Source organism: Neisseria sp. P0016.S008 (assembly GCF_051957775.1).
Classification (GTDB): Bacteria; Pseudomonadota; Gammaproteobacteria; order Burkholderiales; family Neisseriaceae; genus Neisseria; species Neisseria flavescens_B.
The window spans coordinates 295,728-351,903 of record NZ_JBQCWB010000001.1 but is presented as its reverse complement, the minus strand read 5'-3'; the positions used below and the strand labels follow the sequence as shown (position 1 = coordinate 351,903).

Below are 56,176 nucleotides of genomic sequence, written 5' to 3'. Positions count from 1 at the left end.
CGGAAAAAACGGCAAAAAGCCTTCCCCTGCGGGGCGGTTTGGTTTGTGTATCCCTATGTCCGGCGCGTTTGCCGCGCCTGTCGTTATCCGTCCGGCTAAAATTTCGCCGTCAGCCCGAAGGTAACCGTCCTGCCCGGCCCGGGGGCGGGCACGTTACTCATCGGGTCGAGGTAGTAGCGGTTGGTCAGGTTGGTGATGCCGAGATTGACGTTGAGATTTTTGTGTACCTGATAGCGGCCGTACACGTCCCATGTCAGCGAGGGGTTCCAATGGTAGGGCTTGCCGGTGCTGTTGAAGATATGCCCCAAACCCCGCTTCAGCAGTTGGTCGTATTGCTTGGTGTTGACGCGGCTGTGGTAGATGCCGCGCAGGCCGAATTCGAGTTTCTCGCCCAAGGCGCGCATGCCCGCATCAAGGTTGACCGAATACTTCGGCTGAAGTGCCTGGTAGCCGCGTGTGCTGCCGTAGCCTCCTTCAATGCAGACCGGTATGCCTGTGTAGCCGTAGGGGTCGAAATCGAAGGCCGTGTCGCGGTCGCACATCTGCTGTTTCAGGCGGTAGGTCGCGCCCAGCGCAGCGAAGAAGCGGCCGCTGTCGATGCGGCCCTGCCATTCCAGTCCGGCGGTATCCTTGCTGTCGTATTGCACGGTGCGAAAATGGTCGGTGGTCTCGATCACGTTCCGGATGCGGTTGCGGTAGTAGGTCAGGCGCATATCGCCTTGGCGCAGCCGGGCAAAGTGCGGTGCGAAGTTAAAGTTGTAGCCGATTTCCAGGCTGCGGCTGCGTTCCGGCTTAAAGCGGAAATTCGGTGCTTTGGGCGATCCGACATAGGCCAGGTCGTTGTAAAAGCTGCCGACTTCGTACACGCTGGGGAAGCGGGTCATCTGCGCGTAGCGTACGAACAGGCGGTTGTTGTCGGTCAGGTCGTAGCTGACGGCGACGGTCGGTGCCCAAGCATGGGCGCGTATCGGTTTGGGCTGCGCCCAGTATTGCTCTTCAGTGTAGTGTTTATTGATAATCTTATGTCCTGATCCGGTATCACCGCCGGTTTCCGGATAACCGACACCCATATTGGATAGTTTTCCTGCTTTGTAATGATCAAGACAGGTTGTTACGCTATTTCTTATACAGTTCTCAGAATTCCCCAACCCTGCCCAATATCGGTAATGTGACTGATTCAATCCCTGTGGATTGGCAACCTTTTCCTGATAATTTTTCACAAAATCATGGAAATGTTCGGGCAGCGAACCGCTGTCCAGCTTGCCGTTCACAAACGGCACATATACGGGGCGCACCCGGTACAACGGATGATTTTGAGAATTATTACCATAATAACCTGTACCGTCACCATAAGCAAGCCCGTCACTGCCGATATATTGATACTGGTCGTATACCTTATATTCCGAACTATTATACTCTTTCGGCAGTTTATAGCGTGCGCCGTGCGCCTGCATAGCCCGGTCGGCAGCGGCGATGGCGGCATCATCGCCTGACTGGTGGGCACGTCGGCTCTGTTCGGATACCGCGTCCCAATCGCGCCGCTCCCGATCGCCAACCAGATCGAAATATGGGATGTACACACCGTCCGAATAAGTGCCGCTGTCGCCACCTCCGGCCTGATAGCGTGGGTCGCGGCGGGCGCGGCCTTCGGCCAGGGCGGTATCGAAGCCCCTGAAGTTGTGGTAGCGGATGCCGGCGGAGATTTTCAAACGGTCGGTGGCCTGCCAGTCGAATACCAAGTTTGTTCCCCATTCGCGCCGTTTGCCACCGCGTGGGCCGGCGATTTTCGTCATGCCGGTGGCCATGCCGGCAAGATTGAACAAATCCTGAGAGTTAACCACATCCACTTCTTCCTCAAGCTTCTCGTTCTGATAGTCGGCGGACAGGGTCATGTTCAGGCGCGGGTGTAGGCGGAAGCGGTTGTTGAGGTCGAAGCCCGTACGGCTGACGCGGGTTTTCTGTTCTGCTCCGGAAAGCACACGGTATTGTCCGTTTTCGTTGGGCAGGATTTTCATCACTTCTTCTTTGCTCAAACCGTTGATGCCGTAATCGTTCAGCAGGCTGCCGCAGCTGCTGTAGTTGTCAGCATAATCTGGCGGAAGTTGTCCGCGTTTGGTACACCAGTACCAGGCATCGTAATAGGGGTCGGGGCGGGCGGCAGACAAATCCATGCCGCCGCTCTGGTGGCGGGTGGAGTTGGTTTTGATGCGCCACAAGTTGGCCTGCAGGTCTATCCAGCGGCTGTTTTCGGGCTTCCAGTCCCAGCCGAGTTTGTAGGTGTCGGTGCGGATATTGGAATTGATACTTTGCATCTGCGGCGACAATGATCTGGGGCGGCTGCTGGGGTTGTGCTCTTCCATATTCATCACATAGGTGGCGTGGAAGGGGTTGATTTCGCCGAAGCGCACATCGGTGCGCATATACTGCCAGCCGAGTTTATGGTTGCCAGGCAGATGCCAGTTGTTTTTCAGCAGCAGGGTTTTGGTCCTGATGTTGCTGTTGAACACTTCCACGCCGGGATGGTAGACCTTGGCCATATTGGGTACGAAGGTGGCGGAGTTTTTGCAGTCAAATTCGCTGCCGCCTTCATCGCCGCATTTTTGCAGGTCGTATACCGGATTGTGCAGGTAGCCTTCCGCACCCTTGCGTCCGGCAAAGTAGTTGCCCTTATTACGGTAGCTGTAGGCGGCCAGGCCGTCTGAAAGTTCGGTTTTGAAGGCGGCGGCGGCCATATAGCTGCGGTCATTGCTGAAACGCCAATTGTCGCGGCCGCTTTTATGTTTGGGCGGGGTCAGGCCGTCGGCCACCAAGGCCTGCGGGCTTTGTTTGCCGGTATGCGGGTCGACGCCGCCGCCCGCGCCGTCGGCCGTCGCGCCGAAGGGCAGGGTTCGGTAGTCTTCCCAGCCCAGCCATTGGTTGAGGTTGTTGGCCTGTTTGTTGCTGTTGTTGGAAAACTCGGTTTTCAGCTGGAAGCCGAATTTCTGCCCTTCCGGCACGATGTCGCCGGCTTCGATGGTGCGGATGGTTACCGCGCCGCCGACACCCGATTTCAAGCCGCGCGTGAGGGCGGGGCTTTTTTCCACCGCGATGCTGCGGAACAGGGCGGGGTCGAGGTAGTTGCGGTCGCCCACGCCGTAGTTGTTCATCCATACGTCGATAGTCTGCTCGGTGCCGTCAATGGTAACCGGGATGCGGCCCTTGCCGGTGATGCCGCGTATGTTGGGCGTAATCGCGCCGCCGGCGGTGCGGGTGTTCATGTTGTACACGCCGTTTAAGCCTTTGAGTACGTCGCCGGCGGATTGGACGCGGTAGCGTTCGAGGTATTCTTTGCCGACATAAGCGTTGGAGACGTTTTTGTAATACACGTCGTCCGCGCCTTTTTGGTCGTTGGTACGTTTGCCACTGACAACAACGGTATCCAATTCCTGGTATTGTTCTGGTTGAGCTGAGGTTTCGATGACATTAGCAACGGTTAATGTACTGAATGCGCTGGCAAGGCTGAGAATGATTATTTTGGGTTTGGGAGTAAAAGCAGACATAGTTTCTCTTTGTTAAGAATTTAATATAAGAGGTTAAAATACTCTTTTATATAAAAAATATAAAATTTTTAAATATTATTAATATTTATATAATAATTGATTATTCTTATTATTATTGAAATAATCTAATAAATAGTTGTTTTTATCATAATTTTGTTTGGATCATATTCAGATAAATAGAGATATGAAAAGGCCGTCTGAAAATTTTCAGACGGCCTTTTGTTTATTTGCTTTGAGAATCAATCAAGCAAGCAAGATTATTTTTCAGCTTCTTCAAAGCCGACGACTTCGAGGCCGAAGCCGGTGAGGCCGGTGAAGGATGACGGCTGACCGAGGACGCGCAGTTTTTTGACGTTGAGGCCGGCGAGGATTTGTGCGCCTATGCCGTAGCTTTTGCTGTCCCATTTGTAGGCTTGGTTTGCGCCTTTGGGCAGGGTGCGGTCGAGCAGGGTGGCGCCGTCTTCGGTACGGTGCAGGAGGATGACTACGCCGCTTTCGGCTTGTTGGATGCGCTCAAGGGCTTTAGGCAGTGACCATGAATGGCGTGGGTTGGCTTGGATGAAGTCCATGACGCTGAAGGGTTCGTGGACGCGGACGAGGGTTTCTTCGTCGGCGGTTGGTGTGCCTTTGACGAGGGCGAGGTGGGTTTCGCCGGAGAGTTTGTCGACGTAAACGTGTTGTTGGAACTCGCCCCACGGGGTTTGTACGGGTGCGTTGCCCATGTCTTCGAGCAGGCTTTCGGTACGGCTGCGGTATTCGATGAGGTCGGTAATGGTGCCGATTTTGAGGTTGTGTTCTTCGGCGAATTTCATCAATTCGGGCATACGCGCCATGGTGCCGTCGTCGTTGATGATTTCGCAGATGACGGCGGCGGGAATCAGGCCGTTCATTTGTGCCAGGTCAACGCCGGCTTCGGTGTGTCCGGCGCGGACGAGTACACCGCCTTTTTGGGCGCGCAGTGGGAAGATGTGGCCGGGTTGGACGATGTCTTCGGGTTTGGCGGATGGGGAAACGGCGGTTTGAATGGTCAGGGCGCGGTCGGCGGCGGAAATGCCGGTGGTGATGCCGTGGGCGGCTTCGATGGAGACGGTAAAGTTGGTGCCGTATTGCGCGCCGTTTTTCTGGGTCATCATGGGCAGGCCGAGTTTTTCGACCATTTCGCCGTCCATCGGCAGGCAGACCAGGCCGCGTGCGTTTTTGATCATGAAGTTGATGGCTTCGGGGGTAACGAATTGGGCGGCCATCAGCAAGTCGCCTTCGTTTTCGCGGTCTTCGGCATCGGTGATGATGACCATTTTACCGGCTTTGATGTCTGCTAGGATTTCGGGGATGGTGGAGATGTGGGACATGGTATTTCTTTCTTGGCTGATGGTGGGGGCGTGGCGGTCTTGATGGTCTTGATCCAGCCACATGTCGGGCATATTGGCTGCCTGCTCGATTTTTCGGGCTTTTTTCTCGCCGAAAGATTTGTTTTTCAGCAGGGCGGACAGCTCGCCTTGGTTGATGGCGATGGCTTGGGCAAACTTGGTTTGCTGGCCGTTGTGGTGTTGTGTTATCCATTGCCGCAGGTTGTGGCGGCGCAGGTCGGTGGTATTCATGATGGGAAGAAGTTGAATTGTGTGTAATGAATTGTAGTCTTGTCTTTACCAAAAGGCAAACTTTGTTTGCAGGGATTTTTTTATTACTTTTTGGTAATGAAATTTATTGTTTCAGACGGCCTGAATATGGCTTGAAATTGATGGTTTTGGGAGAATATGAGGAATGTTTTGATGATTATTTTAACGGGGGATGTTTGAAATGAAAATGTTTGGGCGCGGATTGGCCGTGCTGGTGTTGTGTGCGCTGACGGCTGCGGGTGGCTGGTTTTATGCCCTGCATGGTCAGAACGAAGAACATCAGGTTTTGTCCCGTGAGGGGGTTTTGATGCAGATTAAGCAGATGAACCGCTTGGAAAGTACGGCGTTTTATATCGATACGATTATCCGTACGGAGAAAAAAGGGGACTGGCGCAGGCTGTGGCAGGATTCGCAAAGCGGTATTTTTATTGTGCGCGGTAAGGTGTTGGCCGGTTTGGACTTGGACAAATTAGGCGCGGACAATGTCAATATTGTGGATGACAAAGTCTTAATCAGCCTGCCGGCGGTGGAAATTTTGAGCGTGGATTTGGAAAATATCGAAGTGTACGATATTCAGACCGGATCGTTTAATTTGCTGCCTATGGATAAGTCGGTATTTAAGACGGTGCAGGAAGAGGCGAGACGGCAGGTGTTGCAAAGCGCGTGTAAGGCTGAGATTTTGGAACATGCCAACCGTCAGGTGCAAATGCAGTTGGAAAACTTGTTTGCATTGACGCAGACGAAGGTATCCGTCTATCCGGCTGCGGTAGGGAAGTGCGGTTAAATAGATTGCTTGCAAAGATAAGGCCGTCTGAAAAATTTTCAGACGGCCTTTGTTTCATCAAGCCATTATCCGCGTCGTAAAACGGCAGTATTGATGTATTTTTGAATACCGATGGCAATGGCTTGGGCGCATTGTTGGCGGAATGATTCGCTGCTGAGCAGCCGCTCTTCGGTAGGGTTGGAGAGGAAGGCGGTTTCCACCAAAATGGACGGAACATCCGGCGCGCGGAGGACGGCGAAGTTGGCCTCGTCAACGCGGCCTTTGTGCAACTGGTTGAGCTTGCCTAATTCGGTCAAGACGGAATGGCCGAGCTTGCGGCTGTCGCGCAGGGTTGCGGTTTGGGTCATGTCTAAAATGGCGTTGTCGACATTGGGGTTGCCGCTGGTTTGTACGCCACCGATGGCATCGGCGTTGTTTTGGGTTTGGGCAAGGAATTTTGCCGCCGAGCTGGTCGCGCCTTTGGTATTGAGCATATACACGCCGGTACCGCGAGCGGACGGGCTGGTAAAGGCATCGGCGTGGATGGACACGAATACGTCGGCATTGCGTGCACGGCCTTTGGCAACGCGTACGCCCAATGGGATAAAGATGTCTTCGTTGCGCGTCATGAATACGTTGTAACCCAAGGCTTCGAGGCGTTTTTTGGTTTCGCGGGCGATGGAGAGTACGACGTTTTTCTCTTTGAGGCCGCTCGGGCCGATTGCGCCGGGGTCTTCGCCGCCATGCCCGGGGTCGATCATAATCACAGGACGGCGGTTGCCGCCGCTGCCGCGATTGCTTTTAGGGGCAGGGGTGTCGTATGCGATATTGGTATTCGGACGTTGTTTGGGGATATTGCCGTTGAGCAAGGCCATCATCGGGTCGTTGGCATCTGCGCCGTGCGGATAGAGGTCGATAACCAGACGGTTTTTGAAGTTGCCGACGGGTGCTAGTGCGAAGACTTGCGGATGGGTGCTTTGCTTGAGGTCGATGACGATACGCACGGTGCTGGGCGTATTTTGACCGGCGCGAATGCTGCGGATAAAAGGGTCGTTAGACAGCACTTTGCTGGAAATGCCTTGCAGGACGCTGTTGATTTCCGCACCTTGAATATCCACGACCAACCGGCTGGGGTTGTCCAACATAAAATGTTGGTATTTCATCGAGTGGTTGCTCTCAAGGGTAACGCGTGTGTAGGCGTTTGCCGGCCAAATGCGGACGGCAAGGAATTGCGCAGGAGAGGCCGGTTTGGCCAATGCGGCACCAACGGGCGTGAGGGTGAGAAATAGTCCTGTGCCTTGACGGAGAATGTGTCTTCTAGTTAATTTGACCATGATTCTAAACTTTTTCGGCCTTGGTTTGTGTGGGCGGAAAAGGTGCAGGTTCTGCCCTTATCGGTGTACGTTAATGTAATGGTAATGTCTGCCGGAGGCGTGAATTCCCCGCCTTGCTGCGGCCATTCGATGAGGCAGACGCTGTCGGGCGCAAACAATTCGTCCAAACCGGCATCTTCCCATTCCTCGGGCATGGTAAAGCGGTAGAGGTCGAAATGGTGGAGGGTGAATGTATCCAGCGGATAAGATTCGACAATGGTGTAAGTCGGGCTTTTGACTGCGCCCGTATGCCCAAGTCCGCGCAAAATCCCGCGTGTCAGCGTGGTTTTGCCTGCACCCAGCCCGCCTTCAAGATAGATGGTCAGCGGAGCGGAAAGTCGCTTGCTCCATTCTTCACCCAGTTTCAGGGTTGCTTCTTCATCGGGCAGAAAACGGGTGTACAGTCCGTTTGAGTGCATGGGAATAGGCCTTGTCGTTCAAAAGGCTTAATTATGATGGAATTGGCGGCGTTTGCAAACCTGATAGACGATAAAGTTAGATAAAGATAGTGTTGAGGCCGTCTGAAAACGGAATTCAGACGGCCTTTAATGTTAAAATGAAAATATCCCTCACAAAATTGCGAGACAGCTTATGCCTTTATCCATAGACGAACAATTATTGCCGCACCGCAATGCCATCGACAGCATCGATGCGGAAATCCTCCGTTTGCTCAACGAGCGCGCCGGTCATGCGCATGCTATCGGCGAATTGAAAGGGACAGGCGCGGTGTACCGTCCTGAGCGGGAAGTGGCCGTTTTGCGTCGGATTCAGGATTTGAACCACGGCCCTTTGCCTGATGAATCGGTTACTCGGCTGTTTCGCGAGATTATGAGCGAGTGTTTGGCGGTAGAACGTCCGCTGACGATTGCCTATTTGGGCCCGATGGGAACATTCACCCAACAAGCCGCCATCAAACATTTCGGCCACGCCGCACACACCATGGCGTGTACCACCATCGACAACTGCTTCAAACAAGTTGAAACGCGCCAAGCCGATTATTTGGTGGCACCGGTAGAAAATTCGACCGAAGGCTCGGTGGGGCGCACTTTGGACTTGTTAGCAGTAACTGCATTGAAAGCCTGCGGCGAAGTGGTTGTCCGTATTCATCATAATCTGCTGCGTAAAGACAGCCACGAAATCGGCGGCATTACCAAAGTTTTTGCCCATGCCCAAGCCTTGGCGCAATGCAACGACTGGCTCGGCCGCAACCTGCCCAATGCCGAGCGTATCGCCGTAGCCAGCAATGCCGAAGCAGCGCGTTTGGTTGCCGAATCTGACAGCCCGAATGTGGCCGCCATTGCCGGACGTATTGCCGCGGAAATTTATCAGTTGAGTTTTGCTGCCGAGTGTATCGAAGACGAACCAAACAACACCACGCGCTTCTTGGTGATGGGCCATCAAGAAACCGGCCGCAGCGGCAACGACAAAACCTCTTTGGTCGTATCTGCGCCCAACCGTGCCGGTGCCGTTACTTCTTTGTTGCAACCCTTCACCGAGTTGGGCATTTCCATGACCAAATTTGAAAGTCGCCCAAGCAAATCGGTTTTGTGGGAATACCTGTTCTTCATCGACATCGAAGGCCATCAAAGCGATGAAAATGTCCAAAAAGCCTTGCAGCTTTTGGGCGAACGCGCTTCCTTCGTGAAAGTTATCGGCTCTTATCCGACCGTTGTTTTGTAAGGATTATTGGGCATCAAATGCCGTCTGAAAAGTTTTCAGACGGCCTAAATTATGTTCTCAATAGTTGCCATTTATGCAACATTATTGGCAGATTGATGTCAGTAAGTTTGCATGATTGGAAATGAACCCTCTATAATCCGAGCGTTTTTAATATTTTCATGCGAAGAAAGGAGCAAGCCATGACATGCAATACTTCAATCCGCTCAATCACATTCTTTGCAGCCCAAGCGTCGGTCTGACTTTCGGATAACGCTTTTCGCATTCCATGTCGCCCGCTTCGGGCTGCTTTCCCTACGATTATCGGCTAGAAACCAGGCCGTCTGAATATTTCGCAGACGGTGGATACCTATTGTCATCTGTTGACGGTTTCTATCCGTTTTAAAGAAAGCATAAACACATGGGCAATTACCCCCATCATATTCAAATTATTGCCGATTCAAATACATGGATTGAAGGCAACGCTGTCGCACAGCTTGAAACCACCGCCCGATTACCGCATATGTTGCGCGTTGCCGGAATGCCGGATTTACACGCAGGGCGCGGTTATCCTGTAGGCGCGGCATTTTTCAGTGACCGTCATTTTTATCCTGCCCTGATTGGGAACGACATCGGTTGCGGTATGGCGTTTTGGCAGATCAATTTGCGCGCAGCCAAACTCAAACCGGCCAAACTCGCCAAACAGCTGGGCAATATCGATACGCCGTTGGATAAAGACAAACAGGTCGATTTATTAGGCGACGCTATCAATATGCGCCAATTTTCAGACGGCCTTGCCGTGGGTACGATTGGCGGCGGCAACCATTTTGCCGAGTTGCAAACCGTTGATACCGTTTATCGCGCCGATCTGCTTCCGCCCGATTTCGATGAAAACCATCTGCAACTATTAGTGCATAGCGGTTCGCGTGGATTGGGTCAGCAGATTTTGCAACGCCATATTGCCGCCTTTGGGCATCAAGGTTTGGCGGAAAAGGGCGAAGCGGCGGCAGCCTATCTTGCCGAACACCAAGCAGCCCTGGAATTTGCCAGCCTTAACCGCCGTTTGATTGTAGCCAGAATGCTCAACCGTTGGCGCGCAGAAGGAACATGCCTGCTCGATGTCCATCATAATTTTTTGGAACAAACCGAGATTGACGGCACGACCGGTTGGCTGCATCGAAAAGGCGCAACGCCCACCGATAAAGGCTTGGTCATGATACCCGGCTCGCGCGGCGATTACAGCTATCTGGTCCAACCTGCAGAAGACTGCCAAATTTCATTGAATACCTTGGCTCACGGCGCAGGTCGGAAATGGCAGCGCGGCGAATGCAAAGGCAGGCTGTCGCACAAATATACTGCCGACAGCCTGCGCCAGACCGAATTTGGCAGCGTAGTCGTTTGTCAGGATAAGGCACTGATTTTTGAAGAAGCACCGCAGGCTTATAAAAGCATCGACAGCGTTATTACTGCCATGAAAAACGCTGGTTTGATTGAATTGGTCGCGCGGTTCAAGCCTGTTTTGACTTATAAAACCGGCGGCGAGTGTGGAGCGTAAAGATGAAACAGAATACACCAGCGATTTATCTACAAATTTCCACCGCGCAAGGGCCGGCGGAGTGCCGTATATTTGCCCGTTTCGTTTTGGGCAAGCTGCTTGCCGAAGCTCAAGCAAAAGGCATTGATGCCGAACTTGTTACTGAAACCGCCGATAAGCACGGCATTTTGTCGGCAATGCTCAAATTGGAAGGGCAGAAAGCCGAAAGTTTGGCACAAGCTTGGCAGGGGACGCTCCAATGGATATGCCCCAGCCTTGTCCGCCCGAAACATCCGCGCAAAAATTGGTATATAGGCGTTTTCCGCTTGCCCGATATGCCGCAGACGTATGAAATGCCGTTTGAAAACGGAATCGAGTTTCAAACCTGCCGTTCGGGCGGCAAGGGTGGGCAACACGTCAATAAAACCGAAAGCGCCGTCCGCGCCACCCATAAAGAAAGCGGCATTTCCGTGCGGGTCGAGAGCGAACGCAGCCAGCATGCCAATAAAAAATTGGCGGTAATGTTATTGGCGCAAAAACTGGCGGAGCATCATGCCGGACAAGCTGGAAGTTTTGCGCAGGAGCAGCACGCGCAACTCTATCAAGTTGAGCGCGGCAATCCGAAAAGGACGTTTGTCGGAGCTATTTTTAAGGAGAAGTAATTTGCCTGCCGGATAAACAGGCATAGTGAAAACATAAACCAAAGGCCGTCTGAAAACTTTCAGACGGCCTTATATCGTTTTATCGATTAGCGTTCGCTCAACGCTTGTTTCATACGCGTAATTGGTTTGATCAGGTATTGGAAGATGGTTTTTTCGCCGGTTTTGATGTCCACCGTTGCAACCATGCCCGGAATAATCGGCATAGGTTTGCCGTTTTTGTCTTTCAGGGAGTTGTTTTCGGTTTGGACGAGAACACGGTAATAGACTTGGTTAGGGTCGAGTTTCAGGTCGTTGGCACGGTTTTGCATGGAGTTGCTGACGGTATCGGCGCCGACGAGGGTAACCTTGCCTTCCAAACCGCCGTAGATGGAGTAGTCGTAGGCGCTGACTTTAACCAATGCAGGTTGGCCTGCGCGGATAAAGGCGATGTCTTGCGGGCGGATATAGGCTTCGACCAGCAGTTTGTCGTCAACCGGGACGATTTGCATGATGTCTTCGCCTGCGTTCACAACGCCGCCGATGGTGGTGACTTTTATGCCTTTGACGATGCCGCGCATAGGCGCGCGGATTTGCGAGCGTTCAACCGGGTCGGCACGCATGGCAACGTTTTCTTTGGATTGCGCCAGCTCGGATTCGGCTTGCAAGAGTTCGTTGTTGGCATCGGCTTTGTAGCGGTTGCGGCGTTCGGAGATTTGGGTGGCCAAGTCTGCGGAATCGCGGCGCATTCTTAAAAGTTCGACTTCGGAAACCACGCCTTCGGCAACCATAGGCGCAGTAATGGCGATTTCGCGGTCAAGCGCGGCCTTGCTTTGGGAGAGGCCGCTGACGGCGTCGGTCATGGCTTGACGGCGTGCTTTGTAGGCGGCGATTTCGCGACGGCGGAGTTCAGGGCCCACGCTGTCAGGGAAGGAGAGCTTGGTGCCGTAGGCCTCAGCTTTAAGGCGGGCAACAGTGGCTTCGAGGTTTTCGACTTTGGCTTCGCTTTCACGCAAAACGGCGGAGCTACGTGTGTCGTCGAGTTTCATCAGAATTTGATCTTTCTCGACCATGTCGCCTTCTTTAACCATGATTTCGGTTACGATGCCGGGGTCGAGGCTTTGGATTACTTGCTCACGGCTGCTGGGAATGATATTGCCGTTGCCACGGGTCACTTCCTCGACAGGGCTGTTGTATGCCCAAACGACGAAGACGACCAGGAAAAGGAAGAATAGGATGATGACCCAAAATTGACCGCTGTGTTTTTCTTTTTGAAGGGCGGCATTGAGGTCGTTGATGAGGTGTAGGTCTTTGGATTTGACGTTGTTTTCGCGGCTCATAATCGTGTATCTTTATTGTGTTTGGTGGATTGTAACCATTAGGGCAGGCCGTCTGAAAGAGTAAGTAGGTTTCAGACGGCCTTTTGCTTTATTGTGCTGCCGATTGAGGGGCTACGGCAGCTTGTTGTTGCTGCTGTTTGACTGCAGCAGCTTGTTGCTGTTGTTGTTTGACGTTGGCTGCTTTGGCCTGTTCGTTTTGCATGAGTTTTTGCAATACCAGATCACGCGGGCCGTCCATCACGACTTTACCATTGTCCATCACAATGATGCGGTTGACGATTTGTAGCACTTGCGGACGGTGGGTCACCAAAAGCATGGTACGGTTGCGGCCCCATTGGGCAATGGCATTGAGCGCCATACGCTCAGTAGCTTGGTCCAGGCTGGTGGTCGGCTCGTCCAGCAAGACGACTTTCGGATTGCGCAAGGTCATGCGTGCCAGGGCGATGATTTGTTTTTGACCGCCGGACAAGCCCAAACCGTCTTCACCCAGAGGCATATCCAAACCGCGCGGATGGTTGCGGATGATTTTGTCGAGGCCGAAGCGGTTGAGCGCAGTCAGTAAGTCTTGGTCGGTAGAGTAGCTGCCGGTACGTGCCAAGTCCATGTTTTCGCGCAATGTGCCGAGGAACAGGCGTGGCGATTGGCTTAACAGCAGAACTTGATCGCGCAGGAAGTTGGGATCAAGCTGGCGCATATCGACGCCGTCAAGGGTAACATTGCCTTTTTCAGTGTCGTACAGACCGCTGGCCAGTTTGAGCATGGTGCTTTTACCGCTGCCGATGCGGCCCAAAATACCGACTTTTTCGCCCGGTTTGATGGTCAGGCGCAAATCTTCGACGGCGCTGTTGTTGTCGGCTTGATATTTGAACGATACGTTTTCAAAGGTAATGTTGCCTTGAACGTTATCTAAAGTAATGTATTTGCGTTCCGGATTACGCTCGATAGGGCGGGTAACGATATCGTTGACGCCTTTGAGGGCAAGTTTGGCCTGTTGGAAGCGGGTAGCCAAACCGGCAATTTGTGCCAATGGTGCCAAAGCGCGGCCGGACAGAATCACGGAGGCAATCAATGCACCCATGGTGATGCGTTCCGCATGGTTGTCGGCATGAATCAAATAGGTACCGACAACGACCAAAAAGACGGTATTGAGCTGCTGCATGGCAACGGCAAAGTTGACCATGAAGTTGCTGGTGTCTTTGACTTTGATGGAAGAAGCGGAAGTTTTGGCGGTGTATTCGTCCCAGCGTTGTTGCGCCCAAGATGTGGCGTTGTTGGTTTTCAGGGTTTCGATGCCTTCGATGGCTTCAACGGCAAGGCCGGAACGTTGCGAACCTTCTTTCATCGATTCGTTGATGTGGCGAGAGAGCGGGCGTTGTACGACAAAACCGACAATCACGACAATCGGAATGATGGTCAGGGGAACGAGTGCCAGTTTGCCGCCGACCATGGAAATTACAAAGATAAACAGCAACAGGAAAGGCAAGTCGACAATAGTCAACAAGCTGGCACTGGTCATAAACTCGCGTACGGCTTCAAATTCGCGCAAATTACTGGCGTATGAACCGGAAGAAGCTGGACGGTCTGCCAGACGCAATGCCATCACTCGGCGGAACAGGGCGGAGCTGATGATCAGGTCGGCTTTTTTGCCGGCAATATCGGTCAAATGACCACGAATCATCTTGGCGGCAAATTCAAACAAAATTGCCAAGACCACGCCGATGCTCAAAACCCACAAGGTTTCATAGGCTTGGTTGGGAATCACGCGGTCGTACACGTTCATCACATACAGGGAGCTGACGAGTGCAAGGAAGTTGATGATGATGGTGGCCAAAATGACTTGGTAGTAGTAGCTGCGGAAACGCCAAATGACTTTCCAAAACCATGCTTTAGGCAGATGGTATTCAGGCAACTCCGAGCGCATATCGGTCGCCATTTTGGGTTTGATAAACCAGCAGTAACCCAAATACAGGCCGGAGAGCTGCTCATGGCTGAGTTCCTGTTCCAAACCGTCAACCTGGCGGATATGGTATTTGCGCTCTTGGCCGGAGCCTTCGATTTGGGTGATGACCGCAGCCTCTTCGTTGTGCAGGATAATCATAACCGGCACGGCGAGTGAGGGGATGTCTTCCAGATTGCGTTTGGATAAGGTGTTTTCAAAGCCGTGGCTGCGCAGGACTTCGACCAGCGAGTGATAGTTGACCTTGAGATTTTTGTCGCGCACGACTTCGGCGGACAAAGCGGCTTCGGATACGGGTGCACCTAAAAGGCGGGTCACTAAAACGATGTGTTCAATGATGGCTTTCATATTTTTTCGCGTAATGTTTTTGGTTTAACCGGCGGATATGGCTTTATTTTTGTGCCAAACCGACCCAAGCGGAGATTTTGGCCTGGGTATTTAAATAGTCGAGCGCCGCATCGCGGAAATCGTTGCGGGCGGCAACATAATCCTGCTCGATGGAGGATAACTCGCTGTATGCGCTCAAAACGTCGGTCAGCGTACGTCGGGCGATTTTAAACTGCAATTCGTACACCTTGATGACTTCTTTTTGGGCGGCGATGTGTTGCGCCGTCAGCGCGGTACGCTGTTCGCTTTCCTGCATATCGATGGCGGAAGTTTGCACACGCTCGTTCATATCGCGCAGGATTTGTTCGGACTTGGCTTCTGCGGCAATCAATGATTTGGCATTGCGTTCTACATTGTGGCGTGCGGCAATATCCAACACATTCCATGCAACGTTTAAATAAAGCTGTCTGGTGTTGCGCGTTGCACTGCCTTCCAAATTGAGGGCAGGCAGGCGTTCGGCTTTGGAAGCGTCCAAATCGGCACGGACGCTGTCGCGCTCGGCTAATTGCGCCTGATAGGACGGATTGTTGTTGCGGTTGGGGTTGTTGAAGCGTTCGCTGATGGATTTCGCCGTGTCGTTTTTAAACGGATCTTCCAAATCGTTGGCAGTCAGCTGGCGAGAGGTATAGCGGGACAGGCGGCTCAGGGCCAAATCCATGGTGCGGCGCTGTTGGGCAATAATGTTGGCTACTTGCAGTTGGCGCGCGCGCGCTTCAATCAGCTCGGAACGGCGGCCGGCATCATATTTGACGATGGTATCCAAGTCTTTTAAGAGCTTGTTGTGGCGCGCCAAAGTCTGCTCGTTGAGGATCAGGGTTTCTTTTGCACGCAATGCGCTCAGATAGAGGCGGCCGATATCGCTGCCCAGCTGCTCTTGGCTTTCGGTGTATTTGTGTTGATAGTATTCTTCGCGGCTGCGGTCGCGGCGGACGGCGGCTTCAATCGCCCCCCATGAGTAGATGTTCACGCTGCCGCGCACGCCGATACCGTCTTCCATATCGTTGCTGTTGTATTTATTATGTTGCGCCAGCACTTTTGTACCGGTCAGGGTCACGACAGGATAATGGCGCGCACGCGTGGCTTTGGTCGTGCTTTGCGCTGCTTCTTGAGTGGCTTTGGCTTCACGCACAATCGGGTCGCTGATTAAAGCGTCCCTGAGGATGTCTTGCAGGCTGTATGCAGAGGCCGTCTGAAAGGGCAACAGACAGCAGGCGACGGCAACAGCCGATGACAATAAACGGGGCTTTGTGGGGGAAGAATAAATATGCGACATGATTTTTAACCAAATGATTTATATATTATCGTTGTCCGTATCGGGTATCGCCTGAGGCATGACCAGGCGAATTTTGAACGAGAACACATACATTTACAAAGCATAAAGCATTTTTGCCAGCTTTTCACAATATTCTGATAAAAGGTCGAGATACATGCCTTAAAGTATATTATTGCAGAGCGCGACTATCGTATCTAATAATTTTAATGTAAAAAATCTATCAAAAAGGCCGTCTGAAAGGATTTCAGACGGCCTTTTTCAACCTTAATCCTTGCGTTGCAATACAGCGGCAAAGAAGCCGTCGGTTTGGTGTTCTCCAGAGTTGAGGCGCAGGTATTTTCCGGTATCCAAATCAATCTTCAGGCTTTGCAGCAGTTCGGCGCAGTTGACGAGTTCAAATTCGGGATGTTCGGACAGGAAACGTTCGACTTGCAACTCGTTTTCTTCCGGTAACACGCTGCAGGTGGCATACACCAAGCGGCCTTGCGGTTTCACCAGTTTGGAGGCGGCATCGAGGATGCTGTGTTGCTGTTCCAAAAGGTTGGCCACGGTCTCGGCGGATTGGCGGTATTTAAGGTCGGGATTGCGGCGTAAAGTACCCAAACCGGAGCAGGGCGCGTCCACCAACACGCGGTCGGCTTTGCCTGCCAGTCGGGCGATACGGGTATCGTGTTCGCTGCTGATGCGTTCGGGGTGGATGTTGGTCAGTCCGGCGCGGGTCATGCGCGGTTTGAGGTTGGCAAGGCGTTTTTCGGCGATGTCGAAGGCGTAGATTCTGCCTTTATTGGCCATTTGCGCGCCGACAGCCAAGGTTTTACCGCCGGCGCCGGCACAGAAATCGACAATGATTTCGCCGCGTTTTGCGCCCACCAATAAGGCAAGCAGCTGGCTGCCTTCGTCTTGGACTTCCAGCGTGCCGTCTAAAAACAATTCGTGTTTGTTAAGCGCGATTTTGTTTTTCAGGCGGATACCCCAAGGCGAATAAGGGGTTGCCTCTGCATCGGCACTTTCGGCTTGCAACAATGGCAGCACTTTATCGCGTTTGCTTTTCAGGGTATTGACGCGGATGTCGAGTGGGGCAGGTTGGTTGATGCTGCGGCCGAAGGCGAGGATTTCTTCTTCGCTCCAATGCTGTTGCAGCTGTTCTACCAGCCATTGCGGCAATTCTGCGGCGGTATTCAGGCCGTCTGAAAACTCGGTTTTACGGGCTTTCAAATTGCCGAGGAACTCTGTTTCTTCTTCATCAAGCAGGTCTTTGATTTGGCTGATGTTGGTGCTTCTGCCGAGAACCAGTGCGGCGAGTGCGGCTTTGCGCGGCTGCGCGTGCGGACGGCGCAGGGCAGTGCTGATTTTTTGATAGTGGCGCAGCGCGGCAAAGGCGGTTTCGGCGATTTCGTGGCGGTCTTGGCGGCCGAGCTTTTTGTGTTCGCGGAAATAGGCGGACAAAACGGCATCGGAAGGCTGTTTGAAAGTCAGCATTTCAGCCAAAACTTTGGCGGTATGGTCGAGTTGTGCGGCGTTCATAATGTAATGGGTTCTCTTAAAGTTGGTAAATGGTTTCAGACGGCCTTCATGATGCGTTCGATTTCGTGCCAAAAGCCGTCCGGCCGTAATTCCAAAACGGCAATCAAGCCTTGTTCGATACGTCGGATTTCGGTTTCGTTCAATGTTTCGGTTTCGGCAACACGCGCAGGTGCGAGATAGGCCATACGGTCGAGCAGATGGTAGCGTGCTTCTTGGCGTTTAAACCCGTATTCCGCCCAATCTTGAATATAGACGCCGCGCCAGCCGTATGGATTAAGCGGCGGCTCAAAAGCATGGAAACCGTGTGGAAAAAATCCGATGCCGCGCACGATGGAAGCAGGAAGCGGATTTTCCGGCAGGTCTTGTGCGGTTAAGGTCGCTTTGCCTTGCGGCGTATGCAGCAGCTGGGATTGCTGCACCAGTTTGGCGGCTTTGTCCGTCAGCGTGTCTTTAGGATTGAGGCCGCGCAGGTTTTGAACTTGGTCTCCGCCGTAGTATTTGCATGCCAGCTCGATATGGTAGGGCTGTTGGTTGAGGGAAACGACAAAATCTGCAGACCCAAAAGTTTGGCCGTCTGAAAAAACGGGCAGGTTGTAGGCGTGCAGTTTGGCATGCGGCGCGTTGGTAAACCAAAAAGCCAGCAGCTCTTCTGCATAAATGCCGAGACGGTGGCCGAATGGGGCGCGTTGGGCGAGATGTTTCTTCAGCGGAGCGGGATCGGCGTCCAATGCCAAAAGGTAGCGGAAACCGTGTTTCCCCAATAGTTCGCGCACGCTCAATTCGCAACCGCTTTGCCACAAAGGCGGCGCAGTCAGCAGCGAGGCGAGGTCGCGGACGGGTTGGCTGGTGAGTTTCCACCATAATGCGTCTAGGGCGTAATTCATGTTTATCCGAATATCAGTCATGCCGTCTGAAAGGCTGGAAATGTTTTCAGACGGCCTTAATCAGTCTTTTTTATGGATACGGTGGCTGACGGTATTAAAAAAACCGCGCAGGATATCGATGTCTTCGGTTTGCGTGTTGGCGCGTCCGAACAGGCTCTGCATACGGCGCATCAGGCGCTCGCCGTTGCGGCGGTTGAAAAAGCCGATGTCGTTCATCACGCTTTCCATGTGGGCGACCATGCCTTTGATTTGCTCGTGGGTCGCGGCGTGGTCTTCCTGTTGCAGGTGGATCATGGGCGAATCGGTTTGGCTGAAGATTTCATAACACACGACCTGCACGGCTTGGGCGAGGTTGAGCGAGAAATAGTCGGGATTGCCGTTGATGGTCATTAGTCGGTTACAGGCTTGGACTTCTTCGATGCTCAAGCCGAAAGTCTCGTTGCCGAAAACCAGCGCCACTTTCTCGCCGCGGTTGGCGGCCTGCAGTAATTCGGGCACCAAATCGCGCGGGGTTTGCAGCGGCGCGGTGATTTCGCGGCGGCGGCTGGTCAGGGCGCAGGCGATGGTGGTGTCGGCAAGGGCTTCGTCCAAAGAAGCGGCAATGGTGGCATTTTCCAAAACGTCTGCCGCGCCGGAAGCAAGGATGAAGCTTTCTTCCGGTAATTTAAACGATTGCGGATGCTCCGGATCGAACACGGGCGGATTTTCCGTCATCGGCGTTGCCATCAGATTGGGGGCGACGATGGTTAGTTTGTGCAGGCCCATTGTTTTCATGGCGCGCGCGGCGGAGCCGATATTGGCGGGATGGCTGGTGCGCGTGAGGATGATGCGGATGTTGTCCAGATAAGCGGGCAGGGCGGGTTTTTCGGAAGTCATGTTTTGTTTTCTGTTTGTACGGGAATCAGGTATAATGCGCCATCTTTTTGTTTTCAGACGGCCTTTTTCCATGCCGTCTGAAATGTTCTTTAACAGCATCGGAAACGATTAACAGCCTCTTGTGTGCCTTGTTCGGCGCATTAGGGCGTATTTTACCTGAATTAGGAAGAAAACCATGAATCCGTTTTTAAATACCGCTTTTAAAGCCGCCCGTAAAGCAGGGCAAATGATGATTCGCGCCGCCGGCAATCTGGATGCCGTCAAAGTAGACAGCAAAGCATTCAACGACTTCGTTTCCGATGTTGACCGCAGCTCCGAAATGATTTTGGTGGAAGCGCTTAAAGAAGCCTATCCGCATCACAAAATCACTTGCGAAGAAGGCGGCTCCCACGGTAAAGCCACCGCCGAGTACGAATGGATTATCGACCCGCTCGACGGCACAACCAACTTCCTCCACGGCCATCCTCAATACGCCATCTCTATGGCACTCCTGCACAAAGGCGTGTTGCAAGAAGCTTTGGTGTACGCACCTGAGCGCAACGACGTATACATGGCATCCCGCGGCAAAGGCGCGTTGCTCAACGACCGCCGCATCCGCGTTTCCAACCGCATCGAATTGAACCGCTGCCTGATCGGTACCGGCTTCCCTGTTGTCGATCAAAGCATGATGGACAAGTATCTGGCGATTTTGAAAGATTTCTTGGCAAAAACCGCCGGCGGCCGTCGTGAAGGCGCGGCTTCTTTGGACTTGTGTGCCGTTGCGGCCGGCCGTTTAGACGGTTTCTTCGAGTTTAACCTTAAACCTTGGGATATTGCCGCCGGTGCATTGATTGTCCAAGAAGCAGGTGGCATCGTTACCGATATGTCCGGTAATGAAGGCTGGTTGGAAAGCGGCGACATCGTTGCGGCCAATCCTAAAGTATTGGCGCAAATGCTGAAAATTATTTCTGATCACCAATAAGCGTTTGTAGGGAACGGTCTGTATTTATCGTAGCGGGCTAGAGTTTCAATAATCGGAAAAAGGCCGTCTGAAACCTGAAATAGGGTTTTAGACGGCCTTTTGTTTTGTTGTTAACGGATTCGAATAAAGGCTGAAAATACAGCTTTTAAAGGAAGCGTTTTTTTAATTTTGTCTGTATTTTCTATTGCTACGCAGTTATGATGTAGATACATTTGGCTGAAATAATGCTGCATGCAATCATAAAAATAGAAAGCAGAGGAGAATAATGAAACGAAATTTTGAAGCAGTAAAACGCATTGTCATTAAGATTGGAACCAGTTCCTTGGTGTTGCCAAACGGCAAAATCAATTTGGCAAAAATCGACCAACTGGCCTTTGTCATTTCTAGCCTGGTCAGTAAGGGCAAAGAAATTGTGCTGGTGTCTTCCGGCGCGATGGGCTTTGGGCTGAATGTCCTCAATATGGAAAAACGTCCGGTGGAAATGGCGCAGCAGCAGGCTGTTTCCAGTGTTGGCCAAGTGGCCATGATGAGCCTTTATTCGCAGATTTTTTCCCATTATCGGATGACGGTATCGCAAATCCTGCTGACGCGTGATGTGGTTGAATATCCGGAAAGTTTGGCAAACGTTACCAATGCTTTTGAATCCCTGCTTTCCATCAGCGTTATCCCCATTGTCAATGAGAACGATGCGGTCAGCGTGGACGAGATGGACCATGCGACCAAGTTTGGCGACAACGACCGTTTGTCAGCAGTTGTGGCGAAAATCGTTAAAGCCGATTTGCTGATTATGTTGTCCGATATTGACGGTTTGTTTGATAAAAATCCGGCTGTTCACGCCGATGCCAAACTGCGCAGCCATGTGGCCGATATTACCGAAGAAATTATTGCTTCTGCCGGCGGCTCGGGCAGTAAGTTTGGTACGGGCGGCATGCTCAGTAAAATTAAGAGCGCGCAGATGATGTTTGAACATCATGGCCAGATGGTGTTGATGAACAGCGCCAATCCGCGCGATATCCTTCAGGTTTTAGATGGCGCGCCTATCGGAACGTGGTTTGCACAAGAGAAATAGGGAGGTTTTATGAGCTATATCGAACAGTTGGGCAAGAATGCTCAAAAAGCCAGTAAAACGTTAATCAGCTTGGGAAGCGTGGAAAAAAACAATCTGCTGCGTCAGGTTGCGGCGGCTTTGGTTGAACAGGCTGAAATGATTTTGGCGGAAAATGCCCGCGATTTGGCCGCTGCAAAAGAAAACGGCATTTCGGACATTATGCTCGACAGGCTGCGCTTGAATCACGAACGCATCAAAGGCATTGCGGAAGGCGTTGGGCAGGTTGCCGATTTGCAGGACCCGATTGGGCAGGTTGTCCGCGGCTATACCAATTTGGACGGTTTGAAGATTGTTCAAAAACGCGTGCCTTTGGGCGTGGTCGCCATGATTTTTGAAAGCCGCCCCAATGTTTCGGTCGATGCGTTTTCTCTGGCTTTTAAAACCGGCAATGCCATTATTTTGCGCGGCGGTCGCGATGCCATCCATTCCAATACCGCATTGATTGCCGTCATCAGGCAGACTTTGGTAAAAGCGGGAATGGATGCCGATGTGGTGCAGCTGGTTGAAGATACCAGTCATGCCGCCGCCGAGGAATTGATGCAGGCAGTCGATTATATTGATGTGCTGATTCCGCGCGGCGGCGCGCGCTTGATTCAGACGGTAAAAGAGAAATCGAAAGTTCCCGTCATTGAAACAGGGGTCGGTAATTGCCATATTTATGTGGATGACAGTGCCGATTTGGAGATGGCGGTCGATATCGTCGTGAATGCGAAAACGCAACGTCCGAGCGTGTGCAATGCCGCTGAATCTTTGGTTGTCCACGAAAAGATAGCGGAAGCGTTTTTGCCCAAACTGGAAGAAGCCGTTGCCAAAGTGCATCCGGTCGAATTTAGAGCCGATCAGGAAGCATTGCGTATGTTTAAAAATGCTGTTTTGGCAACCGAGGAAGATTACAGTACCGAGTTTCTTGACTATATTATGTCGGTCAAGACAGTGAAATCGGTGGAAGAAGCCGTCGATTGGATTAACGACCACACGACGCATCACTCGGAAGCGATTGTAACCCAAAGCATTGCCCATGCCGAGTTTTTCCAAGAAAGCATTGATGCGGCGGCGGTTTATGTCAATGCGTCCACTCGGTTTACCGACGGCTTTGTTTTCGGATTGGGCGCGGAAATCGGTATTTCCACCCAAAAAATGCACGCCCGCGGCCCGATGGGTTTGGAAGCGTTGACTTCGACCAAATTTTATATCAACGGCAACGGTCAGATCCGATGTTGAGAAACACCTCCTCAACTCCATCAATTTGCGTATAATGGCGGGAAATTTGATTTTCCCCGAACAACCGATTTAGTAAAAGGAACACACATGTCCTCTATCCACGATCAAATCAAAGAAGTCGTAACCACCCACCGCGTCGTATTGTTCATGAAAGGCACGAAGCAGTTCCCACAATGCGGCTTCTCTTCCCGTGCCGTACAAATCCTGAATGCGGCAGGTTGCACCGACTATGTGACTGTCAACGTATTGGAAAACGATGCCGTACGCCAAGGCATTAAAGAATACAGCGACTGGCCGACTATTCCTCAACTGTACGTTAACGGCGAATTTGTCGGCGGTTCTGACATTTTGATGGAAATGTACGAAGCCGGCGAATTGCAAGAATTGCTGAAAGCTTAATCATCTACAATATTCCGTAATGTAAAATTGTTGACAAAGGCCGTCTGAAACCCTGATTCAGACGGCCTTTCGCACGAAACATACCCTTTCCGCCATTCGTGAAAAAAAGTATAATTCATTCCGTCAACGAAACTCGGAAATACAGAAAATGAACGTTACCGTCATCAATCATCCCCTCGTCCGCCACAAACTGACTTTGATGCGCGAGGCAGAATGCAGCACTTATAAATTCCGCACGCTCACTACCGAGCTGGCACGCCTGATGGCATACGAAGCCAGCCGCGACTTTGAAACCGAAAAATACATCATCGACGGTTGGTGTGGCTCTATCGAAGGCGACCGTATCAAAGGCAAAACCTTGACCGTTGTCCCTATTTTGCGTGCCGGTTTGGGTATGCTCGACGGCGTACTCGACCTGATTCCTACCGCTAAAATCAGCGTTGTCGGCTTGCAGCGTGATGAAGAAACGCTGAAACCGGTTTCTTACTTTGAAAAATTCGTTGACAGCATGGCCGAGCGTCCTGCCCTGATTATCGATCCGATGTTGGCGACCGGCGGCTCTATGGTTGCGACCATCGACTTGCTGAAAGCCAAAGGTTGCAGCAATATCAAAGCATTGGTATTGGTTGCCGCTCCGGAAGGCGTGAAAGCCGTCAATGACGCGCATCCTGATGTAACCATCTACACTGCCGCGCTCGACAGCCACTTGAACGAACACGGCTACATCATCCCAGGCTTGGGCGATGCCGGCGATAAGATTTTCGGTACACGTTAATTGAAATGTTTAAGGCCGTCTGAAAAGTGTCAAACATCAACTTTCAGACGGCCTTATTATATGGTTTGCTTTAAAACCCACATCAGAAAGGACAATCATGAGCTTCCAAGATAATCTGGCCACCATGCCTGCCATCGACCATTTGAGCGGCTTGGATATTCTCGATAAAGAGGGCAATGTGGTTCATCACATTCCCAATGCGCCCGGCAAACAAGGCTCGCTCAAGCTTTACCATGCTTTGGCGCAAGAGTTTGACGGCAAGCTGGACGCAGCGGCGGCAGAACGCGGCTTGGTATGGTTTGCCGAACATGTTGCCGATGCCGAAGCCAATCCGGGTAAGCATCCGAATATTGATTTGCTGTTTAAAGTGAAGGCTGACAATATCAGCCTGACTTTGAAACCATTGGTTGCTTAATAAATACAAAAAAAGGCCATCTGAAAATAATTTCAGACGGCCTTTTTATATGCTTAAAACCTTAAGCGATAGAAGCTTCAATGAATGCAGTCAGTTGACCTTTAGCCAATGCGCCGACTTTGGTTGCAACGTTTTCGCCGTTTTTGAACACCATCAGGGTAGGGATGCCGCGAACGCCAAATTTGGCAGGAGTGGCTTCATTGTCGTCGATGTTGATTTTAACGACTTTCAGACGGCCTTGGAATTCGGAGGCGATGTCGTCCAAGATTGGGGCAATCATTTTGCAAGGGCCGCACCATGGTGCCCAGAAGTCCAGCAATACAGGTACGTCGGATTTCAAAACGTCTTGTTCGAAGCTGGCATCGCTGGCGTGGATAATCAATTCGCTGCTCATGTTGTTTCCTTTTAAATCGGGATTAATAAATATGTTGTTCAGGATAGTGGCAGACAGGGAAAATTTCAAGTGCCGCCGCCCAGTAATAGTTTTTTTGAAATGTGCCTATCGTAATCCTTAAAGATTCAGACGGCCTCTTGAACCATGTGGCCGGAGTGTGCAATCAAATGGCGCGTATAGTCGCTGCTTGGATTGGCAAACACGTTTTCGCATTCGCCTTCCTCAACGACTTTGCCGTCTTTCAACACCATCACGCGGTGGGAAATGGCGCGGATGACGGCGAGGTCGTGGCTGATGATGATGAAGGCGAGGCCGTATTCTTTTTGCAGGCTGCTGAGCAATTCAAGGATTTGTTGTTGCCATTGGACATCAAGCGCGCTGGTTGGTTCATCCAATACGAGGATTTTTGGGCGGACAATGATGGCGCGGGCGATGGCGAGGCGTTGGCGCTGGCCGCCGGAGAATGCGTGCGGATAGCGTTCAAGTGCGTCTTCGGGCAGACCGACTTGTTTGAGGACTTCCTCGACGCGGCGGCGCATTTCTTCGCGCGGCATTTCAGGTTCGTGTACGCGCAAGGCTTCGGAAACGGTATCAAAGACATTCATGCGTGGATTGAATGCGCCGAACGGGTCTTGGAACACCATTTGGATTTCGCGGCGCAATTCGTGTCGCCATGGCTCGCCGTTGATGTTCAGGCTGCCTTCGGAATCGATAAGGTGCATAACGGCTTTCGCCAGCGTGGTTTTGCCGCAGCCACTTTCGCCGATGATGCCCAATGTTTCCCCCGATTTGAGATCGAAAGAAACGGGGTTGAGAATGGTTTTGTCGCGTTTTTTGAACCAGCCGTCTGATTCTTTGACGGAGAAGGCGATTTGTTCGGCCTTAAGGACGGTGGCAGGGTTTTCAGGCAATGGGGCCACTCGGCGCGTTGTGCCGGCGTTGAGCAGCATTTTGGTGTATTCGTGCTGCGGATTGGCAAAGACTTCGGTTGCTTTGCCGGTTTCGAGGATACGGCCGTCACGCATAACGGCGACATCGTCGGCAAAACGGCGCACAAGGTTTAAGTCGTGCGTAATGTAGAGCATGGTCATGCCGTGTTCTTCCTGCAGGCGTGAGAGCAGGTCGAGGATTTGGGCTTGAACGGCAACGTCCAAAGCGGTGGTCGGTTCGTCGGCAATCAGGAGCTTGGGCTGGACTGATACGGCCATGGCAATCATGGCGCGTTGGCGTTGGCCGCCGGAAAGTTGGAAAGGATAGGCCTGGGCTTTTTGCTCGGGCTGGTGGATGCCGGTTTCGTCCAGGAGTTCGATAGCGCGCGCCCATGCCTGTTTTTTATCCAAACCCAAATGCAGGGACAGGACTTCGGCAATTTGTTCGCCGACACGCATGACGGGGTTGAGGGCGGTCATGGGTTCTTGAAACACCATGCCGATTTCGCGGCCGCGCAGTTTTTGCAGGGCGCGTTCGGGCTGGGTCAGCAGATCGGTTCCGCAATATTTCAGACTGCCTTCAAAGGTAACCATCGGATTGAGGCGCATAATGCCTTGCGACAATACGGTTTTGCCGCTGCCACTCTCGCCGACCAATGCCAGCTTGCGGCCGGGTTGCAAGGTCAGGTTAATATCGTGCAGGACTTGCTTGCTCGGAAAGGAGCCGTTTAGGTTTTCGATTTCGAGTATAGGTGTCGTCATGGTCGTGGCCGTCTGAAAAGTTTGTTGATGACAGGTTTTCAGACGGCCTGCATGAATCAAGAGGCCGTCTGAAACAGCGGTTTAGTCTTGAAACTGTTCTTTGAGTTTGCGTTTTAATACTTTGCCGGTGGCATTGCGCGGCAGCTCGTCTTGGAAGATGACTTGTTTGGGGATTTTAAAGTTTGCCAACAGGCCGCGCAGGTGGCTGCGGACTTCGGCTTCTTCCAGTTTCATGCCTTCTTTTAGTTGGATAAAGGCAATGATTTCTTCATCGGCGTATTGGTCTTTCACGCCGATTACGGCGGCGGCTTCCACGGCTTCGAGTTTGTAAATGGCTTCTTCGATTTCGCGCGGATAGACGTTTTGGCCTTTGGAGATAATCAGGTCTTTTTTACGGTCGACGATGAAGATAAAGCCGTCTTCGTCTATGGTGACGAAGTCACCGGTTTTCAGCCAACCGTTGACAATGGTTTCATCTGTGGCGTCAGGCATATTGAGGTAGCCCTGCATCACCGAGCCGCCTTTGATGATGAGTTCGCCCACTTCGCCGCGCGGCACTTCGATCAATTCGTCATCGACGGCTTTCACGGTCAAGCCGGGCAGGGCGACGCCGACGCTGGCGGTTTTTTGGCGTTCGGGCGTATTGACGGCCACAACGGGCGAGCATTCGCTCAAGCCGTAGCCTTCCAGCAATTTGGCACGCGGGAATTTAGCTTTAAAGTCGTCAATGGTTTGTTCGGCCAGAGGCGCGCCGCCGCTGATAAACAGGCGGACGCGGTTGAACCATCTGAAATACCAAGGGATTTTGGCTTTGCTCATGGCGGTGTAAATAGCCGGTACGCCGAGGAAAATGGTGGCGCGTTTGAGCAAAACCTGTTTCAACACGTTGGAGAACGGGAAGACGGATTTGACCAAAATAATCGAGCAGGCTTGATATATCGGCAGCAAAACCATGGCGGTCAGCGTAAAGCTGTGGAACATGGGCAAGAAGACGACGAAGCGGTCTTTTTGCGAAATTTGGAAAATTTGCTCGATACCCGAAAGGTTGGAAAACAGGTTGCTGTAACTGATTAATGCGCCTTTGGGGTGGCCGGTTGTGCCGGAGGTGTAGATAATGTGCGCCAAATCGTCGGCTGACGGCTGACGGCTCAGATTCGGCTTGCCGGGGAATGTACGCGCGGCATCGAAATAGCTGTCATCGCCACTGGCGGCTTTGGTTTCGCCAATCCAGATGATTTTATTGACTTTGGTTTTGGCTTTGATGTTTTTGAGTTCTTTGGCCAACGGCGCGGAGGCAAACATAAAGCGTGCGCCGCAGTCATTGAGGATGTAGGAAAATTCTTCGCTTTTCAAAAAGACGTTGAGTGGGACGGCTACCGCGCCGATGGAAGTAATGGCGAAATAGGCGGCAATAAATTCGGGAGAGTTGGAAACAACAAGGGCGACCCTGTCGCCATATTGTACGCCTTGGTGTTGCAGATAGGCGGCGACGGTTTCTACTTCGCGTTTGAGGGAGGAATAGCTGATTTTTTCTTTGTCGTTGAAAATGACCGTGCCGTTACCGTTTTTTTGGCAGGCTGCAGTCAGCATAGCGTAAAAATTAGGGTGGGTGTGCATTTCGGAGTTTGTGTCCATATTGTGTCGATTGATGTACGGTTTCGATGAACCGTTTATTTCGAAGGATAGGTTTTACATCCTATCGGTAAAATAAGCAAGAGGCCGTCTGAAAATACTTTCAGACGGCCTTGAGTTTTGCTGGGCTTAGGAAAGCAATATTTTGAATTTAAACTTATTTATTGTGTTGATGGGAATATTCCCATTCTTCAAAAGTCTGGCCGTTTGGAAGATAGCGCAAGCCTATTGCGTTTCTGTCTCGGGTTATTTCGAGTTTACCGTTGAGTTTGACGTAGAACCTGAATGCCGGGTAGGCAGAGCCGATAGTAGAGGCTTTAGACCTAGCCGTTGTTCAGACGGCTATCGGGTACTTTGTTAAACAGGCGATAGAAATTGTCGCTGGTGTTTTGTGCCAATGTTTCCAAACTTTCGCCGCGCAGATTGGCTAAGAACTCGGCTGTATAGCGGACGTAGGACGGCTCGTTTTGTTTGCCGCGTTTAGGAACCGGCGCGAGGAAGGGCGCATCGGTTTCTACCAAGATTCTATCGGCAGGGACGTATTTGGCGGCTTCCTGAATCAGCGGCGCGTTTTTAAACGTCACAATGCCGGAGAAGGAGATGTACATGCCTAAATCCAAAGCGGCTTTGGCAAAGGCGACGTCTTCAGAGAAGCAGTGAATCACGCCGGAGTTGGTGTGGCATTCTTTCAAAATCCGCAACGTGTCTTCGGCCGCATCGCGCGTGTGGACGATAACGGGCAGGTCGCTTTCGTTGGCGGCTTGGATATGGTCGGCAAAGCGTTGATGTTGCCATGACAAATCGCCTTTGCACCAGTAATAGTCCAAACCGGTTTCGCCGATACCGACGATTTTCGGATGTTTGGCCGCTTCTACCATTTCGGTAATGGTAAATTCTTCAGCTTCTTGGCTGTCGGGATGTATGCCGATGGTGCAGTAGATGTGGTCGTGTGCCTGAGCAATGTCGAAGACTTCGGCAAAACTTTGTTTGCTGACGCTGATGGCAAGCGCCTGTTTGACGCTTTGCGCTTCCATATTGGCAAAGACTTCGGGCAGGCGGTCTTTTAAGCCGTCAAAGTTAAGATGGCAATGTGAATCGATTAAATACATGGTATTACAGGGTAAAAGTAGTGCGGTCGCTGCGCAGGCGAGGGCCAAGCTCGGCTTCGATTAGGTTTTTTGCCTGCAGGCAGCTTTCGTGTTCGGAGAATGCAAGGCCTACGCCTTTGGGACGGTGGGCTGAAGTGCGCGCCGGATTGATCCAAACGACTTTGGTTGGTAGGAAACGTTTGGGATAGTCGGCGATTTCTACGGCCAAGAGGATGTCTTCGCCTAGGGAGAATACGTCATCGGTCGGTACGAACAGGCCGCCGTGTTCTAAAAACGGCATATAGCAGTTGTACAACAGATTGGGGTCTTTGAGTTGCAAAGCCAACATCTTCGCCGGAATGTCTTTTTTATTCATCATTTATTACCTGTTAGGGTTTGTTTTGCCAAAAATCCAAATATTCAATAAGCAGATACTCAAGCTGCATTTTAACACTCAAGGTATGGTATCCGTAAGGGTTGAGCGCGTTCAGACGGCCCAATAGGGCAAACAGCTTGCGTGAATCGGTTTTAGAGGCCGTCTGAAGCAGGGCTTGGACATGGTGCGGATAATAAAGCGGCGCCATGTTTTGTTGTGCCAAGCCGACATCCATCAACCACTTTTGCAGCCAGTCGATGAAAACGGCCAGCGGTTGTTTTTGTTTGTCGAACGCGGCGGCGTAGTCGAGTATGGCCAACAGGCGCGGGGCAGCCAGCAGCATCAGCAACTCTTCGCGCAGTGCGTCCAATTCGGGAGTCGGCGTGAATAAAGGCGCGCCGCTGTGGAATGCCAACAAGGCTTCGGCATTTTCCACGCCCTGTTGGCGCAGGTATGCCGCAGCCTGCTCATGGGTAGGCGAGGGCAGCACCATCTGGCGGCAACGGCTTTTGATGGTGGGCAGGAGTTTGTCGCGCGCATGGGTAACGAGCAGGAAAACGACGTGTTGCGGCGGCTCTTCCAAAGCTTTCAACAAACCGTTTGCCGCCTGTGTGTTCATACTTTCCGCCGGATGCACTAATACCATGCGCAGTCCGCCGCGGACAGCGGTCAGGTAAATGTTTTCCACAATATCGCGCACGGCATCGATTTTGATTTGCAGGAGTTTGCGTCCTGTTGCCTCGCCTTCGGGAATTTCCGGCGTGAGTTCGTAAAAGTCGGGATGCGTGTTTTGGCTGAACAAATGGCACGAAGCGCACTCGCCGCATGGCTCATGACCGGACTTGGGCGATTCGCACAGCAATGCCTGCGCGACAAAGCGGGCAAACTCGGTTTTGCCGGTATTTTCTTTGCCGGTAAACAGCCAGGCGTTGGGACGGTTTTGCCAATGGGCGGCGAGCTGTTGCCATTGGGTTTCATGCCATGGATAAATCATATCGTTTGGGAACTATAAGGTAGGTGGTTATTATACTCTCAGGCCGTCTGAAAAGGTTTCAGACGGCCTTTAATAAACTGCCTAAAAATTAATCAAATATATTTTTACTTTGAAATATCAATCATTAAGCTTACTTATTCACAGCCTTTACACACGCTTGTTTGGGGAAAATGTGCATTTTGTTTGGCGGTAAAGTGGTGCTTAAAATTTAGGCAGGTGTGTTTTTTAATGTTAAATCAGACAGTAATCTGATTTATGCACAAGCTGTCCACGCGATTGAACAGTGAAAATGTGCATGGTGGGGATACATTTCAGACGGCCTTATTTGCTGATTTTCAACAAAGCGGTCAAATCCCCGATAAATTTCGGTTCCCGTTTGATGAGGTAAACAATCAACGGAAGATTACCCACGGCAACAATCAAATACAGCAGCATAATGCTGTCGAACAACATCAGCAAAACCGTGCTCAAAATGGCAGCCGATACCATAAACACGCCGTTGATGATGTTGTTGGCTGCGACGGCGTGGGCGCGGAAGGTTTCGCTGCTGGCGGTTTGCAGCCAAGTGTAGAGCGGTACGGAGAAGAAGCCGCCGAAAAAGCCGATGGCCGACATCACGAGCATAATCGGATACGCTTGGGCTTGCGATAAAAACCAGATGATGCCGTTTAATTCAGTAAAGCGTTGGCCGTGGGTCAGCCACACCAGCAATAATCCACAGACGGTCAGACCCAGAGTGCCGATGGTGACCAAGCCCAAAATCAGGCGCTCATGGCTGAGTTTGGCGCATAACACCGAGCCGATAGCGATACCGATGGAGAACAGTGCCAACATCAGGTTGAACACATTATCGTTGCCGCCCAAATGAATTTGCGTGAACGTCGGCAGTTGGGTGGTATAAACCGAGCCGATAAACCAAAACCATGAAATACCGATGATGGACGTGAATACGGGACGGTCGGCCGCCGCTTCACGAATCAGTGAATTCGTGCCTTTGATGATGTTCCATTCGATTTTTGTGTCCGGCATTTTAGCGGGTACAGACGGCATAAACAGGCTGGTTATTGTACCGCCGACGGCTACCAATAACACCAAACCGCCAACAATATACGGAGGAATGCCTGCGACTGCGGTGCCCAAAATCTGGCCGAGCAAAATGGCGATAAACGTACCCGATTCAATCAGGCTGTTGCCCATAATCAGCTCTTTGTCGTTGAGGTAATCGGGCAAAATCGCGTATTTCAGCGGGCCGAACAAGGTCGATTGCGTGCCCATGCAAAACAGGCAGATTAAAAGCAAAGGCGCGGATTGGATGTAGAAGCCATACGCCGCCACTGCCATGATGATGATTTCCAACAGCTTGATCCAACGCGCCAAAACAGCTTTATCGAATTTGTTGCTCAGCTGCCCAGAGAGCGCGGAAAACAGGAAGTAGGGCAGGATAAACAGCATTGCGCCCAAGTTCAGCATTTGGCTGGGCGGCAGAAAGTCGTTCTTGCCCAAACCGTAAAAACTGATCATCACGAATAATGCGGTTTTGAACATATTATCGTTCAACGCGCCCAAAAACTGCGTTCCAAAGAGCGGCGCAAAACGGCGGGTCGTGTGGAAATTCAGATTATCTTTTTTAAGGCTCATTGTTTGGATTCTTTGTCTTCGTCTTTTTCGATCAGTTTTTCAGTGGAATCGTCGTCCATCAAAATGCGGTGCGCAGGGCCTTCAAGGTCGTCAAACTGTCCGTTTTTACCCGACCACCAGAAAAACCAGCCGATGATAAAGGCCAAAATAATGCTGATGGGGACAAGGATAAACATACTTTCCATTACATCGCTCCGGTCAAATCGGTCAGGATAAAGGTTTTGCCGCTGATGGTCAGGTATTCGTTGCGCAACGCACCGATATTTTTATCGTCAAAAAACAATTCGATACGGTCTTTAACCACGCGCCAGTATTGCGGGATATCGGTTTGCTCAAAAGGAGACAATACCGCCGCTTCGGCTGCATCTTCGCTTTGCAGCTTGATTGCGAAGCGTCCGCTTTGCGGCGGATTTTGTGATTCATCGTCTGCCAACATAATAAAAAATCCGGCGTGTTCGCCGTCTAGAGTGTGGATACTGAAATAATGCATATCGGGAAATCTTCAAAACCGCCGTCATTTTTTTCAGACGGCCTAAAATAAAATTCCGTCCATTTTACATCAAATATTAAGTCAAGCAGCCGATTACATTTTTTGTTAGAATACGGCGTTTACTTTGTTAATCTGTTCAGACCGCTACCCACTACGTCCCACAAGGGGTGCAACATAGCCGGAGCAGCAGTAAGGTCCCGACAAAAAATGCCGTCTGAAACCTCAAGGAGCATAAAATGACACAAAAATTAATCTTGGTTTTGAACTGCGGCAGCTCTTCTCTCAAAGGTGCCGTATTGGATAACGACAGCGGCGAAGTATTGCTGAGCTGCCTTGCCGAAAAACTCAACCTGCCCGATGCCTACATCACCTTCAAATTCAACGGCGAAAAACACAAAGTCGACCTGTCTGCCAAGCCCGACCACACCGGCGCAGTTGAAGCCCTGATGGAAGAACTCAAAGCCCACGGCCTCGATACCCGCATCGGTGCGATCGGCCACCGCGTGGTAAGCGGCGGCGAATTGTACAGCGAATCCATTTTGGTTACCGACGATGTTATCGCTGGTATCGAAAAATGTATTCCACTTGCTCCTTTACACAACCCGGCCCACCTTTTGGGCCTGCGCGCTGCACAAAGCATCTTCAAAGGCCTGCCGAACGTTGTCGTATTCGACACCGCATTCCATCAAACCATGCCTGAACACGCTTACAAATATGCTGTTCCACATGAATTGTATGAAAAATACGGCTTGCGCCGCTACGGCGCGCACGGTACCAGCTACCGCTTCGTTGCCGACGAAACCGCACGTTTCCTCGGCAAAGACAAAAAAGATTTGCGCATGGTTATTGCCCACTTGGGTAACGGCGCATCCATTACCGCCGTTGCCAACGGCCAATCTCAAGACACCAGCATGGGCCTGACTCCGTTGGAAGGCTTGGTAATGGGTACCCGCAGCGGCGATATCGACCCTGCCGTTTTCAGTTTCTTGGCTGAAAACGCCAACATGACCATTTCCCAAATTACCGAAATGCTGAACAAAAAATCCGGCCTGCTCGGTATTTCCGGTTTGTCCAACGACTGCCGCACCATCGAAGAAGAAGCTGCCAAAGGTCATCCGGGCGCCAAACTGGCTCTGGAAATGTTCATCTACCGCTTGGCTAAATACATCGGCAGCATGACAGTCGCGGCAGGCGGTTTGGACGCATTGGTCTTCACCGGCGGTATCGGTGAAAACTCCGACATCATCCGCGAACGCGTATTGGGCTACTTGGGCTTCCTCGGTCTGTACATCGACCAAGAAGCTAACCTGAAAGCCCGCTTCGGTAATGCTGGTGTGATTACCACTGCCGACAGCAAAGCTGTTGCCGTTGTGATTCCTACCAACGAAGAATTGATGATTGCACACGATACTGCCCGTCTGAGCGGCCTGTAATCCGTCATTATTGAAGACCTGCCTGAAAGGGCAGGTTTTTTGTTGTGTATAGATGAAGAAAATTTTGAGAATATATTGAAAAAAGCCGGCAAACATTGTGTTTGTCGGCTTTTTAATCAGTGCAATATTAAGAATACTGATAGATAGGTTTAGAACTTATAACTGATGGTAAACAGCAAAGTCCTGCCTCGTGCGTAGTTGTTCAAAACGGAGCGTGTCGTACCGCCATATTTGCCATTGCATAAACCGTTGGCATCGCATTCGACTTCCTCATCATCTAAACCGCCTTTTCTTTCAAATACGCTGAAATAGCGCTGGGTTGCGGCATCATTTGCGGCATCCAAAGGATCGACATAGCGTTTATTGAACGCATTTTGAATGTCAAAACGAAGGATAAGGTTTTTCTTCGGTTCATAATTGGCATAGAAATCAAAAATCATCGGCTGTCTGTTGATGCTTTCTGTTTTTTTGATCACCCTTCTGCCCATTTGATGTGAAGAGTAGGTATTAGCACCGGTTGTACCGTCAACAAATTCCTCCTCAGTCGTCGCCCGTGTACTTTTGCCGTAATAGCGCATAATGCCACCGATGGTCAATTTGTTGCCCAACCATCGGGATCCTAATTCAAACCGACCATAATCTCGGGGTAAGCGTGAAATTTTGCTTAAGCCGTAGCCCTGTTTAATTTGGTCTTCTTTAGAAGAGTTGCGGGGCGATTCGCTGGCATCGCTATAATTGGTCGGCTGGTTGGTTTTTTGATAGGCGTAAGACAGGGTGGTAAAAAAGCGGCCGAAATCATAGTTCATTTCCACTTCCAAACCATTTTTATGGACAGGTTTGGCATAGTTTCGATGTTGGATAGAGTATTGCAGGCCGGTACTGGTTACCCAGCTGGGTGCTTTATCCAAATCCCACCATTTGCCATAAACATTGTGGATATAGTTGTTTATCCTGCTGCGGTAAGCGACCAGTTTGAAACCCAATACATCGTCCGGCTTGAAAATCCCTTTTTTGAAGGTATTGAAGCCTATTTGGTAAGTATTGGCCTGTTCCGGCTTAAGGGCGGTATTGACGCCTGAGTCGCCGATTTGTGAAAAATACATTTCTTGAATATTCGGCATTCTATGCGTACGCGAATAGCTGATAAACGGCATAAAGTAGTCGTTGACATTGATGTTTAATGCCACCGAATGGTTTACCGCATGCTTTTTACCGGATTTGGTATAAACCGGTTCGTAAAGGTCACAGCTTGGCGTGCAATGCTGTTTATAAATTTCAGAATCTTCTCCAAATGCTTTTTTAAAGTCTTCTTGGGTATTGAAGTAGTCGGTATATTCGCCCTTGTAGCGGTAGTTGACCATATTGGCGCTGTAATTCAATTGATAAATGCCTTTTTTCAAGGAAGTATCAAAATAGAACGTATTGAATTTTTGCTGGCCTGAAGGTTGCAATATGGTTGATTTCTGAGGAAATATTCCTTTGTCGCCTTTGAAGCGGCCTAAAAAGCTGTACAGGCCGGCATCTTGATCCGGGCCGTCGTAAAACAGGCTCAGCTCTTCCGGAAAGCGGTTTTTACTGTATTGGTTTTTAAAGAAATTGAAACCCACAGTAGCTTTTAAATCTGTTTTTTGGGGAAGTTTGAAAGAAAAGCTGTTGTTGATATCCAAAAGATTGGCTGTGTTTTTGGTTTCCAAATAATCAAGCAGTCCCCATCCTGAAAAACGTGAGTTTTTCGGATATTTTTGTTTTCCCAGATTATGGGCGGCCAACACGTTTAAATCGACATAATCGCCAATGTTTAAATTGTAATTGGCTTGGTAGTTGCGGTTTTCTACTTTGCGGCTGCCGATACGGTTGTTCATGGTACGAAGCTGAAGATCCAGCTTGTTGTTATCGTTTTCGTATTCCACTTTGACCAAATGGCTGTTTGAGCGTTGTTGCAGGCTGGTTGGGTCGATTGGGGTCAGATCCCATTGCGGTGCCAAATTCTCTTTCCAGCTTCTTTCCAAGTCATCGACATAATCTCTTTGCAAAACCTCAGGATCGTTATATTTTTTGGAGAAAGGGTAGTCCCAATAGCTTTTACCGACTGCGTTACGCTTGGAAAAATCGCGAACCCAGAGATTTTGTTCGTGGTCGAATTTCAATAAGTTGCTCTCAAAATATTCTTGTTTTTTACGGTCCAAATATTCCTCGCCAAAATTGCCAATACGCTGACCGCCGCCGCCCACTTTATAGTTTTGCTCGACATTACGGTGGCTGTAACCATATAACGCACCAAGGCGCGCACCGCTGTCAAACCATTTTTGTACCGCTCCGGTTGCCATAAAATTGCTTTTGGTGCTGTTTGTGCCGGTCAATCCTTTGGTCAAGAGGCCGAAGGTATTGTTTCCGTGTACCACATCGTCTACCCGTAAAGTACGGAAATTGGCTGTACCGGATAAGGTATTGATGCCGTTGGCACCTGTGAAACTGCCTTTGGTTACATCCACGCCGGCAATAAAATTGGGATCCAGTGCCGTACCGAATTGCGAGGAGCTGCCGCTGCGTCCGGCATCGGCAGAAGTGGAATAGAAGGTTTGGGTGACGCCGTCAACCATCGTATTGACGCGTCCCAAACCGCTATCGCCACGGATATTGACCGCCAATACCCCCGATCCCTTGTCTTGTTGGGTAAAAACGCCGGGCATGCTCCGAACGATGGTATCAATGTTTTCGCTGGATTGATAAACGCGTTCACGCGAACTTTTGGCTTGGCCTTCGGTAAAAACTTTTTTCTCTTTGGCAATGTGTTTGCCTTTGACTTGAATTTCATCAAGCTCTTGAGTGGAAACCTCGTCTTCTGCGTGTGCGATACTTGTTATAGCCAGTAAAGATAATGTTAGTAGATTTAATTTGAAATTCGGATTCATGATAGTTACCTCAGAAACGAAGTCGCTACTTTATAACATATTATTAAACTTTACAAATATTTTGATAATGGTTTTTATTTGTTAAAAAATAAAGTAGATTCTTGTTTCAGGAGATAATCCACCCGCATATGATTAATCTGGCTGAAAAGATAAAGCAGGTCTGAATTTGAATTTGGTTGATCGAGAAGAAGGGAGATTTAATTGAATTTAAATAGTCGGAAGAAGAAAATTTGATTGCGATATGTGAATTGAGCCGTCGGTTTCAAATGAAACCGGTAAAAAACATGAAATGCAAAATATAAAGTCGATATAGAAAGGTTTGAAGGCAGTTGAAGAAAAGGCCGTCTGAAAATGATATTTCAGACGGCCTTTATTGCTTTAAGCCTTATTCCGGACCGCGGAATGTGTCGTGGCAGGATTTACAGGTTGCACCGGTTTCGCCGTAAGCGGCTTTGATTTCTTCGAGCTTGCCGGTTTGGGCTGCGGCGTTGAGTTTCTCAACCGCTGCAACGAATTTTTCTTCTTCGGCTTTGAATGTTGCTGTGTCTGTCCAGATGGCAGGCAGGGCGCGGCCGTTGCCTTGAGGATCGGATTCAAACAGGGTGAACGGTTTTTTGCTGTTTTCAGCAAAAGTGGCTGCAGCTTGTTTGAATTTCTCAACGTCGTAAGGCTCTTCGTCTTTGACCATTTTTCCCATGCGGGTAAACTCAGGCATCATGGATTTGAACGCGGCCGTACGGTCTTCGGAAATAGGGCCTTTAGGTTGTGAAGGCGCGCTGCTGCCGCCACAGGCGGAAAGCGTAAGCGCCATTGCTGCCAGCGCAACTGGGATAAAACGGGTTTTCATATGGAGTGTGTCCTATTGTAATGATATGATTATCGTTAAATTTAGAATCAGTCGGCCAAACGCTCAGGCCGTCTGATAAGGCGTTATCATACCTTAAACCCAAGTCTGAAACGAGTATAGAAAGGAAACGATATGGCAATTTTGATTACCGGGGCATCGGCAGGATTCGGCGCGGCGATGTGCCGCACTTTTGTTGCGGCAGGCTATCATGTCATCGGCGCGGCAAGGCGCGAAGACAAATTGCAGCAGTTGGCAGAGGAATTGGGCGAGCAGTTTTACCCGTTGGAAATGGATGTTTCGCGTACGGAGTCGATTCAAAACGCTTTAAACAGCCTGCCCGAGCATTTATCCGAAATCGATTGCCTGATTAACAACGCCGGTTTGGCTTTAGGTTTGGATTCTGCCGATAAAGCCGATTTTGGCGATTGGGAAACCATGATTCAAACCAATATCATCGGCCTGACTTTTCTGACCCGCCAGATTTTGCCGCAAATGGTAGCGCGCAAACAGGGCTACATCATCAATTTGGGTTCGATTGCCGGCAGTTATGCTTATTCCGGCAGTAATGTCTATGGTGCGACCAAAGCTTTTGTGCGCCAATTCAGTATGAACCTGCGCGCCGAATTGGCAGATAAAAATATCCGCATTACCAATATCGAACCGGGCTTGTGCGGCGACACCGAGTTTTCCAACGTCCGTTTCAAAGGCGACGATCAGCGTGCGGCCGAGGTTTATGAGAATGTCGAGTTTATCCAGCCGCAAGATATTGCCGATACCGCTTTATGGCTCTATCAGCGTCCGGCGCGGATGAACGTCAATTCCATCGAAATCATGCCGGTTGCCCAGACCTTTGCAGGCATGAAAGTTTACCGTGATGAGCCTGCTCCGGTGAAGGAAGAAACTTTTGAAAAACAAAGCATGTCTTTGTTTGGAAAAATTAAATCTTGGTTTAAGTAATCGGCATCAGGCCGTCTGAAGGTTTCAGACGGCCTCTTTGTTATCTGAAATTGAACAAACACGTTATAATGTAATTTTTTATTAACAAGGCCGTCTGAAAGGCTGTTTCAGTTATGAACGCAATCAAACAAAAAATCTTAGAACAAGCGCAGCGCGATGGCGTACAGGTAACCGCATTGCGCGAGCAAGTGCTTGATATTGTTTTGAAACAAAGCGGCGTGATTAAAGCCTACAACGTTCTGTCGCAGATGCAGCAGCAAAGCGAGGGCGTGGTTGCGCCGCCGACGGCCTACCGCGCCCTTGATTTTTGGGCGGAGCAGGGCGTTTTGCACAAAGTGGCGGCGGTCAACGGCTATATTCTGTGCAGCCACGCGCAGCACGAGTGCAACGACCATTGCCATGACCACGAAGAAGCCGAAGCGCACCACAGCGCGTTTATTTTGGTTTGTACCGAATGCGGTACGGCGGATGAGCAGACACTGAGCCAAGAATGGGCGGCATTGCGTGCAGGCGTGGCCGAAACCGGTTTCTCATTAAAAGAAGAACATGTTGTTTTAACAGGAATTTGTAAAAAATGTCAGAAGTAAAAAAGACTAAAGTCCACCTGATTTCAGGCTTCCTCGGAACAGGCAAAACCACCGCCCTCAAAAGTCTGATGGCGCAAAAAGACCCGAATGAAAAATGGGTCATCATCGTCAACGAATTTGGCGAAATCGGCATTGACGGCGCCGTCTTGAGCGACAACGGCATTCCCGTAGCAGAAATCGCCGGCGGCTGTTTGTGCTGTACTGCCGGCGCGCAAATGGGTACGACCGTACAAAAAATGCTGCGCGACGCCCAACCCGACCGCTTGATGATTGAAGCCAGCGGTCTGGCGCACGCCGCCAGCGTTATCGACGAACTGAAAGCCAAACCGCTCGACAGTATGCTGGAAATCGGTGCCGTCTTTACCGTTGTCGATCCGCGCCAATTCATTAATCCTGATTACGCGCAACAAGCCTTGTATAAAGACCAAATCGGTATTTGTGACGTATTGGTTGCCAGCAAAACCGACTTGTGCACGCCAGAGCAGCTGGCCGAGTTTCACGATAAAGCGGCCAAGCTGTTCCCGCCTAAAGCCAAAGTAGTTGAAGTTCAAAATGCACAACTCGACATCCAATGGCTTGATATTCCCGTTGTCGAAAAATCGCGCTACCGCCTCAAAGCCCTGCCTGACAACACCATGGGCTTCCAGTCTCAAGGCTTCACTTTCCCTGCCGGACGTGATTTCGACGGCGAAAAACTGACCGATTTCTTCAACGACCTGCCTAAATTTACAGACGGCCTCGTCCGCGCCAAAGGCGTGTTCCAAGTGCTCGGCACTTGGGTGTGGCTGAACTGGGTGGACGGTCAATGGGGCGCAAACCAAGTTTCATGGCGCCGCGATTCCCGCTTTGAATTGATTGCCAAATCGTTTGACGCGGATTTGATTGAGAAGAAATTGCAGGAGGCGTTGGAGAAGTAAATCATCGGCCAAACGCTTATTAATCCGTTACTATATGCCGTCTGAAGTCAGCGGTTTCAGACGGCCTTCAAATCAAAAAAATAGAGGAACACTTAACCATGTGGCGTTATATCTTTCATCGTATGCTCCTTTTGATTCCCACGTTATTGGGGATTTTGGCGATTACTTTTGCCGTGATTCAGTTTGTCCCTGGCGGTCCGGTGGAGCAGATGGTTCAGCAGCTGACGCAGGGCGCGGTTGGCGGTGAAACGGCAGGACACAGCATGCCTGGAACTTTGGCCAAAAACGGCAACCGCATCAGTGCGGAAGATTTGGCCGCGCTGAATGCTTTATACGGTTTCGACAAGCCGCCCGTGACGCGTTTTGTCGATATGGTATGGAAATTCGCCCGTTTCGATTTGGGCGAGAGCTTTTTCCACCACCAAACCGTATTTGAGTTGGTAAAAGAGAAAATGCCGGTATCGATGAGTTTGGGTTTGTGGACGTTTTTCCTGACTTATTTGATATGTATTCCGTTGGGTATTGTCAAGGCGGTCAGGGATGGCAGCCGCTTCGATACGATTACGGGTATGATCATTTTGGTCGGCTATACCGTACCGCCGTTTGTATTGGGTTTGGTGTTGCTGGTGTTGTTTGGCGGCGGCAGCTTTTTTGCCTGGTTCCCACAGGGCGGTTTGGTCGGCGATGATTTCGATACGCTTTCTTGGGCAGGTAAAGTCAAAGATTATTTGTGGCATATGGCCTTGCCGATTACCGCTTCGGTGGCAGGCAACTTGGCGGTGATGACCGTATTGACGAAAAATGTGTTCCTTGAAGAAATCCGCCGTCAATATGTTTATACCGCGCGAGCCAAGGGCTTGCCTGAGAAGCAGATTCTGTGGAAACATATTTTCCGCAATGCCATGATTCCTCTGATTACCGGTTTCCCAGCCGCATTTATCGGCGCATTCTTTACCGGCAGCCTGTTGATTGAAACGTTGTTCTCGTTGGACGGGTTGGGTTTGCTGTCTTATGAGGCAGTGATGAAACGTGATTATCCTGTCGTAATGGGTACGCTGTATGTGTTCACGTTGATGGGGTTGTTGGCTAAATTGGTGTCGGATATTTCTTATTCATGGGTCGATCCGCGCATTCACTTTGGCGGACAGAAATAAGGCCGTCTGAAAATATCTTCAATCCATTATTAAAGAATGTTTCGAACCATGAAAAAGAAAAAATCTACTTCAAACCCTACTTGGCAAGCCTTTAAGCAGCATAAGCGCGGTTGGTTGGCTTTGCGGATTTTGGCCGTTTTGTTTGTCGTCACTTTGCTTGCGCCTTTGTGGAGCAATGACAAACCTTTGTGGATACGCTATCAGGGCGAGTATTTCTTCCCCTTGGTAAACGAATACAACGAAACCGCATTTGGCGGCGATTTCGATACGCCGGCGGATTATCTGGATCCGCTTATCCGCCACAACATTACTTCAGACGGCAATTTTGCCCTTTACCTGCCCAATCCTTACGATGCCGATACCTTGAACGATTTTGATACGGCACCCGATCCGGCCAAACCGTCCGAGCGGCATATCTTGGGAACGGACGACCGCGGCCGCGACCTGTTGGCGCGCTTGGTTTACGGTTTCCGGGATTCGCTGCTGTTTGCCTTGGTGTTGACTGTGGTGACTACCGTGATTGGCGTGGTTGCAGGTGCGGTACAGGGTTATTTCGGCGGCAAAACCGACCTTCTGATGCAGCGTTTTATCGAAGTTTGGGGCGGTATGCCGGAGCTGTACCTCCTGATTATCCTGTCTTCGTTCTTTAATCCGGGGCTGTTGATTTTGCTGGTGTTGCTGTCGCTTTTCGGCTGGATGGGCTTGTCCGACTATGTCCGCGCCGAGTTTTTGAAAAACCGTCAGACCGATTATGTTTTGGCGGCGCGCGCGATGGGCGTGGGCAACCGTGAAATCATGTGGCGCCATATCCTGCCCAACAGCTTGACGCCGGTATTGGCCTTCCTGCCTTTCCGTATTTCCGGTGCGGTACTCGCCCTGACCAGTTTGGACTTCTTAGGCTTGGGCGTACCTGCCTCACAGGCAAGTTTGGGCGAGTTGCTGGCGCAAGGCAAAGACAACTTGGACGCGTGGTGGATCGGTCTGTCTGCCGTTGCTACGCTGACGGTGATGCTGCTTTTGCTGGTCATGATTGGCGAAGGTTTGCGTCAGGCATTTGACGTACGCGCACGCAGTTAATTGCTTTTCTAAAGCGTGAAAAGGGTGGGCGGAAAAGCTTATCCTGCATTCTCAGGGCCGTCTGAAAAGTTTCAGACGGCCTCATCCATTCGTTTGAATCATTAAAAACCATGAATCAAGAAATCACATTTCTTACTCTTTTTCTGCTCGGCTTTTTTGGCGGAACGCATTGTGTCGGCATGTGCGGCGGATTGAGCAGCGCATTTGCTTTGCAGCTGCCGCCACATTTAAACCGAATCGGGCTGATTGTATTGTTGAACTTGGGGCGCATCAGCAGTTATGTCGTCATTGGCCTGTTGGTCGGCTTGGTCGGGCAGGTCGGCATTTCCTTGGACGATACACGTGCGGTTCAAAACGGTTTGTATATTGCCGCCAATGTTTTGCTGCTTCTGCTCGGGCTGTATCTTGCCGGTATTTCGACCGCCGCAACCAAAATCGAAGGTATCGGCAAACCAATATGGAAACGCCTGAATCCTTTACTGAACAAATTGCTGCCGATTAAATCGGTGCCTGCCTGTTTCGGCGTGGGCGTGCTTTGGGGCTGGCTTCCTTGTGGTTTGGTGTACAGCGCGTCTTTGTATGCTTTGGGCAGCGGCAATGCCTTGCACGGCGGGCTGTATATGCTGGCGTTTGCCTTGGGAACCTTGCCGAACCTGCTCGCGATGGGCATATTTGCAGCGCAGTTGAAAACCTTTCTGCAGAAACGTATGGTTCGTTTGTGCGCCGGATTATTGGTGGCAGGATGGGCAATATGGCGCTTGGCCGTATTTGCGATGGGGCAAATTGGGTAAGGTAAAAGGTTTTATTTAGTTTGTTGTTTTGCAATTAAAAAGGCCGTCTGAAAGATTTTCAGACGGCCTTTTTTTACAAGAAAGATTTAATGTATCAAATTCCAAGCCATCTTGGCGGCAATCAGCAGCAACATAATGCCAAAGGCGATTTTGAGTTTTCGGGCGGGCAGCTTGTGCGCCGTTTTTACGCCGAGCGGCGCAAAGAGGATGGTGGCAACGCTCAATATGGCCACGGCCGGAAGATAGATAAAGCCTGCTGCGCCTTCAGGCAGGTTGGCAATATGCAAACCGTTGGCAAAATAGCCGATGGTGCCGGCAATCGCAATCGGCCATGCTAAACCTGAAGATGTGCCGATGGCACGGTGCGCCGGAAAGTTGCAATACAGCAGAAATGGAACGGATAGTGAACCGCCGCCGATACCGACCCAGCTCGAAGCCGCCCCAAAAAGCGTGCCGACGGCTGTCAGACCGGGGAGTGCAGGCAGGGTGCGTGAAGGTTTGGGTTTGGAATCGCGTAGGGTTTTGAGTGCGATAAAGGCAAGAAATGCAATAAAGAAAACCTGTAAAGCCAGCGTCGGCATATATTTTGCCGACACCGCGCCGAGGAGTACGCCAAGTATCATGCCCGGCGTCATCCGGCGGACAGTCGCCCAATCGATGGCGTGTTTTTTATGTTGGGCGTACATACTGGAGAAGGTGGTAAACACCATGACGGCAAAGGAAGTGCCGATGGCAAGATGCTGGGCATAGGGGTGGCCGCCTATGCCTTGCAGCTGCAACGCCCATAAGACTACGGGAACAATCAACGTGCCGCCGCCTACACCGAACAGTCCGGCAATAAAGCCCGCCGCGCTGCCGACGGCGAGCAGGGCAAGGATGATGTCCAAAGACCACATTTCAGACGGCCTTGTCGTGTTTGTGTGCTTTATGGCGTTTTTTAAACCAACGGATGACTGCCATCACATAACCGGACAGGCTGTAACCGAGGAAGAACAAGAAGAGGACGAGCGAAGGCTTCCAGTTGATGAGCAGCAATACCAACACGGCAAGCACCATGCCCATGAACGGCACTTGGCGGCGGATATTGATTTCTTTGAAGCTCCAAAACGGAATCTGCACAATCATGGAAATACCGGCAAACAGGGTAATGCCCAATGCCCACCAATGCACGCCGGGGAAGCGTTCAAAGCTGTGATTGACCCAAATCAGGCCGACAATCAACGCTGCGGCGGTCGGGCTTGGAACGCCGATAAACCAGCGTTTATCGACCTTACCGATGAGCGTGTTGAACAGTGCCAAACGTAGGGCGGCGCAAGCGCAGTAGATAAAGGCGACGGAATAACCGATTTTTCCAAACTGCCAAAGTTGCCATTTATAGGCAATCAGGGCAGGCGCCACGCCGAAGCTAACCATATCGGCAAGGCTGTCGAGCTGTTCGCCGAACGCGCTCTGACTGTTGGTCAAACGGGCAACGCGACCGTCCATGCCGTCGAGCAGCATGGAAAGGAAAACTGCAATCGCCGCTGTTTCATAACGTCCGTGCATAGACTGGGTAATGGCGAAGAACGCGCAAAACAGTGCGGCGATGGTAAAGGAATTGGGCAGCAGGTAAATGCTGTTTTTGCGGATGGAGTTGCGTGGAGGAATCGGATTTTCTGTATTTTGTGAGTTGTCCATAATGTTTCCGTATATGCTGCGTGTGCAGATGAGGCATTATACCGCATTGGTTGGTTAAGGATTTTTAAAAGGCAGACATAGTTTCACTTTATCGGCATAAAGTTTCAGACGGCCTTATATTCCATCAGTCAAACAACTCGCCCTGCGCCTGCTCTTTGGTCACGCGTACGTCGGTTTCGCCGTCGGCAAAAGTGATGTGCAGTTTTTGCCCTTGTTTCAACGTATCGGCATTGCGGATGACTTGTCCGCGTGTGTTTTTGACGACCGAAAAGCCGCGTTCCAGAATATGCTGTGGCGATACGGCTTCGAGCAATGCGGCTTGTGCGGTCAGGCTTTGACGGCGGTGGGCAAGCAGCTGGCGGAAGGAATGCGACAAGGCCGTCTGAAAGCGGTCGATATTGTTTTTGTAAACGGAAACATCAGGACGGCAATGTTTCAGGGTTTGGGTTTGGCGTTCAAAACGGGCGGTGTGGGCACGGAGGTTTTGCGTCATCGAGTAAGACAGCATTTGCGCCAGCTTGCTGATTGAGGCACGCTGCTCGTCAAGTTTTTGGCGCGGATGACGGATTTGCCGCGCCAGCCAGTCGAGTTTTTGGCTGGCATCGAAATAGCGTTGTTCCAAAACGGTTTTCAGACGGCCTTGTGCTTGGGCGAGGCGGTGTAGCGATTCTTGGCGGTTGGGGCTGACCAATTCTGCGGCGCCGGTCGGTGTCGGTGCTCGCATGTCGGCGACAAAATCGGCAAGCGTGAAATCGGTTTCGTGTCCTACGCCGCTGACGACCGGAATCGCGCAGGCCTCGATGGCGCGTACGACCGGCTCTTCATTAAACGCCCACAAGTCTTCGATGCTGCCGCCGCCACGACAGACAATCAGCACATCACATTCGGCGCGTTGCGAAGCGGTTTTAATCGCTTGGGCAATTTGCAACTCGCTGCCTGTGCCTTGAACGGGTGTCGGATAAACGATAACGGGGATTTCGGGCGCGCGGCGGTTTAAGGTGGTCACGACATCGCGCAAAGCCGCCGCCGCCAGGCTGGTGACGATGCCGATACATTGCGGACGGGCAGGCAACGGTTTTTTGCGTTCCGCTGAAAACGCGCCTTCCGCCTGCAATTGCGCTTTCAATCGTTCATAGGCTTCGTAAAGCTGCCCCAAACCTTTGAGCCGCACCTCATTTACGGTAATCTGAAATTCGCCCCGCGCTTCATAAATACTGATTTTTCCTGATACTTCGATATGGTCGCCTTCTTTCAAAGGCTGCGCCAAGCGCATGGCCGCACCCTTAAACATCGCGCAACGCACCTGCGCGCGGCTGTCTTTGAGCGAGAAGTAATAATGTCCGCTGGCAGCACGGGTTAGATTGGATACTTCGCCCGCAATCCACAAGCCTGCGAGATGGTCTTCCAGCAAGGCTTTGGCAAGGGCGTTGAGTTCGGATACGGAAATGGAGGAGGGCGCGAAAAGTTCGGACATTACGAAACGGAAAAAATTTGGGAAAGCTGAATTATAAGGGATTTAGAGCGATTCGTTGTATTCGTTTTCATGAAACTTGTGCCCTTTGTTTTAATATTATCAAAGCCGCATGTTCAGACGGCCTTGTCTGGGCGGGCTTGTGTTATATTATCGTTTGATTTTCGCCTCAAAAGCCGTGTGTATGCCCAAACTCCACCAAATTATCGAACGCCATTGGCAATCCCCCAATCTGTTTCTGTCTTTGCTGTTAAAACCATTGTCCAGGCTGTTTGCCAAAATTGCGGCGAAACGGCGCGATGATTTTGTTTCAGGCCGTCTGAAAAGCGAAAAATTGCCTGTGCCTGTGGTGGTGGTCGGTAATATTCATGCAGGCGGAACAGGGAAAACGCCGATAGTCGCCGCGCTGGTGTTGGGTTTGCAGGAAAAGGGCGTTAAGGTCGGCATCATCAGCCGAGGTTACGGGCGCAAGAGCAAGGCGGTTCATGTATTGAATACAGCCAGCAGCGCGGCAGATGCAGGGGACGAGCCTTTGCTGCTGTTTCGCCAAACCGGTGCGCCGACGACAGTAGGCAGCAGCCGTGCAGAAGCAGGCAGGGCATTGCTTGCGGCGCATCCGGAGCTTGAATTGATTGTGGCCGACGACGGCTTGCAACATTATGCCCTGCAACGCGATATGGAAATTGCCGTATTTCCTGCAACAGATACTGGACGCACCAATTTGGATTTACTGCCCAACGGCAGTTTGCGCGAACCTTTGTCTCGGTTGGCTTCCGTTGGTGCGGTTGTCGTCAGCGGGGGACAAGCAGATATGGCATTCAGGCCGTCTAAAAATATGTTTGCCAGCCATATTGAAACAGGGCAGATTTACCGTTTGAACAGGCCGTCTGAAAAATTGGATTTGGCGGGTTTGGGAAATCAAACCGTCGCCGCCGTCGCCGGTATCGCCAAGCCGGAGCGTTTTTTCAATACGTTGCGAAGCATGAATATCGCTTTGAAACAAACCGTTGCCTTGCCTGATCATGCAGATATTACGGCAGCGGATTTGCCGGACGCAGATGTGGTGATTATGACGGAAAAGGATGCGGTCAAATTTTCAGACGGCCACGGCCTGAATCATGTGTGGGTCTTGCCTGTTTATGCGATAATTGAGCCGGACTTAGCGGCGTTTGTATCCGCGAATGTTTCAATCTAAATGCTTATAGATGTTTCACAGATGTTTTAAAGATGATCTTCAAACTACGCGATAGGAATAAATCATGAAGTTAAAATATTTGTTGGTCGCTTGTGCAACTTTATTTGTATCCACTCAAAGTCTGGCTGCTAAACCAAGTGATGAATCTGCAATGAAATGGTTGGAGATTCAAGGGATAAGCAATAATTATAGCGAGAAAGTGCAACGTTCTTTGGAGATGGTGAATAAAGAGGACAATGAGCGCTTGTTAACGATGACACCCAAAGCTCAAAAAGCGCAGATGCAGGCGGTCATCAGTCGTTATATGAAAAACATGCAAGACGATTTGAGCCGCCCTGAGTTGAAAAAACAATGGCTGGATGAAGAAAAGCGTGCCGTACAGAAAGTATTTACACAAGAAGAAGTGGATGTGCTCAACCGCTTCTTCTCTTCCCCTCGTGGCAAGGGTATTTTGAAAAAAATCAATCATCTCAGACAGAATGGCGGAGATATTGACAATGTGCTGAGCCAAGCAGACGTGGATAGCATAGTAAAAGTATTTGAGCATGGGGCCGGTAAGTCTGCATTTGAAAAGATGGAACGTTTCGATAAATTGAATGATGAGATTGTTGAAAAGACAATGAGCAACAACTATATCAACGCAAGCAGGAAATATACGCCCGCTTTTGAGGCACAAACGCGTGATATTTTGTGCAAGGGCAATAAACATTCTTCGGAATGTGCCAAATAATGTGCAGGCCGTCTGAAAATATTGATATTTATTAAGTAGGTAGAAAAAATGAAATTGAAAACTTTATTGTTGCCTTTTGCTGCTTTGGTCTTGTGTGCCAATGCGTTTGCCGCGCCGCCCAGTGATGCGTCGCTGGAAAAATGGTTAAATACGCAGCATTATGAGCAAGATATTGAGATAATTTTGAATGAGATTTTTCAAGAGGGATTTAAACCGCTTTCCGATACCTTGGTGGCTGAAGTCTCCAAAGAAAAAAAGGGAGAAGTAGAAAAAGCAGTTGTTCGTTATCGGGATATTGTTGTAAAGGAGGCGTTTACGCCTGAATTGAAACAGAGCATCCGCAACCGATTGTTGAAAAGTGCTAAAGCATCACTTACCCAAAAAGAAGTCGATGCTATGATTGCCAATCCGTCCAGTAAGGCTGTTGAGTCTTTCCTTGATAAGAATATGGGCGGGCTGGAAGAATTATTGCCGAAAAAAATACAGGAAGCTGCAGATCGGCATAAGCCTGAGTTTATCAAAGAATGGAGGCGGATTGCTTGCGGTGGCAAAAATCCTGAGCCAGTTTGTGCAAAATCTGATTCAAGTAGCAAGCGATAACTTCGAACTGTCCGAATCATTTCAGACGACCTTGATATAACTACCGAAAGTAAACCCCATGGAAAAAAAATTCTTAGACATCCTCGTTTGTCCTGTGACCAAAGGCAAACTCGAATACCATCAAGACAAACAGGAATTGTGGAGCCGTCAGGCAAAGCTCGCTTATCCGATTCGTGACGGCATCCCTTATATGTTGGAAAACGAAGCGCGCCCGTTGAGCGAAGAGGAACTGAAAGCATGACCGAATTTGTCGTATTGATTCCGGCGCGGTTGGATTCTTCACGTCTGCCGGGAAAGGCTTTGGCTGATATTCACGGTAAACCGATGGTTGTTCGCGTTGCCGAGCAGGCGGCGAAAAGCAAGGCAGCGCGTGTTGTCGTTGCCACCGACCATCCCGATATTCAGACGGCCTGTCAGGCGCATGGTGTCGAAGTAGTCATGACTTCCAATCAACACGAAAGCGGTACAACGCGCCTTGCCGAAGCGGCCAATACGCTGAAACTGCCGCAGCATCTGATTGTTGTGAACGTACAAGGCGACGAGCCTTTAATCGATCCCGAGCTCATCAACCGTACAGCCGAAGTTTTGGTTGAAAACAATGTGCAAATGGCGACTGCCGCCCACGAATTGCACGATTTTGACGAGTTTATGAATCCTAACGTCGTCAAAGTCGTCCTCGATAAAAACCGCAACGCCATCTATTTCAGCCGCGCCCCGATTCCTTATCCGCGCGATGTGATGCGTGCCGAAAAACGCGAATTGCCTTCCGAAACAGCCGTTTTGCGCCACATCGGCATTTATGCCTATCGTGCAGGTTTCCTGCAACGCTATTCGGAAATGGATGTTTCTCCTTTGGAAACCATCGAATCGCTGGAACAGTTGCGCGTCCTGTGGCACGGTTATCCGATTGCTGTTGAAATCACCCAAGAAGCGCCTGCTGCAGGTGTGGATACGCAGGAAGATTTGGACAGAGTACGTGTTGCGTTTAAAGCTTAAGGCCGTCTGAAAGGAAAAGACATGAATGATTTCCGCCATTTGAGCCGTGAAGAACAAAAATTGCTTGCCGACGTGGCGAAGCTGGTAAGAGAAGACGAACAAGAATTTAACTATGACATGCTGAAAATAGAAGCGCCAGAGCAGGCAAGCGGCGAGTTTTGGTTCCGCATGGCAGAAATGCTCAGCACTTTGCCGCCCAACCAGTCGTTGGACTTGCGTATGAACGGCGGGCGCTTGACCGTTGCCGTATCGATTTTGTCGGTATTGCTGCAAGACAATCCGGATGTTCCTCAGCTTTGGGCACAAAAAATCATTGCGCTCAACTATTTGGCTCATGGTCATCAAACCCGTGCAATCGGTTTGGCACAACAGCCGGACAAAGCGGCCGAAGCCAACGAGGAAGAATATTTGGCGAAAGCCTTATCGCAAAACTTGCTTTCCACTTTGAAAGACGCGATAGAGCGATTCCCCGAAGACGCATGGTTTATCGAAATGCGCGATGATGCATGGAAGCATTTCGGCCCGAAAGAGGCCGTCTGAAGTTTTGAACGATAAACACAAGCCGTGTAAAATTATCTGAACATTAAATCCGTCAACCAAAAGGACTCATCATGAAAGTATTATTGTTGGGCGCGCCAGGCGCCGGCAAAGGCACACAGGCTCAATTCATCACTGCTGCATTCGGCATTCCTCAAATTTCTACCGGCGACATGCTCCGCGCTGCCATCAAAGCAGGCACTCCGCTGGGTTTGGAAGCAAAAAAAATCATTGATGAAGGCGGTTTGGTACGCGACGACATCATTATCGGCATGGTTAAAGAGCGCATTGCCCAAGACGACTGCAAAAATGGTTTCCTGTTTGACGGTTTCCCACGCACATTGGCACAAGCCGAAGCCATGGTTGAAGCCGGTGTGGATTTGGATGCCGTGATTGAAATCGATGTGCCTGACAGCGTGATTGTCGACCGCATGAGCGGTCGCCGCGTGCATTTGGCTTCCGGCCGTACTTACCACGTTACCTACAATCCGCCTAAAGTCGAAGGCAAAGACGACGTAACCGGCGAAGACTTGATTCAACGCGACGACGACAAAGAAGAAACCGTGAAAAAACGCCTTGCCGTTTACCACGAGCAAACCGAAGTTTTGGTTGATTTTTACAGCAAACTGGAAGGCGAACACGCACCTAAATACATCAAAGTTGACGGCACTCAACCGGTAGAAGCCGTGAAAGCCGAAGTATTGAAGGGTTTGGGCAAATAAGTTTTGCCAAAGTAAAATCATAAGGCCGTCTGAAAAAATATTTTCAGACGGCCTTTGCTGTTATATAAAGGTTAATAATCTCTGTTATTTGAGTTAATAGCGATAATGGCCACTATTATTAGTTTTAATAAGAAAAGTAAGCCACCTATTGCAAATGGAAGTACGGCGAGGCATAGAAGAAATGTAAGCATGATAGTTATCCCAGTTGTTTTAATTGATAGTCTGCAATACTACGTTATTCGTAGTAAATAATCAAGAAAAATATACGAAATTCGTAACTTTGATTTTTAGGATAGAAGTTATGAGTTTACAAGAAATTTTTACAAGGCGATTTAAGGAAGCAAGAAAAGCAAAAAATTTGACGCAGGAGAAACTGGGACTGGCGATAGGGTTAGATGAGTTTGTGGCAAGTACGCGTATTAATCGCTACGAGAAAGGAAATCATCAGCCTGATTTGAATACTTTGCAGAAAATTGCTGAAGTATTGGAAGTTCCACCAGCCTTTTTTTTCAGTGATGATGAATTTTCTGTAAAAATTTTAGATTTATATAAGAATAATTAAGGTGTGTTGTGATGAGGCCGTCTGAAAAAATATTTTCAGACGGCCTTTCGTGTACAAAAGCTGTTAAAATCGAAGCTATAACCGTTTATCCGCAGGCATCTTATGAATCCCTTGATCTCCGACTTCCAAACTCAGCAACAACGCACTCCCGTTATCGTCGCCCTTGATTTTGCCAACGAAAAAGATACGCTCGGATTTGTCCGCAATCTTGACCCGACACTGTGTCAAATCAAAATCGGCAAAGAGCTGTTTACCGCAACCGGCCGTAATTTAGCGGAAAGCTTAATCAATCAAGGTTTCAAACTTTTCCTCGATTTGAAATACCACGATATTCCCCACACAGTCGCACAGGCCTGTAAAGTTGCCGCCGATATGGGCGTTTGGATGGTCGATATGCACGCTTCCGGTGGCCGCCGCATGATGGAAGCCGCAGCAGAAGCCGTTGCCGGATATCAAACCAAGCCGCTCTTGATCGGCGTAACCGTGTTGACCAGTATGGAACAAAGCGACTTGGCAGAAATCGGTTTGAACATCGCCCCTGAAGAACAAGTTATCCGCTTGGCGAAACTGGCGCAAAGTTCAGGCTTGGACGGCGTGGTATGTTCCGCTCAAGAAGCTGCACCATTGCGCCGCGAATTGGGGCAGGATTTTGTCTTGGTCACACCGGGTATCCGCTTGGACGTTGCAGGCAATAATGACGACCAACGCCGTATTATGACACCGGCCGAAGCATTGGCTGCCGGCTCAACCTATTTGGTAATGGGCCGTCCGGTAACCAAAGCTGCCGATCCGGTAGCCGTATTGCGCGAAGTCAATCGAGTAGCCAACGCTTAAGGCCGTCTGAAGTATGAAGACGATTGTGATTGGTGCGACAGGCGCAACAGGAAAATCCTTGTTGCCTTTACTTGCAACCAGTTCAGAGGTTGAGTCTATCGACTGCTTCGGTCGCAGACATCCTGATTTTACCCACCAAAAGCTAAATAGCCATCAGATTGATTTTTCTAAGCCTGATGATTGGCGCGAAGAAGTGCAGGGCGATGTATTGTTTGCCTGCTTGGGAACAACTCTGAAAGCGGCTGGCAGTAAAGAAGCGCAATGGGCAATCGATTATGAGGCAAATCTTGAATTTGCCAAAGCCGCACGAGAAAACGGCGTGAATACTTTGGTTTTGGTTTCCGCTTCCGGTGCAAATTCTGCTTCGCGCCTGTTTTATCAAAGGATGAAGGGCGAATTGGAACAAGCAATTATCGCTTTGAATTTTCCGCACCTTATGATTTTCCGCCCGCCCTTATTGATTCGTCCGAATAGCGATCGATTGGGTGAGAAAATAGCCGAACGGATTTTGCATGGATTCGACCGTATCGGCCTGATGAAAAGCCAACGTCCGCTTGCTGTCGAAAAATTGGCGCAAGCCATGCTGAAAGCGGCGTTGTTGTCATATCATGAACAGGCGTCGTACTCGAAAAACCATATGCAGGTATATGGGCCTCAAGATATTTTTAGGCTGTTAGATCAATAAATCTGATAACAAGCCTTACGCAAAGATTTTAATGGAGCCAGTATGGTAACCAAGTTCCAACAAGAAACCCTTAAATCACGTTTTGCACAAGCCAAAGTCCTTGTTGTCGGCGATGTGATGCTCGACCGCTATTGGTTTGGCGATGTGTCCCGCATTTCTCCTGAAGCCCCTGTGCCGGTGGCGAAAATCGCCCGTATCGACCAGCGGGCGGGCGGGGCGGCAAACGTTGCGCGCAATATTGCCTCATTGGGCGGTAAAGTAGGGCTGTTGTCCGTGAGCGGCGATGACGAAGCTGCAGATGCACTGGATGCGTTGATGGCGCAAGACGGTGTTTCTTCCTATCTGATGCGCGACAAGCAGATTGCGACTACTGTCAAACTGCGCGTTGTTGCTCGCAACCAGCAGCTTATCCGACTTGATTTTGAAGAATTACCTCATCGTGAAGTGTTGGAACAAATCAAACATCAATTTCGTGAAGTGTTGCCTGAATACGATGCCATTATTTTTTCAGATTACGGCAAGGGCGGTTTGTCGCATATTTCCGATATGATTGATTGGGCGAAACAGGCCAGTAAACCCGTTTTAATCGACCCGAAAGGCGATGATTATGAAAAATATGCCGGCGCTACGCTGATTACGCCTAACCGTGCAGAATTGAAAGAAGTGGTGGGCAGTTGGAAAAACGAAAACGATTTGACCGAAAAAGCCCAGAATCTGCGCCGTCATCTTGATTTGACCGCGATTTTGTTGACCCGAAGCGAAGAAGGTATGACCTTGTTTAATGAGGGCGAGCCGATTTATCAGCCTACACGAGCCCAAGAAGTCTATGATGTATCCGGTGCGGGCGATACCGTTATTGCCGGAGTGGGCTTGGGTTTGGCCGCTGGTTATACCATGCCTGAAGCGATGCACCTTGCCAATACTGCGGCAGGTGTTGTCGTGGCGAAACTTGGTACGGCGGTTTGCTCGTTTGCCGAATTGACCAAGGCATTGGAAGAGCAATAATTGCTGTTTCAGACGGCCTTAAAACCTAAAGGCCGTCTGAAAATACAGTTGGAAAATAATCCAGACAGCAAAGTTTTTATTTTCAGACGGCATGATTTCTTCAAGGTCGTCTGAAAAATCAAAATAAAGGAAATTCATTATGACCATTATCGTAACAGGCGCGGCCGGCTTTATCGGCAGCAACATCGTCAAAGCACTTAACCAACGCGGTATTACCGACATTGTTGCCGTCGACAATTTAAGCAAAGGCGAAAAATTTAAAAACCTTGCCGAGTGTGAAATTGCCCATTATCTCGATAAACACGAATTTATCCGCCAAGTGCGCGGCCATCTTCTGCCTTACGACGATATTGAAGCTGTTTTCCATGAAGGTGCATGTTCCGATACCATGAATCATGACGGCCTTTACATGATGGACAACAACTACCAGTACACGCTCGACCTCTTGGACTGGTGTCAGGATGAACGCATTCCGTTCCTTTATGCTTCCAGCGCTGCCGTATATGGCAAGGGCGAAATTTTCCGCGAAGAGCGCGAACTGGAAAAACCACTCAATGTATATGGCTACTCTAAATTCTTGTTTGACCAAGTATTGCGCCGCCGCATGAAAGAAGGTCTGACAGCTCAAGTTGTCGGCTTCCGCTACTTCAATGTTTACGGACAACAGGAACAGCACAAAGGCCGTATGGCATCCGTCGCCTTCCACCATTTTCATCAATACCGCGAGCATGGCTATGTTAACCTGTTTGGCGCCAATGACGGCTACGGCAACGGCGAGCAAACACGCGACTTTGTCAGCGTAGAAGACGTTGCCAAAGTTAACCTTTACTTCTTCGATCATCCCGAGCTTTCAGGCATCTTTAATCTCGGTACAGGCCGCAGCCAACAATTTAACGAACTTGCCGCCGCAACCGTCAACGCCTGCCGTGCGGCCGAAGGAAAGCCTGAAATGAGTTTGAAAGAGTTGGTTGAAGAAGAACTTATCCGTTATATCCCATTCCCAGATGTACTCAAAGGCAAATATCAGAGCTTTACTCAAGCGGATATTACCAAGCTGCGCGAAGCCGGGTATAAAGAAGAATTCTTGGATGTAAAACAAGGCGTCAGCCGTTACGTTAAATGGATGTTGGAGAACTTGGTTTAATCCCTTTGCTTGAATGAGGAAAGGCCGTCTAAAAAAGGGTTTTCAGACGGCCTCATCATTTGGGGAGATTTTAAAATTAGAAATTTACTTTTCTTTAATGAAAATTGGAATAGTATTTTCAAAACTCATGTTTTATAAAAGACTTAGCCTATCAGGGGGGGATCTGCTGGGGTATTGGTTGATTACTTTTCTAAAAGCGGTCGGGATAATTAGATGTGAATGGGTATAAATAGGCTAAGGTTATGGCCAGTAAAAATGACTGAAAGTTCTTGTTTTGTAGATTGTAATAGATAAAAAAATAACCGCTTAAAAGCGGTAAATGGTGCCCGGAGCCGGAATCGAACCGGCACGGCCGGTTTAGGGCCGACGGATTTTAAGTCCGTTGTGTCTACCTATTTCACCACCCGGGCGTAGACAATAAATTGAGAGATTGGAGGCGGGGGCGCGGATTTGAACCGGCCTGTATAAGGGTTGCACCCCTTATAGCATAAACACTCTGCCACCCCGCCATAAAATGGATGGAGGCGAGAGTCGGAATCGAACCGGCGTAGACGGATTTGCAATCCGCTGCATAACCACTTTGCTATCTCGCCAAATAAACTGCTTTGGAGTGTCTGTAGTATTGAAACTGGAGCGGGAAACGAGTCTCGAACTCGCGACCTCAACCTTGGCAAGGTTGCGCTCTACCAACTGAGCTATTCCCGCGTATTCGGATGCATGATTTAATGGAGCGGGAAACGAGTCTCGAACTCGCGACCTCAACCTTGGCAAGGTTGCGCTCTACCAACTGAGCTATTCCCG

General features: G+C 50.2%; 53 protein-coding genes and 4 tRNA genes. 29 read left to right on the top strand and 28 right to left on the bottom strand.

Going from position 1 to position 56,176, the window contains the following annotated elements:
- Nucleotides 1–95 precede the first annotated feature (95 nt).
- Together ACTHS8_RS01705 and ribBA are read right to left on the bottom strand one after the other, a co-directional pair.
- Nucleotides 96–3,539 carry a TonB-dependent receptor domain-containing protein gene (locus ACTHS8_RS01705; RefSeq protein WP_440372794.1) on the bottom strand — a complete coding sequence of 1,148 codons (3,444 nt, stop codon included), beginning with the start codon at nt 3,537–3,539 and terminating at the stop codon, nt 96–98.
- Nucleotides 3,540–3,796: 257 nt separating this feature from the next.
- Nucleotides 3,797–5,137: a bifunctional 3,4-dihydroxy-2-butanone-4-phosphate synthase/GTP cyclohydrolase II gene (gene ribBA / locus ACTHS8_RS01700; RefSeq protein WP_063076417.1), complete on the bottom strand. Its 1,341-nt coding sequence runs from the start codon at nt 5,135–5,137 to the stop codon at nt 3,797–3,799.
- Nucleotides 5,138–5,327: 190 nt separating this feature from the next.
- On the opposite strand from ribBA, the gene ACTHS8_RS01695 reads away from it, so the two are divergent.
- Nucleotides 5,328–5,939, top strand: coding sequence for a DUF4230 domain-containing protein (locus ACTHS8_RS01695; RefSeq protein WP_079453784.1), 612 nt, complete (start codon nt 5,328–5,330; stop codon nt 5,937–5,939).
- A gap of 65 nt (nt 5,940–6,004) precedes the next feature.
- Here ACTHS8_RS01695 and ACTHS8_RS01690 read toward each other — a convergent pair whose 3' ends face one another.
- Both ACTHS8_RS01690 and tsaE read right to left on the bottom strand, forming a co-directional pair.
- On the bottom strand, nt 6,005–7,252 hold the full coding sequence (locus ACTHS8_RS01690) for an N-acetylmuramoyl-L-alanine amidase (RefSeq protein WP_049323515.1): 1,248 nt from the start codon (nt 7,250–7,252) through the stop codon (nt 6,005–6,007).
- Nucleotides 7,240–7,710, bottom strand: coding sequence for a tRNA (adenosine(37)-N6)-threonylcarbamoyltransferase complex ATPase subunit type 1 TsaE (gene tsaE, locus ACTHS8_RS01685; protein WP_440372793.1), 471 nt, complete (start codon nt 7,708–7,710; stop codon nt 7,240–7,242). Before tsaE ends, ACTHS8_RS01690 begins: the two co-directional genes overlap by 13 nt.
- A 172-nt stretch (nt 7,711–7,882) precedes the next feature.
- Between tsaE and pheA the strand changes: the two genes are divergently transcribed.
- From pheA to prfH, 3 genes are all read left to right on the top strand, one after another.
- The gene (gene pheA, locus ACTHS8_RS01680; RefSeq protein ID WP_440372792.1) at nt 7,883–8,971 is read left to right on the top strand and encodes a prephenate dehydratase; all 1,089 of its coding nucleotides are present in this window, start codon (nt 7,883–7,885) and stop codon (nt 8,969–8,971) included.
- A 397-nt stretch (nt 8,972–9,368) separates the two neighbouring features.
- On the top strand, nt 9,369–10,502 hold the full coding sequence (locus ACTHS8_RS01675) for an RNA ligase RtcB family protein (protein WP_440372791.1): 1,134 nt from the start codon (nt 9,369–9,371) through the stop codon (nt 10,500–10,502).
- A gap of 2 nt (nt 10,503–10,504) precedes the next feature.
- Nucleotides 10,505–11,143 (top strand): peptide chain release factor H, encoded by a 639-nt coding sequence (gene prfH / locus ACTHS8_RS01670; RefSeq protein WP_440372790.1) that lies wholly within the window; start codon nt 10,505–10,507, stop codon nt 11,141–11,143.
- Nucleotides 11,144–11,229: 86 nt separating this feature from the next.
- On the opposite strand, the gene ACTHS8_RS01665 is transcribed toward prfH, so the two are convergent.
- The 6 genes from ACTHS8_RS01665 to ACTHS8_RS01640 all read right to left on the bottom strand — a co-directional run bounded on the left by ACTHS8_RS01665 (nt 11,230) and on the right by ACTHS8_RS01640 (nt 19,360).
- Nucleotides 11,230–12,459, bottom strand: coding sequence for an HlyD family type I secretion periplasmic adaptor subunit (locus tag ACTHS8_RS01665; protein ID WP_070607767.1), 1,230 nt, complete (start codon nt 12,457–12,459; stop codon nt 11,230–11,232).
- Nucleotides 12,460–12,547: 88 nt separating this feature from the next.
- On the bottom strand, nt 12,548–14,764 hold the full coding sequence (locus ACTHS8_RS01660) for a type I secretion system permease/ATPase (protein ID WP_440372789.1): 2,217 nt from the start codon (nt 14,762–14,764) through the stop codon (nt 12,548–12,550).
- A 43-nt stretch (nt 14,765–14,807) separates the two neighbouring features.
- Nucleotides 14,808–16,076 (bottom strand): TolC family protein, encoded by a 1,269-nt coding sequence (locus ACTHS8_RS01655; RefSeq protein WP_440372788.1) that lies wholly within the window; start codon nt 16,074–16,076, stop codon nt 14,808–14,810.
- A 264-nt stretch (nt 16,077–16,340) separates the two neighbouring features.
- On the bottom strand, nt 16,341–17,600 hold the full coding sequence (locus ACTHS8_RS01650; RefSeq protein WP_440372849.1) for an RsmB/NOP family class I SAM-dependent RNA methyltransferase: 1,260 nt from the start codon (nt 17,598–17,600) through the stop codon (nt 16,341–16,343).
- A gap of 35 nt (nt 17,601–17,635) precedes the next feature.
- Nucleotides 17,636–18,484, bottom strand: a complete 849-nt coding sequence (locus ACTHS8_RS01645; RefSeq protein ID WP_440372787.1) for a DUF1853 family protein — start codon at nt 18,482–18,484, stop codon at nt 17,636–17,638.
- Between the two features lie 60 nt (nt 18,485–18,544).
- A complete protein-coding gene (locus ACTHS8_RS01640; RefSeq protein ID WP_440372786.1) occupies nt 18,545–19,360 on the bottom strand; it encodes an RNA methyltransferase in 816 nt (271 codons plus the stop codon).
- A 175-nt stretch (nt 19,361–19,535) separates the two neighbouring features.
- On the opposite strand from ACTHS8_RS01640, the gene ACTHS8_RS01635 reads away from it, so the two are divergent.
- The 6 genes from ACTHS8_RS01635 (at nt 19,536) to ACTHS8_RS01610 (ending at nt 24,239) form a co-directional block, all read left to right on the top strand.
- The gene (locus ACTHS8_RS01635) at nt 19,536–20,321 is read left to right on the top strand and encodes an inositol monophosphatase family protein (protein ID WP_049344131.1); all 786 of its coding nucleotides are present in this window, start codon (nt 19,536–19,538) and stop codon (nt 20,319–20,321) included.
- A gap of 265 nt (nt 20,322–20,586) precedes the next feature.
- Nucleotides 20,587–21,390, top strand: coding sequence for a glutamate 5-kinase (gene proB / locus ACTHS8_RS01630; protein WP_440372785.1), 804 nt, complete (start codon nt 20,587–20,589; stop codon nt 21,388–21,390).
- A gap of 9 nt (nt 21,391–21,399) precedes the next feature.
- A complete protein-coding gene (locus ACTHS8_RS01625) occupies nt 21,400–22,650 on the top strand; it encodes a glutamate-5-semialdehyde dehydrogenase (RefSeq protein WP_440372784.1) in 1,251 nt (416 codons plus the stop codon).
- A gap of 87 nt (nt 22,651–22,737) precedes the next feature.
- A complete protein-coding gene (gene grxD / locus ACTHS8_RS01620) occupies nt 22,738–23,049 on the top strand; it encodes a Grx4 family monothiol glutaredoxin (RefSeq protein WP_003681608.1) in 312 nt (103 codons plus the stop codon).
- Between the two features lie 148 nt (nt 23,050–23,197).
- Complete coding sequence (gene upp, locus ACTHS8_RS01615) at nt 23,198–23,824, top strand: uracil phosphoribosyltransferase (protein WP_039864255.1); 627 nt, start codon at nt 23,198–23,200, stop codon at nt 23,822–23,824.
- A 97-nt stretch (nt 23,825–23,921) separates the two neighbouring features.
- Nucleotides 23,922–24,239, top strand: a complete 318-nt coding sequence (locus ACTHS8_RS01610; protein WP_440372783.1) for a DUF2322 family protein — start codon at nt 23,922–23,924, stop codon at nt 24,237–24,239.
- Between the two features lie 61 nt (nt 24,240–24,300).
- Here ACTHS8_RS01610 and trxA read toward each other — a convergent pair whose 3' ends face one another.
- The 9 genes from trxA to ACTHS8_RS01565 form a co-directional block, all read right to left on the bottom strand.
- Entirely contained in the window at nt 24,301–24,633 is a 333-nt protein-coding gene (gene trxA / locus ACTHS8_RS01605; protein WP_440372782.1) for a thioredoxin TrxA, read from the bottom strand.
- A gap of 125 nt (nt 24,634–24,758) precedes the next feature.
- Nucleotides 24,759–26,324, bottom strand: coding sequence for an ABC transporter ATP-binding protein (locus ACTHS8_RS01600; RefSeq protein WP_440372781.1), 1,566 nt, complete (start codon nt 26,322–26,324; stop codon nt 24,759–24,761).
- Between the two features lie 81 nt (nt 26,325–26,405).
- Entirely contained in the window at nt 26,406–27,959 is a 1,554-nt protein-coding gene (locus ACTHS8_RS01595) for a fatty acid--CoA ligase (RefSeq protein ID WP_440372780.1), read from the bottom strand.
- A gap of 320 nt (nt 27,960–28,279) precedes the next feature.
- On the bottom strand, nt 28,280–29,065 hold the full coding sequence (locus tag ACTHS8_RS01590) for a TatD family hydrolase (RefSeq protein WP_440372779.1): 786 nt from the start codon (nt 29,063–29,065) through the stop codon (nt 28,280–28,282).
- Between the two features lie 4 nt (nt 29,066–29,069).
- Nucleotides 29,070–29,423, bottom strand: coding sequence for a PilZ domain-containing protein (locus ACTHS8_RS01585; RefSeq protein WP_003682949.1), 354 nt, complete (start codon nt 29,421–29,423; stop codon nt 29,070–29,072).
- 10 nt (nt 29,424–29,433) lie between these two features.
- Nucleotides 29,434–30,414, bottom strand: a complete 981-nt coding sequence (locus ACTHS8_RS01580) for a DNA polymerase III subunit delta' (RefSeq protein WP_440372778.1) — start codon at nt 30,412–30,414, stop codon at nt 29,434–29,436.
- Between the two features lie 321 nt (nt 30,415–30,735).
- Nucleotides 30,736–32,052 (bottom strand): MFS transporter, encoded by a 1,317-nt coding sequence (locus ACTHS8_RS01575; RefSeq protein ID WP_440372777.1) that lies wholly within the window; start codon nt 32,050–32,052, stop codon nt 30,736–30,738.
- Nucleotides 32,049–32,237 carry a cbb3-type cytochrome oxidase assembly protein CcoS gene (ccoS, locus tag ACTHS8_RS01570; RefSeq protein ID WP_003681462.1) on the bottom strand — a complete coding sequence of 63 codons (189 nt, stop codon included), beginning with the start codon at nt 32,235–32,237 and terminating at the stop codon, nt 32,049–32,051. The genes ACTHS8_RS01575 and ccoS overlap by 4 nt, the downstream gene beginning before the upstream one ends.
- Entirely contained in the window at nt 32,237–32,542 is a 306-nt protein-coding gene (locus ACTHS8_RS01565) for an HLGFF motif protein (protein WP_440372776.1), read from the bottom strand. The genes ccoS and ACTHS8_RS01565 overlap by 1 nt, the downstream gene beginning before the upstream one ends.
- A gap of 236 nt (nt 32,543–32,778) precedes the next feature.
- On the opposite strand from ACTHS8_RS01565, the gene ACTHS8_RS01560 reads away from it, so the two are divergent.
- The gene (locus tag ACTHS8_RS01560; RefSeq protein ID WP_440372775.1) at nt 32,779–33,975 is read left to right on the top strand and encodes an acetate kinase; all 1,197 of its coding nucleotides are present in this window, start codon (nt 32,779–32,781) and stop codon (nt 33,973–33,975) included.
- A 149-nt stretch (nt 33,976–34,124) separates the two neighbouring features.
- Here the strand turns inward: ACTHS8_RS01560 and ACTHS8_RS01555 are convergent, their stop codons facing one another.
- Nucleotides 34,125–36,887 carry a TonB-dependent receptor domain-containing protein gene (locus tag ACTHS8_RS01555; RefSeq protein WP_440372774.1) on the bottom strand — a complete coding sequence of 921 codons (2,763 nt, stop codon included), beginning with the start codon at nt 36,885–36,887 and terminating at the stop codon, nt 34,125–34,127.
- A gap of 385 nt (nt 36,888–37,272) precedes the next feature.
- Nucleotides 37,273–37,734, bottom strand: coding sequence for a c-type cytochrome (locus ACTHS8_RS01550; RefSeq protein ID WP_440372773.1), 462 nt, complete (start codon nt 37,732–37,734; stop codon nt 37,273–37,275).
- A 132-nt stretch (nt 37,735–37,866) separates the two neighbouring features.
- On the opposite strand from ACTHS8_RS01550, the gene ACTHS8_RS01545 reads away from it, so the two are divergent.
- The 6 genes from ACTHS8_RS01545 (at nt 37,867) to ACTHS8_RS01520 (ending at nt 43,217) form a co-directional block, all read left to right on the top strand.
- Nucleotides 37,867–38,691 (top strand): SDR family oxidoreductase, encoded by an 825-nt coding sequence (locus ACTHS8_RS01545; protein WP_070633432.1) that lies wholly within the window; start codon nt 37,867–37,869, stop codon nt 38,689–38,691.
- A 113-nt stretch (nt 38,692–38,804) separates the two neighbouring features.
- On the top strand, nt 38,805–39,278 hold the full coding sequence (locus tag ACTHS8_RS01540) for a Fur family transcriptional regulator (protein WP_049329244.1): 474 nt from the start codon (nt 38,805–38,807) through the stop codon (nt 39,276–39,278).
- A complete protein-coding gene (locus ACTHS8_RS01535; protein ID WP_003682934.1) occupies nt 39,266–40,195 on the top strand; it encodes a CobW family GTP-binding protein in 930 nt (309 codons plus the stop codon). The genes ACTHS8_RS01540 and ACTHS8_RS01535 overlap by 13 nt, the downstream gene beginning before the upstream one ends.
- A 98-nt stretch (nt 40,196–40,293) precedes the next feature.
- Entirely contained in the window at nt 40,294–41,349 is a 1,056-nt protein-coding gene (locus tag ACTHS8_RS01530; RefSeq protein ID WP_440372772.1) for an ABC transporter permease subunit, read from the top strand.
- A gap of 36 nt (nt 41,350–41,385) precedes the next feature.
- Nucleotides 41,386–42,426 carry an ABC transporter permease gene (locus tag ACTHS8_RS01525; RefSeq protein WP_049333261.1) on the top strand — a complete coding sequence of 347 codons (1,041 nt, stop codon included), beginning with the start codon at nt 41,386–41,388 and terminating at the stop codon, nt 42,424–42,426.
- A gap of 110 nt (nt 42,427–42,536) precedes the next feature.
- The gene (locus ACTHS8_RS01520) at nt 42,537–43,217 is read left to right on the top strand and encodes a sulfite exporter TauE/SafE family protein (RefSeq protein WP_003680951.1); all 681 of its coding nucleotides are present in this window, start codon (nt 42,537–42,539) and stop codon (nt 43,215–43,217) included.
- A gap of 86 nt (nt 43,218–43,303) precedes the next feature.
- On the opposite strand, the gene ACTHS8_RS01515 is transcribed toward ACTHS8_RS01520, so the two are convergent.
- The 3 genes from ACTHS8_RS01515 to xseA all read right to left on the bottom strand — a co-directional run bounded on the left by ACTHS8_RS01515 (nt 43,304) and on the right by xseA (nt 46,368).
- Nucleotides 43,304–44,113, bottom strand: a complete 810-nt coding sequence (locus ACTHS8_RS01515) for a sulfite exporter TauE/SafE family protein (RefSeq protein ID WP_440372771.1) — start codon at nt 44,111–44,113, stop codon at nt 43,304–43,306.
- 1 nt (nt 44,114) lies between these two features.
- The gene (pssA, locus tag ACTHS8_RS01510; RefSeq protein WP_254322684.1) at nt 44,115–44,894 is read right to left on the bottom strand and encodes a CDP-diacylglycerol--serine O-phosphatidyltransferase; all 780 of its coding nucleotides are present in this window, start codon (nt 44,892–44,894) and stop codon (nt 44,115–44,117) included.
- Between the two features lie 124 nt (nt 44,895–45,018).
- Complete coding sequence (xseA, locus tag ACTHS8_RS01505; protein WP_440372770.1) at nt 45,019–46,368, bottom strand: exodeoxyribonuclease VII large subunit; 1,350 nt, start codon at nt 46,366–46,368, stop codon at nt 45,019–45,021.
- A 181-nt stretch (nt 46,369–46,549) separates the two neighbouring features.
- On the opposite strand from xseA, the gene lpxK reads away from it, so the two are divergent.
- From lpxK to rfaD, 12 genes are all read left to right on the top strand, one after another.
- Nucleotides 46,550–47,560 carry a tetraacyldisaccharide 4'-kinase gene (gene lpxK, locus ACTHS8_RS01500; protein ID WP_440372769.1) on the top strand — a complete coding sequence of 337 codons (1,011 nt, stop codon included), beginning with the start codon at nt 46,550–46,552 and terminating at the stop codon, nt 47,558–47,560.
- A gap of 64 nt (nt 47,561–47,624) precedes the next feature.
- Complete coding sequence (locus ACTHS8_RS01495) at nt 47,625–48,290, top strand: DUF2059 domain-containing protein (protein ID WP_440372768.1); 666 nt, start codon at nt 47,625–47,627, stop codon at nt 48,288–48,290.
- 48 nt (nt 48,291–48,338) lie between these two features.
- Nucleotides 48,339–48,890, top strand: coding sequence for a DUF2059 domain-containing protein (locus ACTHS8_RS01490; protein ID WP_440372767.1), 552 nt, complete (start codon nt 48,339–48,341; stop codon nt 48,888–48,890).
- 58 nt (nt 48,891–48,948) lie between these two features.
- Nucleotides 48,949–49,131: a Trm112 family protein gene (locus ACTHS8_RS01485; protein WP_049329252.1), complete on the top strand. Its 183-nt coding sequence runs from the start codon at nt 48,949–48,951 to the stop codon at nt 49,129–49,131.
- Nucleotides 49,128–49,886 (top strand): 3-deoxy-manno-octulosonate cytidylyltransferase, encoded by a 759-nt coding sequence (gene kdsB, locus ACTHS8_RS01480; RefSeq protein ID WP_254322689.1) that lies wholly within the window; start codon nt 49,128–49,130, stop codon nt 49,884–49,886. Before ACTHS8_RS01485 ends, kdsB begins: the two co-directional genes overlap by 4 nt.
- A 21-nt stretch (nt 49,887–49,907) precedes the next feature.
- On the top strand, nt 49,908–50,426 hold the full coding sequence (locus ACTHS8_RS01475) for a 3-deoxy-manno-octulosonate cytidylyltransferase (protein WP_070644926.1): 519 nt from the start codon (nt 49,908–49,910) through the stop codon (nt 50,424–50,426).
- Between the two features lie 71 nt (nt 50,427–50,497).
- Entirely contained in the window at nt 50,498–51,145 is a 648-nt protein-coding gene (gene adk / locus ACTHS8_RS01470) for an adenylate kinase (RefSeq protein ID WP_440372766.1), read from the top strand.
- A gap of 301 nt (nt 51,146–51,446) precedes the next feature.
- A complete protein-coding gene (locus ACTHS8_RS01465) occupies nt 51,447–51,707 on the top strand; it encodes a helix-turn-helix domain-containing protein (RefSeq protein ID WP_070644922.1) in 261 nt (86 codons plus the stop codon).
- Nucleotides 51,708–51,809: 102 nt separating this feature from the next.
- The gene (pyrF, locus tag ACTHS8_RS01460; protein ID WP_070826460.1) at nt 51,810–52,541 is read left to right on the top strand and encodes an orotidine-5'-phosphate decarboxylase; all 732 of its coding nucleotides are present in this window, start codon (nt 51,810–51,812) and stop codon (nt 52,539–52,541) included.
- A gap of 13 nt (nt 52,542–52,554) precedes the next feature.
- Nucleotides 52,555–53,226, top strand: a complete 672-nt coding sequence (locus ACTHS8_RS01455) for an NAD(P)H-binding protein (RefSeq protein ID WP_440372765.1) — start codon at nt 52,555–52,557, stop codon at nt 53,224–53,226.
- A 42-nt stretch (nt 53,227–53,268) separates the two neighbouring features.
- A complete protein-coding gene (gene rfaE1 / locus ACTHS8_RS01450; RefSeq protein WP_440372764.1) occupies nt 53,269–54,231 on the top strand; it encodes a D-glycero-beta-D-manno-heptose-7-phosphate kinase in 963 nt (320 codons plus the stop codon).
- Between the two features lie 139 nt (nt 54,232–54,370).
- Entirely contained in the window at nt 54,371–55,375 is a 1,005-nt protein-coding gene (gene rfaD, locus ACTHS8_RS01445) for an ADP-glyceromanno-heptose 6-epimerase (RefSeq protein WP_440372763.1), read from the top strand.
- A 320-nt stretch (nt 55,376–55,695) separates the two neighbouring features.
- On the opposite strand, the gene ACTHS8_RS01440 is transcribed toward rfaD, so the two are convergent.
- From ACTHS8_RS01440 to ACTHS8_RS01425, 4 genes are all read right to left on the bottom strand, one after another.
- Nucleotides 55,696–55,785, bottom strand: a tRNA-Leu gene (locus ACTHS8_RS01440).
- 21 nt (nt 55,786–55,806) lie between these two features.
- Nucleotides 55,807–55,884: transfer RNA gene (locus ACTHS8_RS01435), tRNA-Cys, on the bottom strand.
- A gap of 10 nt (nt 55,885–55,894) precedes the next feature.
- A tRNA-Cys gene (locus ACTHS8_RS01430) sits at nt 55,895–55,968 on the bottom strand.
- Between the two features lie 36 nt (nt 55,969–56,004).
- Nucleotides 56,005–56,080: transfer RNA gene (locus ACTHS8_RS01425), tRNA-Gly, on the bottom strand.
- Nucleotides 56,081–56,176: the final 96 nt, after the last annotated feature.

Excerpts from the sequence above, each read along its gene's own strand:
- rfaE1 (WP_440372764.1), top strand. The coding sequence starts at position 53,269 with ATGGTAACCAAGTTCCAACAAGAAACCCTTAAATCACGTTTTGCACAA.
- ACTHS8_RS01625 (WP_440372784.1), top strand. The coding sequence starts at position 21,400 with ATGAGCTATATCGAACAGTTGGGCAAGAATGCTCAAAAAGCCAGTAAA.
- ACTHS8_RS01485 (WP_049329252.1), top strand. The coding sequence starts at position 48,949 with ATGGAAAAAAAATTCTTAGACATCCTCGTTTGTCCTGTGACCAAAGGC.
- proB (WP_440372785.1), top strand. The coding sequence starts at position 20,587 with ATGAAACGAAATTTTGAAGCAGTAAAACGCATTGTCATTAAGATTGGA.
- ACTHS8_RS01565 (WP_440372776.1), bottom strand. The coding sequence starts at position 32,542 with ATGCATTATTTCAGTATCCACACTCTAGACGGCGAACACGCCGGATTT.
- pssA (WP_254322684.1), bottom strand. The coding sequence starts at position 44,894 with ATGGACAACTCACAAAATACAGAAAATCCGATTCCTCCACGCAACTCC.
- ACTHS8_RS01595 (WP_440372780.1), bottom strand. The coding sequence starts at position 27,959 with ATGGACACAAACTCCGAAATGCACACCCACCCTAATTTTTACGCTATG.
- ACTHS8_RS01600 (WP_440372781.1), bottom strand. The coding sequence starts at position 26,324 with ATGACGACACCTATACTCGAAATCGAAAACCTAAACGGCTCCTTTCCG.
- ACTHS8_RS01535 (WP_003682934.1), top strand. The coding sequence starts at position 39,266 with ATGTCAGAAGTAAAAAAGACTAAAGTCCACCTGATTTCAGGCTTCCTC.
- ACTHS8_RS01655 (WP_440372788.1), bottom strand. The coding sequence starts at position 16,076 with ATGTCGCATATTTATTCTTCCCCCACAAAGCCCCGTTTATTGTCATCG.
- lpxK (WP_440372769.1), top strand. The coding sequence starts at position 46,550 with ATGCCCAAACTCCACCAAATTATCGAACGCCATTGGCAATCCCCCAAT.
- ACTHS8_RS01555 (WP_440372774.1), bottom strand. The coding sequence starts at position 36,887 with ATGAATCCGAATTTCAAATTAAATCTACTAACATTATCTTTACTGGCT.
- ACTHS8_RS01560 (WP_440372775.1), top strand. The coding sequence starts at position 32,779 with ATGACACAAAAATTAATCTTGGTTTTGAACTGCGGCAGCTCTTCTCTC.
- ACTHS8_RS01575 (WP_440372777.1), bottom strand. The coding sequence starts at position 32,052 with ATGAGCCTTAAAAAAGATAATCTGAATTTCCACACGACCCGCCGTTTT.
- ACTHS8_RS01455 (WP_440372765.1), top strand. The coding sequence starts at position 52,555 with ATGAAGACGATTGTGATTGGTGCGACAGGCGCAACAGGAAAATCCTTG.
- xseA (WP_440372770.1), bottom strand. The coding sequence starts at position 46,368 with ATGTCCGAACTTTTCGCGCCCTCCTCCATTTCCGTATCCGAACTCAAC.
- ACTHS8_RS01545 (WP_070633432.1), top strand. The coding sequence starts at position 37,867 with ATGGCAATTTTGATTACCGGGGCATCGGCAGGATTCGGCGCGGCGATG.
- tsaE (WP_440372793.1), bottom strand. The coding sequence starts at position 7,710 with ATGCACTCAAACGGACTGTACACCCGTTTTCTGCCCGATGAAGAAGCA.
- ACTHS8_RS01550 (WP_440372773.1), bottom strand. The coding sequence starts at position 37,734 with ATGAAAACCCGTTTTATCCCAGTTGCGCTGGCAGCAATGGCGCTTACG.
- ACTHS8_RS01585 (WP_003682949.1), bottom strand. The coding sequence starts at position 29,423 with ATGATGAATAAAAAAGACATTCCGGCGAAGATGTTGGCTTTGCAACTC.
- trxA (WP_440372782.1), bottom strand. The coding sequence starts at position 24,633 with ATGAGCAGCGAATTGATTATCCACGCCAGCGATGCCAGCTTCGAACAA.
- ACTHS8_RS01705 (WP_440372794.1), bottom strand. The coding sequence starts at position 3,539 with ATGTCTGCTTTTACTCCCAAACCCAAAATAATCATTCTCAGCCTTGCC.
- ACTHS8_RS01695 (WP_079453784.1), top strand. The coding sequence starts at position 5,328 with ATGTTTGAAATGAAAATGTTTGGGCGCGGATTGGCCGTGCTGGTGTTG.
- ACTHS8_RS01540 (WP_049329244.1), top strand. The coding sequence starts at position 38,805 with ATGAACGCAATCAAACAAAAAATCTTAGAACAAGCGCAGCGCGATGGC.
- ACTHS8_RS01650 (WP_440372849.1), bottom strand. The coding sequence starts at position 17,600 with ATGAACGCCGCACAACTCGACCATACCGCCAAAGTTTTGGCTGAAATG.
- ACTHS8_RS01690 (WP_049323515.1), bottom strand. The coding sequence starts at position 7,252 with ATGGTCAAATTAACTAGAAGACACATTCTCCGTCAAGGCACAGGACTA.
- ACTHS8_RS01610 (WP_440372783.1), top strand. The coding sequence starts at position 23,922 with ATGAGCTTCCAAGATAATCTGGCCACCATGCCTGCCATCGACCATTTG.
- ACTHS8_RS01525 (WP_049333261.1), top strand. The coding sequence starts at position 41,386 with ATGTTTCGAACCATGAAAAAGAAAAAATCTACTTCAAACCCTACTTGG.
- ACTHS8_RS01475 (WP_070644926.1), top strand. The coding sequence starts at position 49,908 with ATGAATGATTTCCGCCATTTGAGCCGTGAAGAACAAAAATTGCTTGCC.
- pheA (WP_440372792.1), top strand. The coding sequence starts at position 7,883 with ATGCCTTTATCCATAGACGAACAATTATTGCCGCACCGCAATGCCATC.
- ACTHS8_RS01675 (WP_440372791.1), top strand. The coding sequence starts at position 9,369 with ATGGGCAATTACCCCCATCATATTCAAATTATTGCCGATTCAAATACA.
- pyrF (WP_070826460.1), top strand. The coding sequence starts at position 51,810 with ATGAATCCCTTGATCTCCGACTTCCAAACTCAGCAACAACGCACTCCC.
- ACTHS8_RS01495 (WP_440372768.1), top strand. The coding sequence starts at position 47,625 with ATGAAGTTAAAATATTTGTTGGTCGCTTGTGCAACTTTATTTGTATCC.
- ACTHS8_RS01465 (WP_070644922.1), top strand. The coding sequence starts at position 51,447 with ATGAGTTTACAAGAAATTTTTACAAGGCGATTTAAGGAAGCAAGAAAA.
- prfH (WP_440372790.1), top strand. The coding sequence starts at position 10,505 with ATGAAACAGAATACACCAGCGATTTATCTACAAATTTCCACCGCGCAA.
- ACTHS8_RS01515 (WP_440372771.1), bottom strand. The coding sequence starts at position 44,113 with ATGTGGTCTTTGGACATCATCCTTGCCCTGCTCGCCGTCGGCAGCGCG.
- ccoS (WP_003681462.1), bottom strand. The coding sequence starts at position 32,237 with ATGGAAAGTATGTTTATCCTTGTCCCCATCAGCATTATTTTGGCCTTT.
- ACTHS8_RS01645 (WP_440372787.1), bottom strand. The coding sequence starts at position 18,484 with ATGAATTACGCCCTAGACGCATTATGGTGGAAACTCACCAGCCAACCC.
- ACTHS8_RS01590 (WP_440372779.1), bottom strand. The coding sequence starts at position 29,065 with ATGTATTTAATCGATTCACATTGCCATCTTAACTTTGACGGCTTAAAA.
- ACTHS8_RS01640 (WP_440372786.1), bottom strand. The coding sequence starts at position 19,360 with ATGACTTCCGAAAAACCCGCCCTGCCCGCTTATCTGGACAACATCCGC.
- grxD (WP_003681608.1), top strand. The coding sequence starts at position 22,738 with ATGTCCTCTATCCACGATCAAATCAAAGAAGTCGTAACCACCCACCGC.
- ACTHS8_RS01580 (WP_440372778.1), bottom strand. The coding sequence starts at position 30,414 with ATGATTTATCCATGGCATGAAACCCAATGGCAACAGCTCGCCGCCCAT.
- ACTHS8_RS01635 (WP_049344131.1), top strand. The coding sequence starts at position 19,536 with ATGAATCCGTTTTTAAATACCGCTTTTAAAGCCGCCCGTAAAGCAGGG.
- ribBA (WP_063076417.1), bottom strand. The coding sequence starts at position 5,137 with ATGAATACCACCGACCTGCGCCGCCACAACCTGCGGCAATGGATAACA.
- rfaD (WP_440372763.1), top strand. The coding sequence starts at position 54,371 with ATGACCATTATCGTAACAGGCGCGGCCGGCTTTATCGGCAGCAACATC.
- ACTHS8_RS01530 (WP_440372772.1), top strand. The coding sequence starts at position 40,294 with ATGTGGCGTTATATCTTTCATCGTATGCTCCTTTTGATTCCCACGTTA.
- ACTHS8_RS01490 (WP_440372767.1), top strand. The coding sequence starts at position 48,339 with ATGAAATTGAAAACTTTATTGTTGCCTTTTGCTGCTTTGGTCTTGTGT.
- kdsB (WP_254322689.1), top strand. The coding sequence starts at position 49,128 with ATGACCGAATTTGTCGTATTGATTCCGGCGCGGTTGGATTCTTCACGT.
- ACTHS8_RS01520 (WP_003680951.1), top strand. The coding sequence starts at position 42,537 with ATGAATCAAGAAATCACATTTCTTACTCTTTTTCTGCTCGGCTTTTTT.
- upp (WP_039864255.1), top strand. The coding sequence starts at position 23,198 with ATGAACGTTACCGTCATCAATCATCCCCTCGTCCGCCACAAACTGACT.
- ACTHS8_RS01665 (WP_070607767.1), bottom strand. The coding sequence starts at position 12,459 with ATGAGCCGCGAAAACAACGTCAAATCCAAAGACCTACACCTCATCAAC.
- adk (WP_440372766.1), top strand. The coding sequence starts at position 50,498 with ATGAAAGTATTATTGTTGGGCGCGCCAGGCGCCGGCAAAGGCACACAG.
- ACTHS8_RS01660 (WP_440372789.1), bottom strand. The coding sequence starts at position 14,764 with ATGAAAGCCATCATTGAACACATCGTTTTAGTGACCCGCCTTTTAGGT.